The following is a 55,812-nucleotide window of genomic DNA, read 5'->3' as shown; positions in this document are numbered from 1 at the left end:
GATCTCCCAGTCCTTCTGCGGCGCGAGCCGGATCCGCGCCCCGTTGGCGCCGCCCCGCTTGTCGGTGCCGCGGAAGCTCGCCGCGGACGCCCAGGCGGTGGTGACCAGTTGGGAGACGGACAGCCCCGAGGCGAGGATCCGGGCCTTGAGGTCGGCGGTCTCCGCGTCCCCGACCAGTTCGTGATCGACCTCGGGAACGGGGTCCTGCCACAGCTGCGGCTCGGCGATCCACGGACCGAGGTAGCGCGAGAGGGGGCCCATGTCGCGGTGCAACAGCTTGTACCAGGCCTTGGCGAAGGCGTCCGCGAGCCTGTCCGGGTTCTCGTGGAAGCCCTTCGAGATCGGCCCGTAGACCGGATCCAGCTTCAGCGCCAGGTCCGTCGTCAGCATCATCGGAGCGTGCCGCTTCGACGGATCGTGGGCATCGGGCACCGTGCCCTGGGCCGAGGCGTCAGTGGGGGTCCACTGCTGCGCACCGGCCGGGCTCGTCGTCAGCTCCCAGTCGTACCGGAACAGGTTGTCCAGGTAGCCGTTGTCCCATTTCGTCGGCTCGGACGTCCAAGCGCCCTCGAGCCCACTGGTGAGCGCGTCGGCGCCCGTGCCGCTGCCGTAGGAATTCCGCCAGCCGATTCCCTGCTGCTCGACGGGGCAGGCCTCGGGTTCCGGGCCGATGTACTCGGCGCCGACGGCGCCGTGGCATTTTCCGAAGGTGTGGCCGCCGATGATCAGCGCGGCCGTCTCCTCGTCGTTCATCGCCATGCGGCGGAACGTCTCTCGGATGTCCCGAGCGGATGCGAGGGGATCGGGATTTCCGTTGGGTCCTTCCGGATTGACGTAGATCAGTCCCATCTGCACGGCACCGAAAGGTCCGGTGAGTTCCCGGTCCCCGCTGTAGCGCTCATCTCCGAGCCAGATGTCCTCGGGACCCCAGAAGATCTCCTCGGGTTCCCAGATGTCCTCGCGTCCGAAACCGAACCCGAACGTCTTGAAGCCCATCGATTCCATGGCGCAGTTGCCGGCGAAAATCAGAAGGTCCGCCCATGAGACCTTGTGGCCGTACTTCTGCTTGACCGGCCAGAGCAGACGGCGCGCCTTGTCGAGGCTCGCGTTGTCCGGCCAGCTGTTGAGGGGAGCGAAGCGCTGGGCACCGGATCCGCCACCGCCCCGGCCGTCCGCGATGCGGTAGGTGCCGGCGGCGTGCCAGCTCATCCGGATGAAGAGCGGCCCGTAGTGGCCGTAGTCGGCGGGCCACCACTCCTGCGACGCGGTCATCACCCCGAAGACGTCCCGCTTCAGCGCGTCGAGGTCCAGGGTCGCGAACTCTGCCGCGTAGTCGAAATCCTCGCCCATCGGATTGGACCGAGGCGAATGCTGGTGGAGAACCTGGAGGTCCAGCTGATTCGGCCACCAGTCCCGGTTCGCCCTGGGGCGGGTCGGCGTCGGGGTCGGGGTGGGGATTACCGGGTTCTCGCTTTCGCTGCCGGACACGTCCGTCCTTCTTCCTGTCTCGGTGTTTTCCTCTGCCGGCCGCGCTTCTCGCTCCTGACGCCGTCTGGTCCTTACGAGTCGAGCACTGCGACCCAAGCCGCCGACGGGACCACAACCTCACGAACGGCGCCGATAATCGAGCGCGTATCGGCGTCCGTATGGTCGCGCACCGTGGAGCGCACCGCTACGGGAACACGCAGAGGGCCCCGTGCAACAAATAGTCGGAATCCAAAGGTGACATCTTCCGATCAACGCGATCACCCTGCTGGTATGAGAATCGGAAGTGGAATTCTTTGCCCGCCCGGAACGTAGGGGAGAGGTGACCGAAATGAGCGACCTGCTGGAGCGGCTGCGGGGCCGTGGCTGGCGCATGACGTCCCAGCGGCGGGCCGTCGCGGAGGTACTCGACGGCGAGCACGTGCACCTCACCGCCGACGAGGTGCACGCCCTGGCGGCACGGCGGCTCCCCGAGATCTCCCGGGCGACCGTCTACAACACCTTGGGCGAGCTGGTGTCGCTCGGCGAGCTGGTGGAGGTCTCCGCCCAGGGCCGCGCGAAACGCTACGACCCCAACGCGCACCAGCCCCACCAGCACCTGGTGTGCTCCGGCTGCGGCACCATCCGCGACGTCCGTCCGACCGGCGATCCACTGGCCGGCCTCCCGGCGGCGGAACGGTTCGGCTTCACCGTGTCCGAGGTGGAGATCACCTACCGCGGCCTGTGCCCCACCTGCGCCACCGCCCTGCCGTGAGCGGCCGTGCGGCGGACCGCGGGCTCAGAGCCCGGCGACTTCGGCGGCCGCCGACAGCTCGTAGACCAGGGTGACCGTACGGCGGCCACCGGGCGGCAGGGCGACGTCCCAGCGGACGATGCCCTCGGCGTCGACCACCTCCGGCGCCGGGGAGCAGGCGTCCTTCCGCAGGCGTACCTCCACCGCCGAGACCTCGGAAACCGGGATCCTCTCCCGCAGGACGACCACCCGGTCGCCCTGCTCCCCGGGAGCGGAGAACCGCGACAGGTGCAGCCGGACCGTGCGGGTGACCACGGTCTTGCGCATGATTCCGGCGCCGTCGCGGGATTCCTCGGCGTACCGGACCACCCCGTGGTCGTCGCGGCTGCCGAAGGCCAGCTCGACGGGGGCGCCGGGGGCGGTGAACTCCAGGGTGCCGCGACCGCTGAATCCGCTGCCGCGGACCAGGTCCACGGGCCCGGCGAGCAGTGCGTGCCCCGACAGGTTGTCGAACCGCGCCACCTGGGTGACGAGCGGCGACACCTCGGGTGAGCAGGCGTACTCGCTGCTCGCGGCCGTGGTGAAGACCGAGAGCGGCACGCGGTGGGCGCGGCCGTCCGCGGGCACGGAGACCGGCGCCGGGGAGTGCAGCACGCGCGCCTCGCCGCCGTCGTCCACCCCCGGCAGGCCGAGCACCGGGGCCGGGCCGAGGTCCGCGATCTCCTCCTCGCGCAGCTCGACGTCGACCCTGCGGCGCTCCGCCGCGGAGCGGTCCGCCAGCGTCAGCCGGTCCTCGACCAGCCGGGGCGGATCGGTGGCCAGCGCCGAGCGGGCGGTCGACAAGGTCAGCCGTACGTCCGACCAGTCCTCACCGGTCCGCTGCCAGACCACCGCGTCGGTCTCCAGCGTCAGGGTGTCCCCGTCGAGCACGGCCCGGTAGGCGGGCCGCCACAGCGCGCAGGGGGTGAGGTGGCTCAGGCGCAGTCCGACCGGCCCGGCGGCCTCGGTCTCCACGGTCAGCTCGATGTGACCGACGAGCTCCGAGGGCTCCTCCTCGGAGAGCTGGACGGCCCGCTGGACGTCCACCAGCTCGCCGTCGAGTGCGGCCAGCCGGGCCTCCACCGTGCGCAGTTGCTCCGCGTACGTGTCGCGCTCCCCGTCCACCCGGTCCAGTTCGCGGACCCAGCGGGGCCGTTCGCTCTCCCCGGAGCCCGCGCCCTCGCCGATCTCCCGCAGCAGATCGGCGGCCAGGCGCCCGAGCAGGTCGAGGCGGGCGTGCAGGCGGTCGCGCCGCTGCCCCAGCGTCAGCCGCTCCTCCTCGAGGGCGTGCACGCGGTGGCGCAGGGCGGAGTCGTCTTCGGTGGGAGGCAGCGGCCCGCGCGGCGTCCAGCTGCGGACGATCCGTACGTCGAGCACGGTCGCGCGGAATCCGGCGGTCAGCTCGGCATGGAGGGTCCGGTCGAGGGCCAGCGCGCTGACCGGCCCGAGACGCAGCTGCTGGACGCCGGCCTCCAGGTCGAGCACGACGGCGCGCTCGACATGGGCGCGGTCCTCGAGGCACGTGACGGCGGTGACGGGGAGGGCGATCGGCTTCGGTGCCGTGGACATGGCGGGTGTCAGCTCCTGCGGTTTCCGCCGACCAGGGCCTTGCCGGTCGGGATGCGGATCTCATAACCGCCGTCGAGGGCGGCGGTGGCGCCTGCGGGCAGCTCCAGGCGCCAGACACGGGTGCCCGGGGCATGGTGTTCGGGCCCCGCGCCTTCCCCGGGACCTTCCTCCGGTGCCGTCCAGTCGGCCCGTTCCTCGATCCGGACGTCAGGATCGGAAGTGACCGGCACCCGCTCGCGGACTTCGAGGGTGACGGGCCTCGCGAGCCGGTTGGCCAGCTCCACGTGGACGCGGTGGTCGAGCACGGTGGTGTTGTTGCGCAGGCCCGACGTCGACTCGCGCAGGTTCGTACGGCGGGTGACCCGGATGCCTTCGGCGGCCCCGAGGCCCACCCGGCGGACACCGCCGGGGGCGAGCGTGGGCAGGGCGGCGGTCAGCAGGAACTCGTCGTCGACGACGACCTCCACGGGGCCCGCCAACAGCGCCTGGTCGGTGGCGTTGGAGAGCACCAGCGTCGCGTACACCGTCGACTCCACGGACGGCACGCAGAGGTATTCGGTGCGCAGGCCGACCGGGACCTCGGCCACGGTGACGGTGTGCCACGTGCCGTCCGAGGGGACGTCGGCGCGGGCGGAGGCGTCGAAGCGGTGGTCGAAGGAGCCCGCCGACTCGCGGGGGCGCACGGCCTGTCCGGGCAGCGGCAGCGCGGCCACCGCTTCGGCCCGGCGACGGTACTCGGCCGCCACAGGGTCGACGCCGGAGCCGGGGAACAGCCGGCCCCTGCGACCGCCCTGCTCCTCGGGGCCGCTCAGGACGAGGGCGGCGTAGTCCAGCTCGGCGCCGCTCGGCCGCGGCGGACCGGACACCGGTGCCACGGGCGGCGGCGGCGCGGCCGGTCCGGCAGCCGCGGGGGCCAGGGCGGCGGGGGCACCCGCGAAGGACGCGCCGACGTGCGGCCCGCCACCCCGAGGCCGGGGAGCCGGCTGCGCCGGGGCGGGTAGCGCACCGCCGAAGGCCTGCGGGGGAGGGCCGCCCGGCACGGGGAGCCCGGTGCCGGGACCGCCGTAGCCCTGCGGCGCCGGCGGTGGGGGAGGCGGCGGCGGGGGAACGGGGCCCGACGCTGCGCCGCGCACGGCGACCCCCGGTGGCGAGCCCACCCCGGCGGCCGTGCCAGGGCGCGGACCGGCAGCCTCGTACCCGGCGAACAGGCCGGCGAGGCCGGCCGGAGGCTCGCGCCAGCCGGAAGGCGCGGCGGCGGGCTGACGGCGTCCGATCCGGATCGAGCGGAGCCTCGGCAGGTCGGTGCGGCGCCGCAGATCGGCGGTGGCCAGGGCGATGCGCACACCGGTCCAGTCCTCGCCGGTCCGCTGGGCGACCGAGGCGCGCAGCAGCAGGCGGCCGCTGCCGTCGCCCTGGCGGTGGGTGAGCCGGTAGGCCGGCACCCAGACGGCGCCCGGCACCCCGTACTCCAGCTCCAGTTCCAGCTCCACCTGCGCGTCACCGGAGTCGGTGCCGGTGCCGGTGACGTCGAGGGTCAGGACCGCGCAGACCGTGCTCTCCACGTGCGCTGACGGTGCGTCGGTGGAGGCGCGGGCGAAGCGGTCCGCAGCGACGGCGAGCGCGTGCTCGACGTCCCGCAGCTCCTCGTCCAGCTCGACGAGGCGGGCGTGCAGTCCCGCCAGCCGCTCCTGGACGAAGTCGGCGAGATCCAGCCACGCGTCGACGGGAGTGCGGCGGTGCGGATCCTCCGGCAGGCGGGCCGGTGGGATCGGGCCCAGGGCCCGAACCTCCTCGATCAGGCCCAGCTGCCGGTCCCGGCGTCCCCGCGCGGCCGCGTACTCCTCGCTCAGCCGCTCGAACTCGCGCCGCGACCCGTCGGGAGTGACCGGGCCCAGCGGCTCCGCCTCGACCTCCACCCGGGCCTCGGTGACGCGCACCCCGGGCGTGCCCAGGACCCGGGCACGCAGCGATCCGGGGTCCATGGAGGGCGGCAGCCCCGTGACCCGCACCCGACCGTCGGGCGGCACGGTGCCCCGCGCCAGGCGGCGGCAGACCGCACCCCGCGCGTACACCACGACCGAATCGAGGGTCGACCCCCACCGCTGTGCTGTCTCTGCCGTCATGCGCTCCGCCCCCCGCTGATCCGCTGAGCGAAGCCTACGCCCGGCGGTCGCCCGGGTGGGCGCGGCCGGCGTCGGCGGGGTCGCGGTGACGGGCGGGGGCTCACGGCGGCGAGCCGGACCACGCCCCTGCGCCGGGTCGGTACGGGCAGCAACCGCGCAGGCCTTCACACGGTGAGCCCAACCGAACGCGCGGAACGGCGGCGCCGCGGGTCCAATGACGGGGAACCGGCTTTCACCCGGGCCGTCCCCAGGGAGCGCTATGAGCCTGCCGTCCGAGCCACCCGCCCAAGGCGCCCGGACCGGCTCGGACAGGTGCTCCGTGTTCGCGGAGGCTGGTCGCGAGCGCCGTTTCGACCCTGTTGACCACACGATCGCGCAGCGTCGTGCCGGTGTCCCCCCTCACGGCCCCGGCGTACGGCAGGGTCCTCGACCCGGGGCGGTTCGCGCCGACGGTCCGCCCGCCCGCCTCGGACCGGGGCGGCCACGCCGCCACCGTCCACCGGATCACGGCACCCAGGTCGCCACGGACGTGGCGCCGTGACGGGGGGCCCGGGAGTCGCCGGAGACCGCGCCGCCGCCCGGGCACGGCGCGCGGACAGCCCGTAGGCCCGGTGCGGCGGCCGCGGCTCCGGGGCGGGCGCCGGCAGGCGGGCGAGACCACCGCGGAGACGACCTTGCGCGGCCACGACCTTGGAGGGAGGCCGGATGACCGGCTCCGCTGACGGCTCCGCCCGCCCCGAGGCCTGGGAAGGGCACCGTCACGGCGCGCTGTTCCCGGAGCCCACGCGGGCCCTGCGCAGAGACCTGTCCCAACTGTTCTGCGCGGTCGCCGGGCTGCTGCTGGGCCTGTTGACCCCCCTGGTCGCGGCGGGACCCCAGGTGGCCGCGGGGCGGGTGGCCAGCGTGCTGTTCACCCTGGGATTCGGCGTCGTCAGCCTCGTGAGCATCATCTACTCGATGCTGTTCCTGGTCGTGCAGTTCTCGGCGAGCACGTTCACACCGCGTCTCGGCCTGTTCCGCGACGAGCCGATCGTCTGGCGGGCGTTCGCCTTCACCGTCGGCGTGTTCGTCTTCTGCATCACCTCGGGCCTGGCCATCGGCTCCCGCGAGAGCGTCTCCGCTTTCGTCCCCTGCGTCGCCATGCTCCTCACGCTGGTCGCGCTCGGCCTGATGCGGACGCTCCAGATGAAGGCGTTCGACTCGATCCAGCTCGGCCACTCGCTGACGTCGATCACCGCCCGCGCGCACCGCTCGTACGACGGCCTCTACCCACGGGCGCACGCCCCGGACAGGGCCGGCGCCGCACAGTCCCCGGCGGCGGCCGGTGCGAGCGTCACGGTCCGCTGGACGGGACGGCCTGCCGTTCTGCAGGGGATCGACGTGCCCGCCCTCATGGACCTCGCGCGGGTGCACGACTCCTCCGTCGCCTTCCGCGTCGCGCCGGGTGCGACCCTGTCGCGGGGCATGGTGATCGCCGAGGTGACGGTGGGCGGGCCGGCGGAGGCCGCCTTGTCCGCGGTCATGTCGACGGGGGTGGAGCGGACCTTCGACCAGGATCCCGAACTGCCCTTCAGGCTCCTCGCCGACATCGCCCTGCGCGCCCTGTCCGCGGCGGTGAACGATCCGGCCACGGCGGTGGAGGCCTTGGACCGCCTCGAGGACCTGCTGACCCGACTCGCCGACCGCGACTTGGACATCGGCCGGTTCCACGACCCCGACGGACCGTTGCGGGTGAGCATTCCGGTACCTCGCTGGGACCAGTACGTCCGGACCGCCGTCGACGACGTGATCTTCGCCGCCGCCCGGTCCCCGATGGCCCTGCGCAGGGTGCGCGACCTGTTGCGAAGGCTGGTGGAGGGGATCCCCGAGTGCCGGCGCGCCGTGGTGCACGACCGGCTGCGGTGGGTCGAACGGACCGGCAGCGGGGAGTTCCCGCTCGTCTGGACCGCTGCCGACGACGGATAGCTCCGGGTCCGGAGGCGTGGCGTCGAACCGCCCCGCGTTCCCGCCCCGCGTTCCCGCCCCGCGTTCCCGCCCCGCGTTCCCGCCCCGCGTTCCCGCCCCGCGTGGCGCGCCACGCGGAGGCGACCGAGAATGAGATGGCCGACAAGATCCATACCGGCGGCTCCGCACGACCGTGCCGGCCGCTCCGACTCACGATGGCGGCCGCACCGAAGAGGGTGGCGCGCGAGCACGTCGGGCAGCGCCACTACGGGACGGGGAGGCACCCTTCTTCCCCCGCATGCTGTCAAGGACTCAGGTGATCGCACATGTGCCGATGGCTCGCCTATTCGGGGACACCCATGCTGCTCGACACCATTCTCTACAAACCCGCCCATTCGCTGATCGACCAGAGCCTGCACTCCAAGCTCGGTGTGGAGACCACGAACGGCGACGGGTTCGGTGTGGGCTGGTACGCGGAGGACGTCGAATCCCCGGCGCTCCTCAGGGACGTCGGTCCCGCCTGGAACAACCGCAACCTGCGGGAGATGGCGGACCATGTCCGTTCGCGGCTCTTCTTCGCCCACATCCGGGCGTCGACCGGCACCGCGGTGCAGCAGTCGAACTGCCACCCCTTCCGGCACGGCCGTTGGATGTTCATGCACAACGGGGCCATCACCGGTTTTCACCTGATGCGCCGCGACCTCACCCTGCTCGTCGATCCCGCCCTGTATGCCGACATCGGGGGAACGACGGACTCCGAGGTGATGTTCTACCTCGCCCTCACCTTCGGACTGGACCAAGACCCGCCGGCCGCCGTGGCCCGGATGGCGGGAGTCGTGGAGCGTGCCGGGCACGACCACGGCATCGAGTTCCCGCTCCAGATGACCCTCGCCATCACCGACGGCGAACGCGTCTGGGCCTTCCGCTACTCCAGCGGCCATGACTCCCGGTCGCTGTTCTACAGCAGCCGGGTGGACGCACTGCGCAGGCTGCACCCCGATGTCGCGTTCCTGAAGGACATCGGGGAGGAGACCCGCCTCATCGTGTCCGAACCCCTCGGCGACCTGCCCGGAGCCTGGAACGAAGTCCCGGAGAGCACCTACGGCGTCGTCCAGTCCGGCGACGACGCGTTGCACCCCTTCGCCCCGGTACCCGCTTGAGACCCGGTACCCGCTTGAGACCCGGGCGAGTGAGGCCCCGGCGCCGCGGCGCCCGGGCCACTTCACCGATCGGCCTCCGGACCGGGAACGCGGGAGCGGGGGCAGGCGTTGAGCGGGGTAGTGGCCGACGGAGAAAGAGGTGTCCGCAGATGTCAGCGAGCGGAAAGGTCGCGGTTGCCGGAGTCGTGGCAGCCATCGTGCTGTTCTGGTTGGTCGGGTTCTGGGCGGGACTGCTGGTCCTGATCGGAGTGCCGACGGCCGCCTACCTGCTGTTGGACTCCTCTCAGCGTCGTAGGCTCCGGGGCATGTCCAGGAAACAGATCGGCCGCTGAGGGCGGCAAGGGGGCGGTGGTTCATGAGTACGGCACGTGCGCCACGGGTCGCGGCGGTCAGCAGCAACGGCGTCTATTCGTTCACGAAGCCCCCGAGGGAGAGCATCACGCTCCTCGAGGGGCTGGGGGTCGAGGGCGACGTGCACGCGGGGGTCACGGTCAAGCACCGTTCCCGTGTGGCCCAGGACCCGACGCAGCCGAATCTGCGGCAGGTGCACCTCATCCACCGGGAGCTCTTCGAGGAGGTGGCGCGGGCGGGCCACCAGGTCGAGCCGGGACAGCTCGGGGAGAACGTGACGACCGAGGGCATAGACCTGCTCGGCCTCCCGGCGGGCACCCTGCTGCGCCTCGGTGAGGAGGCCGTCGTCGAGGTCACCGGTCTGCGCAATCCGTGCGTGCAGATCGATGCCTTCCAGCACGGGCTGCTCAAGCGGGTCGTGAGCCGGGACGAGGAGGGCAAGCTGCTCCGCAAGGCCGGAATCATGGGCGTGGTCCGCCGGGGCGGCACCATCCGGCCCGGCGACACCATCGGCGTCACCCTTCCGCCGGCCCCGCACGTCCCGCTCGGCCGGGTCTGATCCCGGCTCCGGATTCCGCGACCGGACAGCCTCGGCGACAGTCGGTCCGGGCTCATCCCCGCTCGCGCGAGATCCGCGGCATCGACGAACTCGTCGGCTTCATGCGACGGGCCGAGGTCGAGGGGGACCACACCCGCCACCTCACCTCAGACCCGCTGGCGGACGTCGACGGCGACCAGGCGGCCGCCTCGGCGAATTCGCTCGTGCGCGCCGCCGCTAGCCTGCGGCTCAGTAGTAGTCCCGCATCAGCACGGTCGCCCACTGCGGCTGGCGGTGGTCGCCGCGCGGGCCGAACTCCGCCATGTACGGCTTGAGGTCGAGCACCGGGGTGCCCGCCACCGCGTCCAGGCCCTCCACGTGCACCTGCGGACCCCCGACCGCCTGGGCGTCGACCTTCACGACGCGGCAGCGCGAGACGCCCAACCGGTTCGGCCGGTTCTTGCCGCGCTGCGCGAAGATGCCGACGAGGGGCCAGTCCGGATTGCCCCGGGGGTGCCGGGCGCCCGTCTCGATCTTCTCCGGCGGTACCCGGTCGAAGTGGTAGACCACCTCGACGTGCGAGAAGTCCTCCAGCCCGTACAGCGCCTCGGGCCCGAACCGCTCCCCGTCCAGGCGGATCACCGCCGTCTCCCGCCCCCAGTCGTCGTCGACGACCTCCTCGCGGCCGCCCACCACCACACCGACGGGGCGCATGTCCACCGGACCCACCGTCACAGCACCCCCCTCGTGTTCACGCCGGCCGCACCGCGACGCGGTCCAGTGCCGCCAACAGCTCCGTCAGCTCCGGGATGTCCCCGTCCGCCTCGGGCGGAACCGCCAGTACCTCGCTCGGCTCCTCGTCCAGCAGGACGAAGGCCGCCCCGCCCGTACGGGCCACCAATGACCAGCCGGGGCCGTCCACGCGCAGGGTGCGCGCCTCCTCGCCCGCGAAGGACGACCGGACCCGGCCGGGCGGCGGCGCGGTCCGGGTGTAGCCCAGCGCCTCCTTCAGGGCCCGCGCCAGCCCCGGGTGCGAGGCGGCCGCGGCCCCGCCGTCCGAGGCCACGCGCCCGCTCCAGTCCGCCCACTCCCGGGCGATCTGGTCGGCGCCCATCCGCCGCTGCACCGGCCCCCAGGCCTCGGCCGACGGCGGCGCCAGCGGCACCCGCCCCGTGCCGTCCGCGCCCTGCTCCGGATCGTGCGGCTCCGGGATGCCCGCCGTCGCCACCGCGAGCTCCAGCGGCCAGCCCGCCAGCGAGACCACGATGGACCGTTCGTCGGGGGACAGGTCGTACTCCATCCCGCAGTCCCACGAGGCGATGGCCATGGCCACGAGCGAGACGTCGTCGATCACGACCGTCCAGCGCGCGCCCTCCTCGTCCTGGCCGAGCACCAGCCCGTACCCGGCGGCCGCCGGCGGCACGCCCAGCAGCGAGCAGGCCTCGGGGAAGTCGTCTCCCAGGATGCTCGGGAACTGCGCGGGGGTCAGCAGTACGGCAGTCAGCACGTACAGCGAACCGCCGTCCTCCTCGTCGGACACGTGGCCTCCCGGTCGTTCTCTCGTCGGCGCACCCTAACCAGCGGGTAACCGCCGCGTCGAGGGCTCGAGGGAGTCGATTTCCAAGCCTGCTACCTGCACGTAGAGTTGGCCACCCGCCACAGAAAGGGGCCCCGGTGCAGCGCTACGACCGGCTGAGGGAGATCCTCCGGCTCGATCCGGACGAGGACTTCCTGGCCATCTACCGGCTCACCGCCACCTTCGAATTCCCCTGGGACTTCGCCCGCGCCCTGGAACTGGCCCTCTTTCGCACCTACGCCGTCCCGAGCATCGGCAGGCTCCTCGCCGAGACCGGCGAGTTCACCGACCGCTCGCAGAAGCGCTACGACGACACCGCGCTGCTCCTCGACGCCGTCGTCGAGCACGGCTTCGGGTCGGACACCGCGCGCACGGCGATCCGCCGCGTCAACCAGATGCACCGCGGCTACGACATCACCAACGAGGACATGCGCTACGTCCTGTGTACGTTCGTGGTGATTCCGGCGCGCTGGATCGACGCGTACGGCTGGCGCTCCCTGACCCACCACGAGCGCCGTGCCTGCGCGAACTACTACGCCACCCTCGGCGGCCATCTGGGCATCACGGACGTCCCGGGCTCCTACGAGGAGTTCGAAACGGCTCTGGACGCCTACGAGGAAGCCCACTTCGGATGGGACGAGGGCGGCCGCGAGGTCGCCGACGCCACCATCGAGCTGATGGCCTCCTGGTACCCGGCGCGGCTGGCCCCCGCCGTCCGCCGCGGTGCTCTCGCCCTCCTCGACGAGCCGCTGCTGCGCGCCTTCCGCTACGAGGCCCCGCACCCCGGTCTGCTGCGGCTGGTCCGCGGAGCCCTGCGGCTGCGCGGGCGCGCGGTCCGGCTGCTGCCCCCGCGCCGGGCCCCGCACTACGCCCGCCAGAATCCGGAGATCAAGGGCTACCCCCGCGGCTATGACGTGGGCGAGCTCGGCACGTTCCCGGTGGCCGGCCCCGGCGGGTGTCCCGTACCGCGGCCACGGCGCGCGACCGAAGCGGAAGCCGAACCTCCGGCTTGATTCGGACCGCCTCCCCGGACCCCGCGCAAGGAGGCGGCGTACGAGGTCGCCCCTTCAGGGTGTGCGGACGGCCAGCGCGAGGAACCGCGCCTCCTCGTCGGCGTACGAGGTCATCCGCCAGCCCGAACCGGCCAGCAGCGGACCGAGGTTGTGCTCCGCCCGCAGGTCGTCCGCGGTCAGTTCGCGGCCGTGGCGCGCCGCCAGGGCCTCCCGCCCGATCGGGTGGAACAGTGCGAGCCGGCCGCCGGGGCGGACCACGCGGGCGAGCTCGCGCAGGTTGGCCCCCGGGTCGGGCAGGTGCGCGATGAGGCCGGCGGCGAAGACGGCGTCCAGTGCCCCGTCGCGCAGCGGCAGCCGCGCCGCGTCCGCGAGCAGCAGTACGCCCGCCGCGCCCCGGCCGGCGTCCCGCGCGGCGGCGAGCATCTGCGGGGTGAGGTCCGCGCCGATGACGGTCCCCGAGGGGCCCACGGCCGCGCGCAGCTCCGGCAGCGCCCGGCCGGTGCCGCAGCCCGCGTCGAGCACCCGCTCTCCGGGCCGCAGTCCGAATTCGGCCACCGCGGCCGCGAAGGCGGGCCCGTCCCCGGGGAACTTGCGGTCCCAGCCGGCCGCGCGGGCCCCGAAGAACTCCTGGACGCGGGTGGGATCCTGTGTGCGGTCTTCGCTCATGCGCCCATGATTCCCCACCGGGGCACCGGCACATGCGCACATGCCTGCGGAACGTGTGCAAGGTGGTACGCGGGGTGATCGGAGATGAAGGTATCTCTGTCATATTCCAGCAGTTCCAGTGGCTTTCGAAATGCTCCCCTTGTTCGCGCCCTCACCCGCACTAGCGTCCCGTGGCCATGGGACACCTGGACCACGCCGCCTATGGCTGGCTTACCCCCGCGCTGTCATACGTGATGGCTTCCATCGGCGCCGCCCTCGGGCTGCGCTGCACCGTTCGCGCACTCGCCGCCCCGACCGGAGCCTCGCGCCGTAACTGGCTCCTCACGGCGGCCTCGGCCATCGGGACCGGCATCTGGACGATGCACTTCGTCGCGATGCTCGGCTTCCACGTCAACGGGACCGAGATCCACTACAACGTGCCGCTGACCATCCTCAGTCTCCTCGTCGCCATGACCGTCGTCGGCGCCGGAGTCTTCGCCGTGGGCTACGGCAAGGACCGCGGCCGCGCCCTGGTCCTCGGCGGCCTCACCACCGGCCTCGGCGTCGCCAGCATGCACTACCTGGGCATGGCCGCCCTTCGCCTGCACGGCTCGGTCTCCTACGAGCCGTTGACGGTCGGGCTCTCCATCGCCATCGCCGTGGTCGCCGCCACCGCTGCCCTGTGGGCCGCGCTCAACATCAAGTCCCCGGTCGCCGTCGCCGTCGCCTCGCTCCTCATGGGCGCCGCCGTCAGCAGCATGCACTACACCGGAATGCTCGCCGTCGCGGTGAACGTCGTCCCCTCGGACCAGGCGCTGCCGGGCGCGAGCGCCATGCAGTTCATCTTCCCGCTCGCCGTCGGCCTCGGCTCCTACCTCTTCATCACCTCCGCGTTCGTCGCGCTCTCCCCGACCGCGGACGAGCGCGAGGCCTCCGCCGCCGCGTCGGCCGACCGGCGGCTGGGTGGTCGGGGCGGGACGGGCGCGGCTTCCACCCCCGCACCGGCCCCGACCCGCTGAGGCCGCGCGGTCCGCGGCACGGCCGCCCGCCGCGGCCGCCGTCACCGCCGCCCGCCCCTCCCCGCACGCCGCCACCGTCACCGCCCCGCACGTACGCACCGCCCGGAACGAGGAGCCCATGCGCAGACCCCGCAGAACACCGGAAGCGGCGCCGCCGCACCCGCCCGCTCCTGCGGGCGCCCGCGGCAAGGGGACGGGCCGCAGGGCGCACGCCGGACCGCCCGCCGAGGAGCCGTTGCACCACCACGACGCCCCACTGGGCGCGCCGGCCGCCGGGGGCCTCGGCGGCGGCGGGCTTCGGCTGCGACTGCGCCCCGCCACCGTCCGCGCGAAGATCGTCTCGCTGCTGATGGTGCCGGTGGTCTCCCTGCTCGCCCTCTGGGCCTTCGCCACCGTCGACGCGGCCCAGGACATGGCCCGCCTCGGCCGTGCCCAGCAGGTCGACCGGGAACTGCGGGTCCCGGTCACCGCCGCCATCACCCAGCTGCAGGCAGAACGGCGCACGGCCCTGCGGCTGCTGGCCGAGCCCACCGACGGCCGGGCGGCGGCCGCCCAAGCCCCCGGCCAGGCAGAAGCCCTCGACCAGCAGGTGCGCCGCACCGACACCGCCGTACGGGCTCTGCGGCTCGGTGACCGCAACACGGTCGCCGACTCCGGCGGATACCGCAGTGACATCGTCGTGCGGCTGCGCGTCTTCGTCGCCGCCGCCGAAGGGCTCGGCCCGGTGCGCGCGGACGTGGCCGGGCGCCGCGCGACGCCCGAAGCCGCCTACGAGTCGTACACCCGGGTGATCGACGCGGCGCTGGAGTTCGGCGGCGCCCTCTCCGGCGGCGGCGAGGACGCCGAACTCGGCCCCGACGCCCGGGTCCTGCTGGAGTTCGCGCGAGCGGGCGAGCAGCTCTCCCGGGAGGACGCGCTGCTGGCGGTTCCGGGGCCACGTGCCGGCGAATCGCTTCGCCGCCTGGCCGGCGCGGTCGAGACCCGCCGGTCCCTGACCGACTCCGCCGCCCGGGACCTGCCCGCCGCACAGCGGGACGCCTGGCAGGCGGTGGCCAAGAGCGCCGCCTACGCCGAGCTCACCGGGGCCGAGGACCGGGCGCTGTCCGCCACCGCCGGGGCGGCCGCGGAGGCCGCCGCGACGAAGGACCCCCGCGCCGCCGTGGCACCCGCCGGCTGGGAGGCCGCCTACGCTTCCGTCGCCGCCTCGATGCGCGAGCTCGAGAACGCCGCCCACACCGAGGCCGCCGACCGCGCCGACCCGTTCGGCACGGGAGCGCTCAGCCCCGCCGGAGCAGCCGTCGTACTGGGCCTGGCCGCCGTGGCCGCCTCGCTCGTCATCTCGGTCCGCATCGGCCGGGTCCTGGTCGTCGAGCTGGTCTCGCTGCGCAACACCGCGCTGGAGATCGCGCACCGCGAACTCCCGCGGGCCATGGACCGGCTGCGGGCCGGCCAGGACGTCGACGTGGCCGCCGAGAGCCCGCCGGGCCCGCCCGCCGAGGACGAGATCGCACAGGTCGGGGAGGCGCTGGCCACCGTCCACCGGGCCGCGCTCAGCGCCGCGGTCGAACGGGCCGAGCTGGCCAGCGGGGTGAGCGGCGTCTTCGTCAACCTCGCCCGGCGCAGCCAGGTCCTGGTGCACAAGCAGCTCACCCTGCTCGACTCGATGGAGCGGCGCGCCGACGATCCGAACGAGCTCGGCGACCTCTTCCGTCTCGACCACCTCACCACCCGGATGCGGCGGCACGCGGAAAGTCTGATCATCCTGTCGGGCGCGGCCCCGGGGCGCGCCTGGCGGATGCCGATCCCACTGACGAACGTCGTACGGGCCGCCGTCTCCGAGATCGAGGACTACCCGCGCGTCGAGGTCCGCCAGCTCGCCGAGGCCGCCGTCGTCGGCGGCGCGGTCGCCGACCTCACCCACCTGCTCGCCGAACTGATCGAGAACGCCACCCAGTTCTCGCCGCCCCACACCAAGGTGCGGGTCAGCGGTGAACCCGTCGGCGCCGGCTACGTCCTGGAGGTGGAGGACCGCGGGCTCGGCATGGGCCGCGCGTCCCTCGACGAGGCCAACCGGCGCATCGAGCAGTCCGAGGCGCTCGACCTCTTCGACAGCGACCGGCTCGGACTCTTCGTGGTCAGCCGGCTCTCCGCCCGCCACGGTGTGAAAGTGCACCTGCGCACGTCACCGTACGGCGGCACCACCGCCGTGGTGCTGCTCCCGAACTCCCTGCTCCAGGGCGCCATCACGGCCGCCCCGGAACGGGCCCCCGCGCTGGAATCGGAACAGGCCCGCGAAGCGGCTCCCGGGCAGCCTCCGGCCCACTCCGAGGCCTACTTCCGGACGCGGGCAGAGCCCCGGTCCCCGGCGCAGCCCCCGGCCATGAGCGTCGTACGGGACGACGCGCGCGGGATCCCGCTCCCGGAGCGGAGCCCGGCCCGGGAGGAGCCCCGCGCCGCCGCCCCGGTGGCCCCGCTGCGACCGCGGGGACCCGGCGAGGGCCTTCCCCGTACGCCCGTCCCGGCGGTGGCGCCCGGACCGGCGGCCGCGGCGCCGGGAGCCTCGTCCGGCCCGTCCGGATCCGTCACCGAACTGCCGCGCCGGGTCCGCCAGGCGAGCCTGGTGCCGCAGCTGCGCGAGGCACCCGCCCCCGAGGACCCGGCCGGTGCGCGGGGGCCCGGGGATCCGCCCGGGCGCAGCCCCGAGCAGGCGCGGGACCGGATGGCGGCGTACCGGGCGGGTTGGGCGCGCGGCACCCGGGCCGGGGCCCACGAGAACTCCCCTCACGCAGGCAGCGAAGGCGAAGGAGAACGGTGATGATCGAGCATCAGAGGACCGACCTCGGCGGCGTCCGCGGGTCCGGCGAGCTGGACTGGCTGCTGGACGACCTGGTGGTCCGCGTCCGCGAGGTCCGGCACGCGGTGGTCCTGTCCAACGACGGCCTGGCGGTGGGCGCTTCCAGCGCACTCACCCGTGAGGACGCCGAACACCTGGCGGCCGTGGCCTCCGGATTCCACAGCCTGGCCAAGGGTGCGGGCCGGCACTTCCACGCCGGGGGCGTGCGCCAGACGATGGTGGAGATGGACGAGGGCTTCCTCTTCGTGGCCGCCGCCGGTGACGGCTCCTGCCTGGCCGTGCTCAGCGGGGCCGGAGCGGACATGGGGCTGATCGCCTACGAGATGGCCCGGCTGGTGAAGCGGGTCGGCGAGCACCTGTACACCCCGCCCCGGTTCGCGGCACGCCCGCCGGCCGCCGGTTGAGGGCGGCGGCCTTGAGCACGAACGGCCAGTGGTACGACGCCGACGCGGGCCCGCTCGTCCGTCCGTACGCCATGACCGGCGGGCGTACGAAGCCGGGACCCCACGGAGTCCGCTTCGACCTGATCGCGCTGGTCGCCGTCGACCCGTCGGGGTCGGACGCGGCGGCCGAGTCGCTGCTGGGCCCCGAACACCGGGCGCTGCTCGGCTTGTGCCGGGACGAGACCCAGTCGGTGGCGGAGCTCGCGGCGGACGCGGACCTGCCCGTGGGTGTGGTGCGGGTGCTGCTCGGGGACCTGCTGGAGGCCGGCCACGTCAAGGTCAGCCGGCCGGTGCCGCCCGCGCAACTGCCGGACGAGCGGATTCTGCGGGAAGTCATCGAGGGATTGCGAGCGCTGTGATGGGACTGCACGACGACGGGCCGGCGCCGGACGCCGGGGACGGCGAGGAACTGACCGCGCTCGCGCTGAAGATACTCGTGGCCGGCGGCTTCGGCGTGGGCAAGACCACCCTGGTCGGCGCGGTCAGCGAGATCCGGCCGCTGCGGACGGAGGAACTGCTCAGCGAGGCGGGCGAGCTCGTCGACGACACGGGCGGCGTCGACCAGAAGACGACGACGACCGTGGCCATGGACTTCGGGCGCATCACCATCCGGTCGGGGCTGTCGCTGTACCTGTTCGGGACGCCGGGGCAGGACCGGTTCTGGTTCCTGTGGGACGAGTTGTCGCAGGGCGCGCTCGGCGCGGTGGTGCTCGCCGACACGCGGCGGCTGGAGGACTGCTTCCCCGCGGTGGACTACTTCGAGCACCGGCGGATCCCCTTCGTGGTGGCCGTGAACTGCTTCACCACGGCCACGCGGTACGGGGCTCACGAGGTGTCGCGGGCGCTGGACCTGGACCAGGGAACACCGGTGGTGCTGTGCGACGCGCGGGACAAGGACTCGGGGAAGGAAGTTCTGATCCGGCTGGTGGAGTACGCGGGCCGGGTGCACACGGCGCGACTGCTGGATTCGGTGGAGCCGCAGGCCGATTCCGTGTGAACCGGCCTGCGGGACGCGCTCAGTCGGTGACGCCCGCTGCCGAGACCACCTTGTCGACGCTGACGCGGACGAGGAGCTCCCCGGGGACGGCGTTGCGGCGGCCGAAGGCCTCGGCGCGTTCCGGGCCCATGTAGCGGGCGCCGATCCTCGTCGCCCAGGCGAGCATCTCCTCGGGTCCGTCCGCGTGTTCACCGATCCCGGCGCGGCCCTGGAGGACGACGTAGGAGAAGGGCGGCCGGTCGTCGTCCACACAGAGCGCGACCCGGCCGTCGCGGGCCAGATTGCGCCCCTTGACGGTGTCCTTCCCCGTGGTGAACACGAAGGAATCACCGTCGAGAACGAACCAGATGGGAGTGATGTGGGGGCTTCCGTCCTCGCGGACGGTGGAGAGCTTGCCGGTACGGGTGGCATGGGAGACGAACTCCCGCCATTCCTCTTGAGTCATCTTCTTCACCATGGGTCCATCCTCCTTGCCGGAAAGCACCTGGTGGGGAAGGCTGGCGACACGACTACGCGGGGTGGGGCGCGGCCGTGTCGGCCGCGTCGACGGGGAGGGACTTGATATGGCGCTGGACAAGCAGCTCGACTGGCTGCTGGACGATCTGACGCGGCGGGTGCAGCAGGTCCGGCACGCGGTGGTGCTCTCGAACGACGGCCTGGTGACAGGGGCGAGCGCTGGCCTGGCGCGGGAGGACGCGGAGCACCTGGCGGCCGTGGCGGCGGGGCTGCAGAGCCTTGCGAAGGGATCGGGACGGCACTTCCGGGCGGGTGAGGTGCGCCAGACGATGGTCGAGTTCGACGACGGCGTCCTCTTCGTCATGGCGGCGGGCCCGGGTAGCTGTCTGTGCGTGCTGAGCGCCGCCGAGGCCGACATCGGGCACGTGGCGTACGAGATGACCCTGCTCGTGAACCGGGTGGGGGAACACCTGGGCGTCGCGGAGCGGCGGATCACGGGCGGCTGACCTGGGGTTCGGCGGGTTGTCCACAGGCCCCGCGCGATGTCGTCGCGCTCCGTTACGGTCTTCACACACAGTAATCACTTCTGGTGGGGAGAGCGTGATGGCAGGGACGACGCAGTTGACGCGGATGACACAGGCGACGCCGGCGGTGCGGGCGGCGGAGCGGGTGCGCACGGCGCAAGCGGCACGCACGGGGCGAGCGGTGCGGACGGTGGGTGCGGAGCGCGCGGCGAAGCCGGGGCCGACTCATCCGCCGGGTGCCCCCGAGGGTGACGCTGCGGTCGCGCGCACGGAAGCCGCGGACGGATCGCTCGGTGGCGGACAGGCCGCGGAGGAACTGGCGCTGAGCCGGGTCGAGTTCGCCCGCGCCGTCCATTTGGGCATCGTGCGCGCCGGACCGGCCGGCCCCGGCGGGGCCGCCCGCTTCACCCGGACCGAGCTCGACCGGGTCCGCTCGGCCGCGGGGTTCCCGCACGCGCTGCGCGAGCGCGTGGAGACCGTGGCGGGCGCGGCGGCCGCGGCCGCGGCCCTGGGAGTGGGCCCGAGTCGCTTCACCCGGCTCGCGCGCTGTGGGCACATCACCCCGGTGGCATACCGGATCAACCGGTACCGGGCGGTGGTGTGGCTCTATCTGGCAGCGGAACTACGGGACTTCGCTGCCCGGGAGCCCGGGATGCTCCGCGGGAGCGCGCCGCCGGCGGACCGGGAGCTGATGGCGGCCAAGGCCGACCTGCGCCCGGAGAAGTGGCGCGAGCGCCACGTCGGGCTCCTGCTGGGCCGCACCGCGGATCCGTGGGAGCGAGCGGCCGTACTGGCCTCGGTACTGCCGGAGGAGGACCTCCGGGAGGCCGTGCCCGATCCGGCCGAGCGGATCGTGCTCGCCGCGCTCGCCCCGCCCGCGCCGTACGGGCACCCACAGGTCCCGGCGGCTGCGGCCGTGGCGACCCGGCTGCTGCGGGCGGAGCCGCCGCAGGAAAGCGGCCTGTACCGCGTCAGCCTGGAGTTCGCGCTGACCGGCGCCCGAGGTCAGTCGAAGTCGACGGGTGAGAGGGGGCCGACGTAGACCCAGGCCCCGTCCTCGCGGGAGAAGGCGCTGTGCTCGTGCAAGGAGCCCTGGTGCCGGCCCTCGCGGTAGTGCGCCCGGAACTCCACCGCGCCCTCCGTCTCGAACATCCCGCCGCGCTCGGTCGCCAGGACCTCCAGCCGCTCCCAGCGCTGCCCGGGGTCGAGGTCGAGGTCGCCCGGCCGGGTCGAAGAGTGCCAGGACCGCAAGAGATAGGCGGTGTCTCCGACGGCGAAGGCACTGAACCGGGAGCGCATCAGCAGCTCGGCGGTGGACGCCCGCCGCTCACCGGAGTGGAAGCGGCCGCAGCACTCCGGGTAGGCGGCGGGCAGCCCGCAGGGGCAGGGGAGGGCGGGGGTGGGCATGGGCGCACTCGGTTCTCGGGGGAGGGACGGGACTACTGCGGTGACACGGCCGGCTTGAAGGCCGCCTTGGCGCCGTACGGGCGGAAGAGCCCTTCTTGGACCACCGAAACCAGCAGTCTGCCCTCGAGGTCGTAGATGCGGCCACGGGCCAGGCCCCGGCCGCCGTGGGCGATGGGCGACTCCTGGTCGTACAGGAACCACTCGTCCGTCCGGAAGGGCCGGTGGAACCACATGGCGTGGTCGAGGGAGGCCATGTCGAAACCGCGCATGCCCCACAGGGGTTCGACGGGGATGCGCACGGCGTCGAGGAGTGTCATGTCACTGGCGTAGGTGAGCGCGCAGGTGTGCACGAGCGGGTCGTCGCCGAGCGGGCCGACGGCGCGCATCCACACCGCGCTGCGCGGATCGGCGTCCTTGAGTTCCTCGGGGGTCCAACGGAGCCGGTCGACGTAACGGATGTCGAAGGGCTGGCGGCGGGCCATCCGCTCCAGCGCCTCCGGCAGCGCGCCCAGGTGTTCGCGGATCTCGTCCACGACCTTCGGGAGCGTGTCCGGGTGGGGGAAATCGAGGCGGGGAGGCAGCTGGTGTTCGATGCTGCCCTCCTCCGGGTGATGGAAGGAGGCGGTCAGATTGAAGATGGTCTTGCCCTGCTGGACCGCGGTGACCCGGCGCGTGGTGAAGGAGCGCCCGTCGCGCACCCGCTCCACCTGGTACACGATCGGCACCCCCGGGATACCGGGGCGCAGGAAGTACGCGTGGAGGGAGTGGACGGGCCGGTCGCTCTCCGTGGTGCGGCCGGCCGCCACCAGTGCCTGGCCGGCGACCTGGCCGCCGAAGACGCGCTGGAGGGACTCCTGGGGGCTCGCGCCCCGGAAGATGTTGACCTCGATCTGCTCCAGATCGAGCAGATCGACCAGCTTCTCGGCGGGGTTCGTCATCAGAGGATCTCCACTGTCGGGGCCGGCGGCCGCGGTGGCGCCGGTCGGTTGCTGGCGGGGCCCCCGCTCGGACGAGGCCCGGGGACGGTCAGAGCTGCCCGAGCTCGCCCACCGAGGTGACGCGGATGACGGCCCGGGCCTCCTCGTCGGAGGCGGCGAGGTCGACCTCGGCGCTGATGCCCCAGCCATGGTCCCCGTTGGGGTCGGCGAAGGTCTGGCGGACGCGCCACAGGCCGTGCGCCGCGTCCTCTTCGATCTGGAGCAGCTTGGGGCCGCGCGCGTCGGGGCCGGTGCCCAGATCGTCGTACTCGTCCCAGTAGCCGTCCATGGCGTCGCCCCAGGCGTCGGCGTCCCAGCCGGAGTCGCCGTCCAGCTCTCCCAGCACGTTGACGTGGTCGAGGGCGGCCAGCTCCACCCGGCGGAACATGGCGTTGCGGACCAGGACGCGGAAGGCGCGGGCGTTCGCGGTGACCGGCTTGACCTGGTCGGCCTTCTCCTGGGCCTGCTCCGCCGTCTCCACCTCCGGGTTCGCCAGCTGCTCCCACTCGTCGAGCAGGCTGGAGTCGACCTGGCGGACCAGCTCGCCGAGCCAGGCGATCAGGTCCTCGAGGTCCTCGGACTTGAGGTCGTCGGGGATGGTGTGGTCCAGCGCCTTGAAGGCGCTCGCCAGATAGCGCAGCACGATGCCCTCGGTACGGGCGAGTTCGTAGTACGACGTGAACTCCGTGAAGGTCATCGCGCGTTCGTACATGTCACGGATGATCGACTTAGGGGACACCGGGTGGTCGCGGACCCACGGGTGGCTCTTGCTGTACACGTCGTAGGCGTGCAGGAGCAGCTCTTCGAGGGGCTTGGGATAGGTGATGCCCTGGAGCCGCTCCATCCTCTCCTCGTACTCGACACCGTCGGCCTTCATCGCGCCCACGGCCGTGCCGCGTTCCTTGTTCTGCTGGGCGGCGAGGATCTGGCGCGGGTCGTCCAGCGTGGACTCGACGACCGAGACCATGTCCAGGGCGTAGGAAGGGGACTCCGGGTCCAGCAGGTCGAAGGAGGCGAGCGCGAAGGTGGACAGCGGCTGGTTCAGCGCGAAGTCCTGCTGGAGGTCGACGGTGAGGCGGATCGTGCGGCCCTCGGCGTCGGGAGTGTCGAGCTTCTCGACGACGCCGCCGTCCAGCAGCGATCGGTAGATGGCGATGGCCCGGCGGATGTGGCGCAGCTGTGCCTTGCGCGGCTCGTGGTTGTCCTCGAGCAGGTGGCGCATCGCCTTGAAGGCGTCGCCGGGCCGCGCGATGACCGACAGGAGCATGATGTTGGTGACCTTGAAGCGCGAGGTCAGCGCCTCCGGGTCGGCGGCGATGAGCTTCTCGAAGGTGGTGTCCGACCAGGCCACGAAGCCCTCGGGGGCCTTCTTGCGGACCACCTTGCGGCGCTTCTTCGGGTCGTCGCCCGCCTTCGCCAGGGCCTTCTCGTTCTCGATGACGTGCTCGGGAGCCTGCGCCACCACATAGCCGGCGGTGTCGAAGCCGGCCCGGCCGGCGCGGCCGGCGATCTGGTGGAACTCGCGGGCGCGCAGCGTGCGGACGCGGGTGCCGTCGTACTTGGTCAGCGCGGTGAACAGCACCGTGCGGATCGGGACGTTGACGCCGACGCCGAGGGTGTCGGTGCCGCAGATGACCTTCAGCAGACCGGCCTGGGCCAGCTTCTCCACCAGGCGGCGGTACTTGGGCAGCATGCCCGCGTGGTGCACGCCGATGCCGTGGCGGACGTAGCGCGAGAGGTTCTGGCCGAACTTCGTGGTGAAGCGGAAGTTGCCGATCAGCTCGGCGATCTTGTCCTTCTCCTCGCGGGTGCACATGTTGATGCTCATCAGCGACTGCGCCCGCTCGACGGCCTGCGCCTGGGTGAAGTGCACGATGTAGACCGGCGCCTGCCGGGTCTCCAGCAGCTCGGTGATCGTGTCGGTGATCGGCGTCGTGACGTACTCGTACGACAGCGGGACGGGCCGGGTCGCGGAGCGGACCATCGATGTGGGCCGGCCCGTGCGCCGGGTCAGGTCCTCCTCGAACCGCTTCATGTCGCCGAGCGTCGCGGACATCAGGACGAACTGCGCCTGCGGCAGCTCCAGCAGCGGGATCTGCCAGGCCCAGCCGCGGTCCGGCTCCGCGTAGAAGTGGAACTCGTCCATCACGACCTGGCCGATGTCGGCGTACTTGCCGTCGCGCAGGGCGATCGAGGCCAGCACCTCGGCGGTGCAGCAGATCACCGGGGCGTCCGCGTTCACGGAGGCGTCGCCGGTCAGCATGCCGACGTTCTCGGTGCCGAAGAGCTTGCAGAGGTCGAAGAACTTCTCGGAGACCAGCGCCTTGATGGGGGCGGTGTAGAAGGTGACCTTGTCCTGGGCCAGCGCGGTGAAGTGCGCGCCCGCCGCGACCAGGCTCTTGCCGGAGCCGGTCGGCGTGGAAAGGATCACGTTCGCACCCGAGACGACCTCGATCAGCGCTTCCTCCTGAGCCGGGTACAGGGTGATGCCCTGGTCCTCCGCCCACGAGGAGAAAGCCTCGAAGAGGGCATCGGGGTCGGCGTTCGGCGGCAGCTGATCAATGAGGGTCACACCCCCCATCTTGCCTGGCTTCGCCCCGGATGAGGGAACCGGCGGAAAGACGGAAGATCATCGACGGTACGCTGTGCCGTCGATGCGGCCCGAACGACACCGTCGACAGGGTCGGCCAGCACACCACCGGGGCGGGGAACGACCATGATGGGTCCGGCGCACTCACTGTCGGGGGCAGCGGCCTGGCTGGGGGTGGGCGCGGCGGCCGCCGCCGCCGGGCACCCGATGCCCTGGCCCGTCCTCGTCGTCGGCGCGCTCATCTGCGCCGGAGCCGCCCTCGCTCCCGACCTCGACCACAAGTCGGCGACGATCTCCCGGGCCTTCGGCCCGCTCTCCCGGGGCCTGTGCGAGGTGGTCGACAAGATCTCCTACGGCGTCTACAAGGCCACGCGGGCCCCGCGCGACGCGCGCCGCACCGGGGGCCACCGCACCCTGACGCACACCTGGGTCTGGGCCGTCCTGATCGGCGCCGGCTCCTCCGCGATCGCCGTCACCGCCGACCGGTGGGGCGTGCTCGCCATCCTCTTCGTCCATCTGGTCCTCGCCGTCGAAGGCCTGCTGTGGCGGGCCGCCCGCATGTCCAGCGACGTTCTGGTCTGGCTGCTCGGCGCGACCAGCGCCTGGATCCTGGCCGGCGTGCTCGACCAGCCCGGCAACGGCGCCGGCTGGCTCTTCACCGGAACCGGCCAGGAGTACCTGTGGCTCGGCCTGCCGGTCGTGCTCGGCGCCCTGGTCCACGACATCGGCGACGCCCTGACCGTCTCCGGCTGCCCGATCCTGTGGCCCCTGCCCATCCGGGGCAAGCGCTGGTACCCGATCGGCCCGCCCAAGCTGATGCGCTTCCGCGCGGGCAGCTGGGTCGAGCTCAAGGTCCTCATGCCGGTGTTCATGCTGCTCGGCGGCGTCGGCGGGGCCTCGGCCCTCGGGTTCTTCTAGGCCGTCTCTTTCGGAACTTGCCGCGCCCGGGCCGCCGGGCCGGGCCGCAGCGGACCGGCCGGTGGACGACGAGGGCCCCGCGCCCTCCGCAGGGGGACACGGGGCCCTCGTACGGCTTACGTGCGTGCGCGTCACCCGTGCCAGGAGCGCCACAGGGCGGCGTACGCGCCGTCGGCCGCGACCAGGGCGTCGTGCGAGCCGAGCTCGCTGATCCGGCCGCCCTCGACCACCGCGATCACATCCGCGTCGTGCGCGGTGTGCAGCCGGTGCGCGATCGCGATCACCGTGCGGCCCTCCAGCACCCTGGCCAGCGAGCGCTCCAAGTGCCGGGCCGCGCGCGGGTCCAGCAGCGAGGTGGCCTCGTCCAGTACCAGCGTGTGCGGGTCCGCCAGTACGAGCCGGGCCAGCGCGATCTGCTGTGCCTGCGCCGGCGTCAGCGCCGCGGATCCCGAGCCGACCTCGGTGTCCAGACCGGCGTCCAGCGCCCGCGCCCAGTCCTGCGCGTCGACCGCGCCGAGCGCCGCCCACAGCTCGTCGTCACCGGCCTGCGTACGCGCGAGGCGCAGATTGTCGCGCAGCGAGCCCACGAACACGTGGTGCTCCTGATTGACCAGGGCCACGTGCTCGCGCACCCGCTCGGCCGACATCCGCGACAGCCTCGCCCCGCCGAGCGTGATCTCGCCGGTCCGGGGCGCGTAGATGCCCGCGAGCAGTCGGCCCAGCGTGGACTTGCCCGCGCCCGAGGGCCCGACCAGGGCCATCCGGGTGCCCGGCGGAACGGACATCGAGACCTGGTGCAGCACGTCGACGCCCTCGCGGTAGCCGAAGTGCACCTGGTCCGCCCGGACGTCCCGGCCGTCCGGGGCGACGCCCGCGTCGCCCGCGTCCGGCTCGATCTCCCGCACGCCCACCAGCCGGGCCAGCGAGACCTGTGCGACCTGCAGCTCGTCGTACCAGCGAAGGACCAGGCCGATCGGGTCGACCATCATCTGCGCGAGCAGCGCGCCCGTGGTCAGCTGCCCCAACGACATCCAGCCCTGGAGCACGCAGTACCCGCCGATCATCAGCACGGAGCCGAGGATCGTCACGTACGAGACGCTGACCACCGGGAACAGGACCGTCCTCAGGAACAGCGTGTAGCGCTCCCAGGCGGTCCACTCCTTGATCCGCCGCTCCGACAGCTCGATCCTGCGCGCGCCGAGGCGGTGCGCCTCGATGGTGCGGCCCGCGTCCACCGTCTCGGTGAGCACGGCCGCCACCGCCGCGTACCCGGCCGCCTCCGAACGGTAGGCCCGGGGCGCCCGCTTGAAGTACCAGCGGCAGCCGATCACCAGGATCGGCAGTGCCGCCAGCGCCGCCAGTGCCAGCGGCGGCGCGGTCACGGCGAGCGCCCCGTAGAGCAGACTCGCCCAGACCACGCCGATGGCCAGCTGGGGCACGGCCTCGCGCATCGCGTTGGCCAGCCGGTCGATGTCGGTGGTGATCCGCGAGAGCAGGTCGCCGGTTCCGGCGCGCTCCAGAACGCCCGGGGGCAGGCCCACCGACCGTACGAGGAAGTCCTCGCGCAGATCGGCCAGCATCTCCTCGCCGAGCATCGCCCCGCGCAGCCGGACCAGCCGGACGAACACGGTCTGGATGCCCAGTGCCAGCGCGAACAGCAGTCCCACGCGCCCCAGATGGAGCTCGCGCGCCCCCGCCGTGAGCTGGTCCACCACCTGGCCCAGCAGGTACGGGCCCACCATGGAGGCGATGACCGCGACCGTGTTCACCCCCACCAGCACGGCGAAGGCCCGCCGGTGGCGGCGGAACAGGCCGCGCACGTAGCCCCGTACGGTCTGTGACGTGCCCACGGGCAGGGTCGCGGCCGTTTCGGGGGCCGCCGGATCGTATTGCGGCGGCGCCACGCCGATCATGCGGATTCCTCGATCTCTGTCAGTACGGATTCGAGTCGCGAGAGCCGCTGTTCGTCCTCGGTCTCGCGGGTGACGACAGCGCGGTAGCGCGGATCGCCGTGCAGCAGCTCGCGGTGCGTGCCGCTCGCCGCCACCGCGCCCTCGTGGACGAGGATGACGCGGTCGGCGCGGTCCAGCAGCAGCGGCGAGGACGCCAGCACCACCGTCGTGCGTCCGGTGCGCAGGGCCGCGATCCCCTCGGCGACGCGCGCCTCGGTGTGCGAGTCGACGGCTGAGGTCGGCTCGTCCAGCACGAGCACCTCCGGGTCGGTGACCAGGGATCGGGCCAGCGCGAGCCGTTGGCGCTGACCGCCGGACAGCGACCGGCCGCGCTCGGTGATCCGGGCGTCCATCGGGTCGCCCACCCCGTCCGGGGCGGACTGCAGCAGGGCGTCCAGTACGTCCGCGCACTGGGCCGCCCCGAGCGCCTCCGCGGGGGTGACCGAGCCTGAAGCCGGTACGTCGAACAGCTCCCGCAGCGTCCCGGACAGCAGGATCGGGTCCTTGTCCTGTACGAGGACCAGCGTGCGCGCCGTGTCCAGCGCGAGTTCGTCCAGCGCGACCCCGCCCAGCAGGACGGAGGGCCCGGCCGCGGCGTCCATCGGATGCCCTCCCAGGCGCTCCGCGAGCCGGCCCGCCAGGTCGGGGTCACCGCAGACCACGGCGGTGAACCGGCCCGCGGGGGCGAGCACTCCCGTCTCGGGGTCGTACAGGTCGCCGCCCGGGGCGGGGGCCTGCGCCACGGCCGACACCGGCGCGCCGGAGCCCTCTGGCGCGTCCGCGTTCGTCCGCGTCAGCGACAGCACCCGGGCGGCCCGCTTGGCGGAGGGGCGCGAGAAGGAGTACGCCATCGCGATCTCCTCGAAGTGCCGCAGCGGATAGAGCATGGTCGCCACCGCACTGAAGGCCGCGACGAGTTCACCGACCGCCAGCCGGCCGTCGAGCACCAGGGTGGAGCCGTACCAGACCACCGTGATCAGGAGCGTGCCCGGCAGCAGTACCTGGATCGCGGAGATCAGCGCCCACATCCGGGCGCTGCGCACGGCCGCCTCGCGGACCTCCTGCGAGGCCTCGCGGTAGCGGCCGAGGAAGAGCTCCTCGCCGCCGATGCCGCGCAGCACCCGCAGGCCCGCCACGGTGTCGGAAGCCAACTCGGTGGCCCGGCCCGCCTTCTCCCGCTGGATGTCGGCGCGCTGCGTGGCGCGCGGCAGCAGCGGCAGTACGGCCAGCGCGAGCACCGGCATGCCGACGGCCACGACCACGCCGATCGTGGGCGCGTAGAAGAGCAGGACGACGCAGCCGATGACCAGGGTGAGAGCGGCGGCGGCGAAGCGGGAGACCGCCTCGACGAACCAGCCGATCTTCTCCACGTCGCCCGTGGACACCGCCACCACCTCGCCCGCGGCGACCCGCTGGGTCAGGGCCGAGCCCAGTTCGGCGGTCTTGCGGGCGAGCAGCTGCTGGACCCGCGCGGCGGCGGTGATCCAGTTGGTGACGGCGGTCCGGTGCAGCATCGCCTCGCCGAGGGAGATCGCGGCACCGAGCAGCGCGATCAGGCCGCCGACCCACAACAGGCGGGCGCCGTCGCGGTCCACGACCGCGTCGACGCCCAGGCCCACGGCGTACGGCAGTCCTGCCACGCCGCCGAAGTGGAGGAGCCCCCAGCACAGGCTTTTGGCCTGTCCGCCGAGTTGGCCCCGCCCCAGCCACCAGAGGAAGCGGGGGCCGGAGCGAGCGTCGGGTACCCCTGGGTCCGGATACGGAAGATCGCTGATCTGCATGACGCCCCATGACTGGTCGAGTGGTTCAAACCGTGCAAGGTTCGCGTTCCGGACCGGTCGAGGGCAATTGATTTTCCATCCGCCGAAGCCGTGCGGGCACCCGGGGGTTCAGGGGCGGGTGGCGCGCTCCAGTTCCAGCAGGGCGGAGTAGTAGCCGCGGCCGGTGGCCCGTTCCATGGCGACCTCGCACATCCGGTTCGCCGAGAGGTGCGCGTCGAACTCCCGCGCCGTCACCTCGGCCGCCTCGCGCGCCGTCGCCGACTCCGTCAGCTCCGGGTGCAGCATCCCGCGGTCGCCCGCGAAGGCGCAGCACCCGGCGTCGTCCGGGACGACCACCTCGTCCGCGCAGGCCCCGGCCACGGCACGCAGTTGCGCCTCGTCGTCCAAGTGGCCCGTCGAGCAGGTGGGATGGAGCACCGCCGAGCCGACCGTCCGCCGGATCTCCAGGTGCGCCAGTAGCTCTTCGGCCGCCCAGACGACGGAGTCGACGATCCGCAGCCCGGCGTGGAGCGCCCGGTTGTCGTCGGTCAGGAAGGGGACCACCTCGTGCGCGATGCCGAGGGTGCAGGAGGAGGCGTCGACCACGAGCGGGAGCCGCCCGCCGGCCGTCCAGCCCCACGCGGCCGCCACGATGCGGTTGGCCATCAAGCGGTTGCCGGCGTCGTACCCCTTGGAGTGCCAGATCGTCGCGCAGCAGGTGCCGGTCACGTCCCCGGGGATCCACACCGGCTTCCCGGCCCGCTCCGACACGGCCACGACGGCTTCCGGCAGGGAGGGGCCGCTCATGCCGTGGGGTCCGCCGAAGATCCGGTTGACGCAGGCCGGGTAGTACACGGCGGCGGCGCCCACGCGCCGGGTCGCGGGCAGCTCGCGGGCCGCGGCGCCGGGGATCTGCGGCAGCCACTGCGGGACCAGGTCCGGTCGTACGGCCCTGCGCGCGACCCCTGTCACGGCCTGGAGCACCCGGTCCCCGACCCTGTCGGTGATCTTGTCGGCGGCGGCCACGGCGAGCCGGGCGGCGGCTTCGACCGTCCGGAACCGCCGGGCGGCCAGCGCGGCGGCGCGCTCCTCGCGCGGGCTGTGCCGACGGTGGCGGAAGTCCCTCATGAGGGCGCCGGTGTCGATGCCGACGGGGCAGGCGAGCTTGCAGGTGGAGTCGCCCGCGCAGGTGTCCACGGCGTCGTAGCCGTAGGCGTCGAGGAGCCCGTCCAGCACGGGGGAGCCGGGCTGCTGGCGCGTCATCTCGCGGCGCAGCACGATCCGCTGGCGCGGAGTGGTCGTCAGGTCCTGGCTGGGGCACGTCGGTTCGCAAAAACCGCACTCGATGCACGGGTCGGCGACCGCCTCCACCCGCGGGATGGTCTTCAGGCCGCGCAGGTGTGCCTGCGGGTCGCGGTCGAGGAGGATCCGCGGGGCGAGCACGAGGTCCGGGTCGATGATCCGCTTGGTGCGCCACATCAGTTCGGTGGCCCGGGGACCCCACTCCAGTTCCAGGAAGGGGGCCATGTTGCGGCCGGTGGAGTGCTCGGCCTTCAGGGAGCCGTCGAAGCGCTCCACGGTGAGCCGGCAGAAGGCTTCCATGAAGGCGGCGTACCGTGCGACGTCGGCGGGCTCGGCGGCGTCGAAGGCGAGCAGGAAGTGCAGGTTGCCGTGGGCGGCGTGGCCGGCGACGGCGGCGTCGAACCCGTGCTCCGCCTGCAGTGCGAGGAGTGCCTCGCAGGCCTCGGCGAGCCGGGACGGGGGGACCGCGAAGTCCTCGGTGATCAGGGTGGTGCCGGGGGCGCGGGCGCCGCCGACGGCCGTGACGAAGGCCTTGCGGGCCTTCCAGAAGCCGGAGATGGTCCTCGGGTCGCGGGTGAAGGCATTGGTCACCGAGGCCACCGGCGCCACCAGGTCCAACCCGGCGACCACGTCGGCGGCGCGCCGCTCGTACTCCGCGCGGCCGGCCTCGTCCGGGGCCCGGAACTCCACCAGGAGGGCGGTGGTCCGCCGGGGCAGCCCGGCCCAGTCGGCGGGAACGCCGGCGACGCTCACCGAGGCGCGCAGGGTGTTGCCGTCCATCAGCTCGACGGCCAGCGCCCCCGCCGCGTTGAAGAGCGGCACGGCGGCGGCCGCGGCGGGCAGCGAGGGGAAGAAGAGGAGCCCGCTCGTCAGCTCGCGGTCCAGCGCCAGGGTGTCGAAGACGACCTCGGAGATGAAGCCGAGCGTGCCCTCGGAGCCGACCATCAGTCCGCGCAGGATCTCCACGGGGGTGTTGCCGTCGAGGTAGGCGTCGAGGCGGTAGCCGGTGGTGTTCTTGATCTCGTACTTGGCCCGGATGCGGGCGGCGAGCTCGGGGTCGGCCTCGATCTCCTTCTTGATCTCCAGGAGGCCGTGGCACAGGGCGGGCTCGGCCCGCGCCAGCTCCTCGTCGGCGAGCGGGTCGGCGGTGTCGACGACGGTCCCGCTCGGCAGCACGAACGTGAGCGAGGACAGGGTGCGGTACGAGTTCCTCGTGGTCCCCGCCGTCATGCCGGAGGCGTTGTTCGCGACGACCCCGCCGAGGGTGCAGGCGATGGCACTGGCCGGGTCGGGGCCGAGCACGCGGCCGTGACGGGCGAGCGCGGCATTGGCGCGCAGGACGGTGGTGCCGGGCCGGATCCTGGCGCGGAGGCCCCCGTCCAGCACTTCGACGCCGGTCCAGTGGCGGCGGACGTCGACCAGGATGTCCTCGCCCTGGGCCTGGCCGTTGAGCGAGGTCCCGGCGGCGCGGAAGACGACCTCGCGCTGCCTGCCGTGGGCGTAGGAGAGGACGGCGGAGACGTCGTCGATGTCCTCGGCGATCACGACGACCTGGGGCACGAACCGGTACGGGGAGGCGTCCGAGGCGTAGCGGACGAGGTCGGAGACCTTCCACAGCACTTTGTCGGCGCCGAGCAGCTCGGCCAGCTCCCGGCGCAGCGGCTCGGGGGTCCCCCCTGCCCGGCGGTCGGGCACCCGGTCGGGGGCGGGACCGCTGGTGCCGCGCGGGCGCAGGGCCCCGGGCTTCGGTTCCAGCAACGGCATGTGCGTCCCCTTCGACGGGCTCGGCCGGGCTCGGACTCGCGCTGACCCGGCGTGCTCACCCGTTCGGCGCAGTGCCCGCCTTCTCGCGGCCGGCCCTGTGCCCGGTCAGCAGCCCGGCTCCGCCGGGGCGTCCGCCAGGGCGTTCAGCAGACCGCCGAGCACCTCGCGCTGATCGGCGGTCAATGGGGCCAGGATCTCCTCCGCGGCGCCGGTCCGCGCGTTGCGCAGCCGGCGCAGCGTGGCGCGGCCGGTGTCGGTGAGCTCGATCCTTATGACGCGCCGGTTCGCGGGGTCGGGCACGCGGCGCACGCAGTCGGCGCCCTCCAGCCCGTCGACCAGCGTGGTCACGGCACGGGGCACGACCTCCAGGCGGGTGGCGAGGTCGGCCATCCGGGGCGGCTGCCCGGCGGAGAGGTGGGCGACCGTCCGCAGCAGGCGGGACTGGGCCGGGGTGATCCCGAGCGGCTCCAGGTGGCGTTTCTGAATGCGGTGGAGGCGCCGCGTCAGGCGCAGCAGCTGCTCGGCCAGGATGCCGTCGGTGCTGTCGGTCTCGGAAGCGGTGCTCATGATGCGGTCCTCATAATGGGAACAGTAGCAGGACCAGATTCATTGTGAGTATAGGTAACAATGAGCTATGCTCATGCGAGTCTCGTCCGCTGTCATGAAGGAGGCCCATGCGCCCGAAAGAACCCGAGTGGACCCCATCGAAGGAATCCCTGGACCCCAGGGGCCCTTCGCCGGCCGAGCGGCCGCGGGAGCTGCGCCGCATCGTCGGCCTCTTCCGGCCCTACCGCGGCCGTCTCGCCGTCGTCGGCCTGCTGGTCGCCGCGTCCTCGCTGGTCGGCGTCGCTTCGCCGTTCCTGCTCAAGGCGATCCTCGACGTCGCGATCCCGCAGGGACGCACCGGGCTGCTCAGCCTGCTCGCCCTCGGCATGATCGTCACCGCCGTCGTCACCAGCGTCTTCGGCGTGCTCCAGACCCTGATATCCACCACGGTCGGCCAGCGGGTCATGCACGACCTGCGCACCGCCGTCTACGCACAGCTCCAGCGGATGCCGCTGGCCTTCTTCACCCGCACGCGCACCGGTGAGGTGCAGTCCCGCATCGCCAACGACATCGGCGGCATGCAGGCCACGGTCACGTCCACGGCCACCTCCCTCGTCTCCAACGCCACGGCTGTCATAGCCTCCGTCGTCGCGATGCTCGCGCTCGACTGGCGGCTCACGATCGTCTCGCTGCTCCTGCTGCCCGTCTTCGTGTGGATCAGCCGCCGGGTCGGCCGCGAGCGCAAGAAGATCACCGCGCAGCGCCAGAAGCAGATGGCCACCATGGCCGCCACGGTGACCGAATCCCTGTCGGTCAGCGGCATCCTGCTCGGCCGCACGATGGGCCGCGCCGACTCGCTCACCAAGTCCTTCGCCGAGGAATCCGAGCAACTCGTCGATCTCGAAGTGCGCTCCAGCATGGCCGGGCGCTGGCGTATGTCCACCATCGGCATCGTCATGGCCGCCATGCCGGCGATCGTCTACTGGGCGGCGGGCGTGGCCCTGCAGACCGGCGCACCCTCCCTCTCCGTCGGCACGCTCGTCGCCTTCGTCTCCTTGCAGCAGGGCCTGTTCCGGCCCGCCGTGAGCCTCCTGTCCACCGGCGTTCAGATACAGACCTCCCTCGCGCTGTTCGCCCGCATCTTCGAGTACCTCGACCTGCCGGTGGACATCACCGAGCGCGAGGAGCCCGTCCGCCTCGACCGCGCGAAGGGAGAGGTCCGGCTCGAGGACGTGCACTTCGAGTACGACGCCAAGAGCGGCCCCACTCTGACGGGCATCGACATCACCGTCCCCGCGGGCGGCTCCCTCGCCGTGGTCGGCCCGACCGGCTCCGGCAAGAGCACGCTGAGCTATCTCGTGCCCCGGCTCTACGACGTCACCGGCGGCCGGGTCGCCCTCGACGGCGTTGACGTGCGCGACCTCGACTTCGACTCGCTGGCCCGCTCCATCGGCGTGGTCAGCCAGGAGACCTACCTCTTCCACGCCTCCGTGGCCGACAACCTGCGCTTCGCCAAGCCGGACGCCACCGACGAGGAGATAGAGGAGGCGGCCCGCGCCGCCCAGATCCACGAGCACATCGCCTCCCTGCCCGACGGGTACGACACCCTGGTGGGCGAGCGCGGATACCGGTTCTCCGGGGGCGAGAAGCAGCGCCTGGCCATCGCGCGCACCATCCTCCGCGACCCGCCGGTGCTGATCCTCGACGAGGCCACCAGTGCCCTGGACACCCGTACGGAGCACGCCGTGCAGCGCGCCATCGACAACCTCTCCCAGGGGCGTACCACCATCACCATCGCCCACCGGCTCTCCACCGTGCGCGACGCCGACCAGATCGTGGTGCTCGACGCGGGCCGGATCGCCGAGCGCGGGACCCATGAGGAGCTGCTGGAGGCCGGCGGCCGGTACGCGGCCCTCGTGCGGCGGGACCGGGAGACGGCGCTCAAGCCGGAACCGGCGCTCGATCCGGAAACCGCGCTCAAGCCGGAACCCGCGCTCGATCCGGAGGCCGCGCTCAGGTCGGAGGGCCTCACATCGGAGGGCCTCGAAGTCGGCGGTCGTACGTCAGGGGGCCTCGAGCCCGAGACGCTGCGCGGGACCGGACCGACCCCGGTGAATGTGTGATCGTATGACCGGCGCACGGGCCGGATGTCAGAAATATGATGCTTCGCGGGTTAGCGTTCCCGTATGCGTCATGAGAACCGGCCGCCGACACCGCGCCGTTCCCGGCTCACCCGCCGGGGCCGGCTGGCGCTCTTCTTCGTCATGCTCCTCGGCCTCGGGGCAGCCGTCCTGATGACCCTGCAGCCGCGCCAGGAAGCGCCCGAGAAACCGCGCCGGTTGCTGATCCCCGAAGGCTGGCGGGCCTCGCAGGTCTACGCCGCCATCGACCGCGAGCTGAAACTCCCGCCCGGCTCCGCCAAGGCGGCCGTCGCGACGGCCGCCCTGCCGCTGCCCGCCGAGGCGAAGGGCAATCCGGAGGGGTACCTCTTCCCGGCCACCTATCCGGTGACCCCCCAGAGCACCCCGGCCGCGCTGCTGACCTACATGGTCGAGACGGCCAACCAGAAGCTCGCCACCAAAGCCGTCTCCGACGGCGGCCGCGCCCACGGGATGACCCCGTACCAGACGGCCACCCTCGCCAGCATCATCGAGGCGGAGGCCGACACCCGCGCCGACATGGGCAAGGTGGCCCGGGTGGTGCACAACCGGCTGGCGAAATCGATGCCGCTCCAGATGGACTCCACCATCAACTACGCGCTGAACCGCACCACGGTGGACACCAAGCTGAGCGAGACGAAGATCGACAGCCCCTTCAACACGTACGAACGCCAGGGCCTTCCGCCCACGCCGATCGACAGCCCCGGCCTGGAGGCCATGACGGCGGCGGTCGCGCCGACGCCCGGCGACTGGCTCTACTTCGTCACCGTCAAGCGAGGGGACACCCGCTTCTCGGCGACGTACGAGGAACACAAACGGCACGTGGCCGAGTTCAACCGCCTCCGGGCGGACGCGGCTGCCCGCAAGACCTAGGGCGACCCGACGCCCGCGCCGACGCCCGCGCCGACGGATGCGCGGACGCCCGACGGAGTGCGGGTGAGGAGGCGGTGGATCTCGCGGACCGCGGCGCCGCCCGCGCGGTTGGCGCCGATGGTCGACGCCGAAGGCCCGTAGCCCACGAGGTGGACCCGCTCGTCGCGGACCGCTCGGGTGCCGTCGAGCCGGATGCCGCCGCCCGGTTCCCGCAGGCGCAGCGGAGCCAGGTGGTCGATGGCCGGGCGGAAGCCGGTGGCCCACAGGATCACGTCCGCGTCCACCCGTCGCCCGTCCGCCCAGGCGGCCCCGGTGGCCGTGAGGCGCTCGAACACGGGCAGCCGCTCGAGCACCCCCGACGCGAGTCCGGCGCGGACGGCCTCGTTCAGCGGCAGCCCGGTGACGCTGACCACGCTCTGCGGGGGCAGCCCCCGCCGTACGCGGTCCTCCACCAGGGCCACCGCCGCGCGGCCCTCGGCCTCGCCGAAGCCTCCGTCGCGGAACGAGGGGGGCCGACGGGTGACCCAGGTGGTCTGCTCCGCGACCTCGGCCAACTCCAGGAGGTGCTGCACCGCCGAGGTGCCACCGCCCACCACGATGATCCGGGCTCCGGAGAACGCGCCCGGCCCGGGGTAGTCCGCCGTGTGCAGCTGGCGGCCCCGAAAGGTCTCCTGTCCTGGGTAGCGCGGCCAGAAGGGCCGGTCCCAGGTCCCCGTGGCGTTGATCAGCGCCCGCGCCGACCAGGTGCCGGACCCGGATTCCACCAGCAGGCGCCCGTCCGCCCCGTCGCGTACGGCCGTGACGTCCACGGGGCGGCGCACGTGCAGGCCGAAGCGGTCCTCGTAGGCGGCGAAATACTCGCTGATCACCTCGGCGGACGGCCGCAGCGGATCGGCTCCGGTGAGCTCCATGCCGGGCAGCGCGTGCATGCCGTGGACCTTGCCGTAGGTGAGCGAGGGCCAGCGGAACTGCCAGGCGCCACCCGGGCGGGAGGTGTGGTCCAGGACCACGTGGGCGATGCCGGCCCGCGCCAGGTGGTGGGCGCTGGACAGACCCGCCTGCCCGGCGCCCACGACCACCACGTCCACGTCCGTCCGTCCGGCCGTCGCTCCGTCCGGCCGCACGTCCGTCCGGCCGTCCGTGGGCGCGCCCTGCTCCGCGAATTCGTTCACGGTTCTACCAACCGGGGGTGGCGGTGAGATCTTCCCCGGTCGACCGGATCACTTCCCGGTGGCGCGGAGCGTCGCCAGGACCGGGCCGACCGGCTGGAGGGTCAGGCCCGGGAGGACCTTCGCGCGGCCGGGGCCGCTGTCCAGGTGGAAGCGCCGGGCCAGGACGGCCAGTACGAGGGCGGCCTCGACGAGGGCGAAGCGGGCACCCAGGCAGGCGCGGGGGCCGCCGCCGAACGGGAACCAGGCGTGCTCCGGCACCGGGTGCGGGGCGTTCGCGTCCCACCGTTCTGGGAGGAACGCCTCCGGCTGCGGGAACCAGCGCTCGTCCCGGTGCATCGACCACGGGCTCGTCCACACCGACAGGCCGGCCGGGACCGGCCGCCCGCCCAGCGTCGCCCCCTCCTTCGCCACCGCGGAGATCAGCCAGATCGGCGGATAGATCCGCAGAGCCTCCTTGACCACCTGCTGGGTCCAGGGGAGCCGTGCGTAGTCCTCGTACGTCGGCAGCCGGTCGCCCAGAACCCGGTCCAGCTCCTCCGTGAGCCGTTCGCGCGCCGCGGGCGCTCCCGACAGCAGCTGCCAGGCCCAGGTCAGGGTCGTCGAGGTGGTCTCGTGACCGCCTATGTAGAGGGTGATCGACTCGTCGCGCAGCTCGGTGCGCGACAGCGGCGCGCCGTTCTCGTCCCGGGCGGCGAGAAGCCGGCTCAGTAGGTCGTCCCGCTCCTCGCCGGCCGCCGAGGCCGCCTCGTGCTCCCGTATGACGTGCTCGATCTCCCGGTCGAGGACGGCCACTGCCCTGCGCATCCGCCGCCGGCCCGGAGTCCGCACCCACGGCGGCAGGAAGAGCGTCAACCCCCGGAACTCGGCGCTCAGTTCCCGCTGTGCGGTGGCCATGGCCGCGCTGATCGGCGCCTCCCGCCCGGCGGCGTCGCTCCCGAACAGGGTGCGCACCGCGATCCGCTGGGTCAGCCCGGCCATCTCCTTGTGCACGTCGACCCGCTCGCCCCCGGTCCAGCCGGAGGCCAGCGCGTCGGCGCACTCCACCATCGTGGCCGCGTACGAGCGCACTTGGCGCGGGCGCACGGACGGCTGGACCAGCGCGCGCTTGCGCCGCCAGTCCTCGCCGGTGGCCACGACCACTCCGTTGCCCAGCAACTGGCGGAAGGCCCAGCCCAGTTCGGTCGGCCTGAAAGTGGACTCGACAGCTTCGAGCAGCTCGCCGGCGTGCTCGGGCAACGAGACCAGCACATTGCGCTGGGGGCCGAGCGCCCAGGGCACCCAGTCGCCGTAGTCGTCGCGCAGGGACTCGAAGAAGGCCAGTGGATCGCGGGCGAAGGCGGGGAGGTTCCCGACCAGGGGCCACCGGCGCGGTCCGCGCTCGGCGCCCGGAGGCAGCTGGGTGGCGGTCACCCCGGCATGGTGACAGCGCCGCCTCCAGGGCGCCAGAGCCTCGAAGGCGCCGGCCACCGGGAACGTCGGCCGCCCGGAACGCCGGCCGCCCGGAACGCCGGCCGCCCGGAACGCCGGCCGCCCGGAACGCCGGCGGCGCCGGAGCGTCAGGGGCGCCGGAGCGCCCCGCGCTCCGCCAGCCAGCCGTACGCCGCGTCCGCGCTGAACGCCTGCTGTCCGGAGCGGAAGAGGAGTCCGGCCGACGCGAAGGCAGGGTCGTCGGCGGTGGCCGCCACATACGGGATCGCCACGCACCGCATGCCCGCCGCGCGGGCGGCCAGCGCGCCGGGCGCCGCGTCCTCGACGACCACGCAGTCGGCGGGTTCCGCGCCCAGGCGCCGCGCCGCCTCCAGGAACACGTCCGGCGCGGGCTTGCCCCGCGCCACCTCCTCGGCGGAGACCACCGTGGTCAGCAGCGCGTTCAGTCCGGTGCCGGCCAGGACCGCGTCGATCGCCTCCAGCGAGGACCCGGAGGCCACCGCCATGGGGACGCCGCCGGCGTGCAGCCGCTCGACGAACTTGCGCATCTCGGGGTAGGCCTCGGTGTGGGTGCGGGCGAGCTCCAGGTAGGCGGCGTTCTGCTCGGCGAGCAGCTGCCCGACCGGCGCCGCGATCCCGTAGGACTCCCGGAGGATCTCCAGCGTCTCCAGGGTGCCGATGCCGATGTACCGGGAGTGCTCCTCCCACGTGAAACTGCGGACGCCGTGCCGCTCCAGGGTGCGGCGCCCGGACTCGTAGTAATTGGGCTCGCTGTCCACGAGGGTGCCGTCGAGATCGAATATGACGGAGATCATCCGAAGTGCCCGTCCTGCCCGTGCCGGTCCTGCGCCTGTTTGGGCCATCCTGTCAGGATGTGCGCGCCGCCCGTCCCACGGATTCGACCAGCGGGAGCAGCCGGTGCGGCACGCGCTCGCGCAGCGCGACCTCGGTCCGGGTGCGGACCACCCCCGGGAGCTGGATCAGCCGCTGGATGACGTCCTCCAGGTGCGCGTTGTCCCGGGCGGCCACCCGCGTCAGCAGGTCCCCGCCCCCGGTGATGGAGAAGGCTTCGATGATCTCCGGAACGGAGGCCAGCGCGTCGCCGACCTCGTCCAGGTGCCCCTGCGTGACCTCGATGTGCACGAAGGCCAGCACCGGGTGCCCCAGAGCGGCGGGGGAGAGGACGGGCCCGGTCCCGGTGATCACTCCGGTGCGCTCCAGCCGGTCGATCCGGGCCTGGAGGGTGCCGCGCGCGACGCCGAGGATCCGGGCGTACTCCCGGACGCTGGTGCGCGGCTGCTCGATCAGCAGGCGCAGGATCCGTGTGTCGAGCTCGTCCACCGCCATGCCGCGACCCTATCAACGGGCAGGTGGACCGCTACGGCGACGCCGAAGAGGGGCCGGCATGGGCCGTCCGGGGGATTTTGCATCCGACGCGGCGCCCTTCGGGGAAGGGGAGGTGCGGGAACGCAATCGGCGCGGGGGCGGGCCACGAGGAGCGGAGAAAGCAATGACGGGCAAGAATTGCCTGGTCACCGGGGCCACCGGCTACATCGGCGGCCGACTGGTGCCGGAGCTCCTCGATGCCGGACACCGCGTGCGCTGCCTGGCACGCTCCCCGGAGAAGCTGCGCGACCACCCCTGGGCCGGACGGGCCGAGGTGGTCCGGGGCGACGTCACCGACCCGGAATCGGTGGCCGCCGCGATGGCCGGCATCGACGTCGCCTACTACCTCGTCCACGCCCTGGGCGCCGGACGGGGCTTCGAGGAACGCGACCGCGCCGCCGCCCGGACCTTCGCTGAGCAGGCCCACACCGCCGGGGTCCGCCGTGTCGTCTACCTCGGCGGCCTCACCCCCGCCGGCATCCCCGGGCGGGCCCTCTCCCCGCACCTGCGCTCCCGCGCCGAAGTCGGCGGGATCTTCCTCGCCGGCCCCGTCCCGGCGACCGTGCTGCGCGCCGCCGTGGTCATCGGATCCGGCTCGGCCTCCTTCGAGATGCTGCGCTACCTGACCGAGCGCCTGCCCGTCATGGTCACCCCCAGCTGGGTCGGCACCCGCTGCCAGCCCATCGCCGTCCGCGACGTGCTGCGCTACCTCGTCGGCAGCGCGGGCATGCCGCCCGACGTCGACCGGGCCTTCGACATCGGCGGGCCCGACGTGGTCACGTACGAGGAGATGATGCGCCGCTACGCCGCCGTCGCCGGGCTGCCCCCGCGCCTCATCCTGCGGGTCCCGATGCTGACGCCGAGACTGTCCAGTCACTGGATCGGCCTCGTCACGCCCGTGCCGAGGGCGCTGGCCCGGCCGCTCGCCGAATCCCTGCGGCACGAGGTGGTCTGCGCGGAGCACGACATCGCGGACCACGTCCCGGACCCTCCGGGTTCCCCCATCGGCCTCGACGAGGCGCTCACGCTGGCACTCCAGCGGATCCGGGAGGCCCGGGTGACGACCCGCTGGTCCTCGGCCGCGCTGCCGGGTGCGCCCAGCGACCCGCTGCCCACCGACCCCGACTGGGCGGGCGGCAGCCTCTACGCCGACGAGCGGGAACGTTCCGTCGAGGCCACGCCCGAAGCGCTGTGGCGGGTGGTCGAGGGCATCGGCGGGGAGAACGGCTGGTACTCCTTCCCCCTGGCCTGGGCCGTACGGGGCTGGTTGGACCGGCTCATCGGCGGAGTCGGGATCCGCCGCGGGCGCCGTGACAAGGACCGGCTGCGCGTGGGGGACTCCCTCGACTTCTGGCGGGTGGAGGAGATCGTGCCCGGCCGGCTGCTGCGCCTGCGCGCGGAGATGCGGCTACCCGGACTGGCCTGGCTCGAGCTCCACGCGGACCCGCCGTCCCCGGGGAGCGAGGGCGTCCGCTACCGGCAGCGGGCCCTGTTCCACCCGCACGGCCTGCTCGGCCACCTGTACTGGTGGAGCGTGTCGCCGTTCCACGCCGTCGTCTTCGGCGGCATGGCCCGCAACATCGCCCGCGCGGCGGAGCGGCTCGCCGACGCGCCGCGCTAGAGCGTCGCCGGGAGCCGTGGAGCCGTGGAGCCGTGGAGCCGTAAAGCCGTGGGCGGCCTCGGGTACCTCCGTTCTCCGTCCTCCCTCCTCCGTCCGTCCGTCCGGCATCGCGAGAAGAGCGGCGACCCGGCGCATCCGGGCCGGGGGTTCTGCGCGAAGCACCACTGACGACCCACCCCACCACCCCCTCCACACGGAGCGAACCCCATGAACGTCGCGGTGGTCCTCTACACCTCCGACCTGCGCCTGCACGACCATCCGCCGATGCGCGCCGCCCTGTCATCCTGCGGGCAGGTGGTCCCGCTCTTCGTGCGCGACCGGGCGGTTGCCGCGCCGCCCAACCGGCTGGCCTTCCTCGCCGACTGCCTGGCCGGCCTGGACGCCGAGCTGCGCGCCCGGGGCGGCCGCCTCGTCGTCCGCTCCGGCGACGCCGTCGCCGAGGCACTCGCCGTCGTACGGGAGACCGACGCCGACGAGGTGCACATGGCCGCCGGTGTCAGCGCGTACGCCCACGCCCGTGAGGAGCGGCTGCGGGCCGCCCTCGAAGCCGACGGCCGGCGGCTCTACGTGCACGACGCCGTGATCACCGTCGTGGCCCCCGGAGAGGTCCTCCCGGCGGGCCGCTCCGACCACTTCGCCGTCTTCACCCCTTACCACCGCCGCTGGGCGGAGCGCCCGCTGCGCGCGGCCGCCCCCGCACCCCGCGCCGTCCCGGTCCCCGACGCCGTCCCTTCGGAGCCGCTGCCCGAGCGCGCCGCCGTCACCGGTACCTCCCCGGGACTCGCCCGCGGCGGCGAGCGCGAGGCGCGCCGCCTGCTGTCCGGCTGGCTGCGCTCCGGCATCTCCCGCTACCCCGAGACCCACGACGACCTGGCCGGCGACGCCACCTCCAGGCTCTCCCCGCACCTTCACTTCGGCACGCTCTCGCCCACCGAGGCCGTCCACCGCGCCCGCGCGGCCGGCGGCCCCGGCGCGGACGCCTTCGTACGGCAGCTGTGCTGGCGCGACTTCCACCACCAGGTGCTCGCCGCCCGGCCCCGGACGGCGAGCTCGGACTACCGCACGCGCCACGACCGCTGGCGCACCGGGGCCGCCGCCGAGGAGGAGATCCAGGCCTGGAAGGACGGTCGCACCGGCTACCCGGTGGTCGACGCGGCCATGCGCCAGCTCCGGCACGAGGGCTGGATGCACAATCGCGGGCGGCTGCTCGCCGCGAGCTTCCTCACCAAGACGCTCTACGTGGACTGGCGGATCGGAGCCCGCCACTTCATGGACCTCCTCGTGGACGGGGACCTGGCCAACAACCAGCTCAACTGGCAATGGGTGGCGGGCACCGGCACCGACACCCGCCCCAACCGGGTCCTCAACCCGGTCCGCCAGGGCTTGCGTTACGACCCCACCGGCGCCTACGTACACCGCTGGGTCCCCGAGCTCGCCGGACTTCCCGCACCGAGCGTGCACGAGCCCTGGCGGTTGGAGGGTCTCGAGCGGGCCCGCTACGACTACCCGGACCCGCTGGTCGAACTCGCCGAGGGACTCGACCGTTTCCGCCGGGGCCGCGATGCCGGAGCGGGCGCCGGATCCGAGGCGGGTGACGCCGGGCCCGGCGCCGGGAACCGCCCCGGCACCGGTGCACGGTGACGGCCCGCGGCCCCGCCCCGCCGTACGGTGGACCGGTGGAGCCCGAACCCCCGCCGTCCCCGCCCGTCGCGCTCGCCACGGGCGCCGTCGCCCGGCGCCTCGGGGTCTCACCGACCACGCTGCGCTCGTGGGAGCGGCGCTACGCCATCGGCCCGGCCCGCCGCGAAGAGGGCCGGCACCGGCGCTGGACCCACGCGGACATCGCCCGCCTGGAGCTCATGTGCCGCCTCACCGCCCAGGGCGTGCCACCGTCCGAAGCGGCCCGGGTCGCCCGGGGCACGGCGGCCGCCGCCCCGGCGGGCCCGCCCGTCGCGGGTGCGACACCGGGCGGGCCCCGGGCGCTGCGCCTGGGGGACGTCCGCCCGGAGTGCCGGGGTCTCGCGCGGGCCGCCGTACGACTGGACGCACCCGCCGTGGAGGACCTGTTGGCCGCCGCCCTCGCGGAGCTGGGCCTGATCACCGCCTGGGAGGAGGTCATCGCGCCGACCCTGCACGCGGTGGGCCGCAAGTGGGCCTCGGCCGGGGAGCGTTACGTCGAGGTGGAGCACCTGCTGTCCTGGTACGTTTCCTCGGCCCTGCACCGGATCCGCCCCGCCCCGCGGCCGTTCGCGTCCCCTCCCGTGCTCCTGGCCTGCGCGCCGGGGGAACAGCACAGCCTGCCGATGGAGGCGTTGGCCGCGGCCCTCGGTGAACTGGCCCTGCCGGTCCGGATGTTCGGCGCGTCCCTGCCTTCGGAAGCCCTGCACGAGGCCGTGCGGCGCACCGGCCCGCGAGCCGTCGTCCTGTGGGCGCAGTCCCGTACGACGGCCGACGCGTCGCTGGCGAGGTCGGTCGCCGGAATCGAATGGGGCCCGCGCGGAGCCCGGGGCCGCTCGGCGCTGCTGCTCGCCGGGCCCGGCTGGGGCGCAGGATCCCCGGCCGGTCCGCCACACCCGCGCGCCGAGCGCCTGTTCGGGCTCAGGTCGGGGCTGGCGGTCATCGAAGGGGTCGCGGCGGGCCGGCCTCCAGCGAACGCCGCAGGACGCGCAGCGCCCGGCGCATATGGCTCTTGACGGTGCCGAGCGGGAGCCCGGTGCGGTCCGCGATCTGCGACTGCGTGAGGTCCGCGTAGAAGGCGAGCCGCAGTACCCGCTGCTGCGCGGACGGGAGCCGGGCCAGTTCTCCGAGCACCAGCACCCGTTCCACGGCCCGCTCCGGCCCCGGTTCCGCTTCGGACCGGGCCTGGGCGCAGACGCGCGCGGCCGCCCTGGCCCGCCGGGTCCGCGCCTCCAGGGCGTCGGCCACCTTGTGCCGGGTGATCCCGGTCAGCCAGGCGCCGAAACCACCCGGCCCCGGCCGGTAGCCGCGGCGCCCCCGCCAGGCGGCGAGGAAGACCTGCTGGGTCACGTCCTCGGCCTCCCGCTCGTCGCCGAGCGAGCGCCGGGCGAGCCCGTGCACCAGTGGCCGCCAGCGCCGGTAGACCGCGGCCACGCAGTCTTCGTCGCCGGCCGCGAAACCGGCGGCGACACGTGTGTCGAGCAGCGCTGCGCCGTCCGGGCCGGCCGCGGCCGCCGCCACGTCGGTCCGTACGCCGGCTCGCGTTCCGGTCCGTGCGCCCGGCAGGCGATCCGTGGAGGTACCGGGCCGTTCGAAGTCCTGGTCGTCCATGTCCCGAGCCTCGCGAGAGTGGCCCGCGCGGCCAACTTGCATCGTTTGCGCATCGTTTTCGCGCACGTCCGCCCCACGTCCGCCTCCCGTCGACGACGGGGGCTGTCGGGGCCCGCTCGTCCGGCGACGGCCCGCCGCAGGGACTAGGGTCCGGAGGGTGAGCGACCTGCTGCTGGTGAGGCACGGAGAGACGGCCTGGAGCGCGACCGGACGGCACACCGGGCGCACCGACGTGCCACTGACCGCGCGCGGGGTCGAGCAGGCCATCTCGCTCGCCCCCTTCTTCCAGGCCCGCCGGCCCGCCCTCGTCCTGACGAGCACGCTGCGCCGGGCCGCGGCCACGGCCGAACTCGCGGGACTGACCGGCGGCGTCAGCGACCCCGACCTCTGCGAGTGGGACTACGGCGGCTACGAGGGCGTCACCACCCCGGAGATCCTGAGGGACCGTCCCGGCTGGTCGCTCTGGACGGACGGCGTACCGCCCGGCGCCCCGGGCCACCCCGGCGAGAACGCCTCCCAGGTCGGCGCCCGCGCGGACCGGGTGCTGGCCCGGGCGGCCGACGTACTGCGCGAGGACCGGGGCAACGTCGTCCTGGTGGCGCACGGCCATTTCCTGAGGGTGCTGACCGCCCGCTACCTCGGCCTGCCGCCCGAGGACGGCCGGCTCTTCCTGCTCCGGACGGGCACCTACAGCGAGCTGTCCACGGAACACGGCCTCCCGGTCGTCGCGGGGTGGAACAGCCGGCCCTGAGCCCCGCTCGCGCCCCGGCCCCGTCTGCGTGAGGATGCGTACATGGCCCACCAAGGCGCGGGCGGCGGCCCGGGGAGCGGACGACCCGGCCCCTCGGAGCCCCCGGACCCGGAACCTTCACCGAGACAGCCGCCGCAACAGCGACCGCCGGGGCGGACGGCCGCCGACACGGAGGCGGACGCGGGTCTGAAAGCCGACGCGATCGGATTCCTCGACGCGCTCGTCATCGGTTTGAACTCGACGTCGCCCGCCTACTCCCTGGCCGCGGTCATCGGGCCGATCGTCGCGCTCGTCGGCATCTACGCGCCGGGAGTCATGCTGGCGTCCTTCGTTCCGATGCTGCTGATCGCCGCCGCCTTCTACTACCTGAACAAGGTGGACCAGGACTGCGGGACCACCTTCTCCTGGGTCACGCGCGCCATGGGCCCCTGGGCCGGCTGGCTCGGCGGCTGGGCCATCGCGATGACCGGTGTCCTCGTCATCGGCTCGCTGGCGGACGTCGCCGTCCACTTCGGACTGCTCGCCGCCGGTCTCGACGGCTGGGCGGCCAACGAGGCGATCCGCCAGGGCCTGGCCGTCGTCGTGATCCTGGTGATGACCGCCATCTGCGTCATCGGCACCGAGATGTCGGCGCGGCTCCAGGACGTGCTGATCCTCGCCCAGGTGTTCTTCCTGCTGGTCTTCGCCGTCGTCGCCCTCTACCGCGTCTACGCCGGCACCAGCAGCCTCGACGGGACCAGACCCTCGGTCGAGTGGCTCAACCCCTTCGGAGCCGGCGGAGCCGCCCTCACCGGCGGCCTGCTGCTCGGCGTCTTCATCTACTGGGGCTGGGAATCGGCGGTCAACCTCACCGAGGAGGTCGAGGACTCCGCCACCGCGCCGGGCAAGGCCGGCATCTGGTCCACCGTGGTGCTCCTGGTGACGTACCTGTCCGTGGGCTTCGCGGTCGTCGCCTACGCGGGGACCGCGTTCCTCGCCCAGCACGCCGGCGACGAGGAGGCCGTCTTCGCCGTCCTCGCGCACGAGGTCATGGGCGGGTGGGACTGGGTGGTCCTGCTCGCAGTCTGCACGTCCGCCCTCGCCTCCACCCAGACCACGATCATCCCCGCGTCCCGCACGGCCCTGTCGATGGCCCGCCGGCACGCGCTGCCGCCGCACCTCTCGCACATCCACCCCAGGTTCCGGACCCCGGACGTGAGCACCTGGTGGGTGGCGGCCATCGCCATCGGCTGGTACCTCGCGGTCAACCGGATCAGCGAGAACGCGCTCCTGGACTCCCTCACCGCCCTCTCCCTGCTCATCTCCTTCTACTACGCGCTCACCGGCCTGGCCTGCGCCGTCTACTACCGCCGCCACCTGCTGGAGAGCGTGCACAACTTCCTGCTGATCGGGCTCGGGCCGGTTCTCGGCGCCGCCCTGCTGGCCTGGCTGCTGGTGCAGTCGGTCTCCGACATGTCGGACCCGCGGAACTCGGCGAGCGGTGTCTCCTGGCTCGGCCTCGGACCGCCGCTGGTCATCGGGATCGGGATCGCCGTCGTGGGCGTACTCGTCATGTGCTTCTGGCGGGTCCGGGACGGCCGCTTCTGGCAGGAGAGGCGCGGCGTCGCCGACCCGGACCTCGTCCACGCGATCAAGAAGCCCTGACCCCGAGAGGAGCCCCGATGTCCGTGGTCCTCGGCTACGACGAGTCGCCCGGCGCGGAGCGCGCCCTGAGCGTGGCGTTGGAGGTGGCCGGCGCCTTCGGGGAGCCGCTCGTGCTCGTCTACGGCGCGGCCGCGCCGGGCTCCACCGGTGAGGAGTCCCGCGCCCACCGCGAGGCCGTCCGCGAGGCCGGCCGCAGCGCGCTCTCACGTGCGGTCGAGGCCGCCGACGAGGCGGGAGTTCCGTCCACGGTCGAGGTGGTCGACGAGAAGCCGGCCCAGGCGCTCCTCGACGCCGCCGAACGGCACCGGGCCCGGGTGATCATCGTCGGCAGCTGGGGCGACAGCCCGATCCGCGGCGCCCTCCTGGGTTCCACCCCGCACAAGCTCCTGCACCTCTCCCCGGTCCCGGTCCTGTGCGTCCCGACCGAGCAGGGCCCGAGATCCTAGGCCCCGGCCCGCCGGGCGGCCGGAACCGACGACGCCGCCGACTGGTCCAGTGGCGCCCAATGGCCGCGAGGGCGCGCACCTCACTGCACCAATGGCTCACTCCGGGAGCCCGGAGTTGAGCCAGTAGGCCTTCCGATGGTTATCTGTGTCTTATCCATGTATCTACGGCGCCACGCAGCGCCGGACGGCAACGAGGCCGCTCCGGACCGGGGCGCCTTCGCCGTGCCCTTCGCCGCCCACCACCCCCGGGCCGAGGACGGACCGGCGGGCTCCATCGCAAGGGGGGCGGCACACCGCCGTGAAGAGGATGTTCGTGGCTCCGGATCCGGGGCGGGCAAGACTCAGGAACTCGTCGAGGGCCGTCATCGGCATCGCTCTGGCCGTGGCACTGGCCGAGCTCTGCGGGCTCTCGCTCGTCGCGTCGATCACCGGCGGACTGGCCGCCCTGCTGGCCCTCTTCACGGTGACCGACGCGACCGTGCGCGCCCAGCGGGTGACCACCGCCCTGCTCCCGGCCGCAGGCTTCCCCGTCCTGGCCCTGGCCACCACCCTGCACGGTGTGCCCATGGCCCGCGACGCGGCCTTCGTGGCCGTCGTGTTCGCCGGCGTCTACGCCCGGCGCTGGGGAGCGCGGGGGCACGCGCTGGGCATCTTCGCCTTCATGAACTTCTTCATCACGCAGTTCCTCCACGCCCGGCCCGCACAACTGCCGGAGCTGTACGCGGCGGTCGGACTGGCGCTGCTCTCCGCCGGCGCGGTGCGGTTCGTGCTGTGGCCGCTCGAGAAGCGCGTCCCGCCCGCCGCCGTGCCCCCCGCTCCGCCCGGTACGGGACTGGCCCGGCCGACCACCCGGCAGGCCTTCCAGGCCACCGCGGCCTGCGCCTTCGCGCTGGCCATCGGCCAGGTGCTGTCGGAGGACCGCTGGTACTGGGCGGTCGGCACCGCCTGGTGGATCTTCGTCAACACGGCGTCGCGCGGCGAGACGCTGGTCCGCGGTTTCCGCCGGGTCCTCGGCACGGTGATCGGGATCGGGGCGGGCCTCCTGGTGGCGATCCCGCTGCACGGGGCACCGGCGCCCACGGCGGTGCTCGTGGCCGTCTGCGTCTTCGCGATCTTCTACACCGCCCCGGTCTCCTACAGCTGGATGATGCTGGCGGTGACGGTGATGGCGGGCCTGCTGTACGGACTGCTGGGGGTGCTCGATCCCGGCCTCCTCGTGCTGCGCCTGGAGGAGACGGCCGTCGGCGCCGTGTGTGCCGCGCTCGCCGTGGTCCTCGTCCTCCCGGTCACCACCCACGCGACGAACGACTTGTGGATCCAGCGCGCGCTGCGGTGCGTGCGCACCTGCACGGCGGAGGCCGCCGCGCGGCTGGCCGGTTCCCCGGTCGCCGACCCCGCGCCGCACGCCGCGCAGCTGGAGCTGTACCTGGGGCGCGTACGGCTCTCGCTGGCCCCGCTGGTCCATCCGCTCAGCCCCTACCGCGGCCGCAAGGCCCGGGCCCGCCGCGTGCTCGCGCTGCTCGACGAATGCGCCGTCGAGGTGCGCGGGCTGGTTGCGGTGGCAGCGGACCCGGACGCCAGCCACGACGCCCGGCTCGCGGCGGCCTGCTGGCGGGTCGAGGCGGCCGTCGAGGCGCTGCTCTCGCCCGACGCGGAAGGCGGGGGGCAGGACCGTGCGACGGCGGCCGTCGTAGAGGGGCGGCCCGCGGGCGAGCCCGCGCTGGCGCATCTGCACGGCCTGGAGCGACTCCTCGCCCAGCTCGACGGGCCCCTGCGCACCGCGTCGGACTCCCCGCTGGTGGGTGCCTGACCGCTCGTGGGTCCCTGACCGAGAGGCGCGGCGGATCCCAGGACGTGGACCCTCGGCCGGGAGGGGGAGCTCGGGCGGATGCTACGCGCCGTCGCGGGCCGCCCGCAGTCATACGGATGAAGATCACACGGAGGAGTGTTCCTCGCACGCCTGACGCACGGCGCTGAACCGCGGCATGTACAACGGGTGCTTGTTCATTGCACATTCATCCGGCTCGCACAGGGTGGATCTGGTCGGACAGGGGGTCATCGCCCGGAATGGAAATACTTCAACAGCGCTCCACCACCGCTCAGGTGTGGGAAGCCGCCGAGCATTTCATCCGACTGTTCCACAGGGAGAATCCGGGCGCCGGCGATCCGCGCGAGCGGCTCGCCGCCGTGCGGGCCGAGCTCGTCGCGACGGGCACCTACCGGCACACTCCCGAGGAACTCGTGCACGGCGCCCGCGTGGCCTGGCGCAACAGCAACCGCTGCATAGGCAGGCTGTACTGGAACTCGCTGCGCGTCCGCGACCGCCGCGGGCTCACGGACGCGGACGAGATCGCCGCAGAGTGCTTCGAGCACCTGCGGGAGGCCACCAACGGCGGCCGCGTCCGGCCGACGATCACGGTCTTCGCCCCCGACACCCCCGACCGTCCCGGCCCGGTGATCTGGAACGAGCAGCTGGTCCGGTACGCGGGCTACGGCGACCACCACTCCGTAACCGTCGGCGACGCCCGCAACGCCCCGCTCACCGGCGCGCTCCTCGCCCTCGGCTGGTCCCGGGGCGCCGGCACCCCCTTCGACCTCCTCCCGCTGGTCGTCCAGGGGGTCGACGACAAGCCCCGCTGGTTCGACGTACCCGAGGACGCCGTGCTGGAGGTGCCCATCGAGCACCCCGACGGCGCGGACGGCGGCGACGGCTGGACGGACTGGGGCCTGCGGTGGCACGCGGTACCCGCGATCTCCAACATGTGTCTGGAGATCGGCGGCATCCACTACCCGGCGGCCCCCTTCAACGGCTGGTACATGGGCACCGAGATCGGCGCCCGCAACCTCGGCGACACCGACCGCTACAACCTCCTGCCGGCCGTCGCCCGCCGGCTGGGCCTCCACACCGCCAGCGACCGTTCGCTGTGGAAGGACCGCGCGCTCGTCGAGCTCAACCGCGCGGTGCTGCACTCCTTCGACCGGGCCGGGGTCACCATCGCCGACCACCACACCGAGTCCAGGCGGTTCTTGACCCACCTGGAGAAGGAGGAGGGGAAGGGGCGCGACGTGGGTGCGGACTGGTCCTGGATCGTGCCGCCGATCTCCGGTTCGGCCACCCCCGTCTTCCACCGGACCTTCGAGGACCGGCCGAGCGCGACCGCGTACGTCCACCATCCCGGAGCACAGGAACGCGCCCAAGGGCGAGACATGGTCTAGACCTTCTGTTACGGTCGCTCCCGACGGATCCGGAACGGCTGAGAGGTGCCTCACGTGGGCGACGCGAACAGTGGTGCGGGCGGTACGGACCGTACGTCCGGCGGCGGCGAACTCCGGGCCTGGATCGGCTCGTTCACCTCGGGGGGCGGCCGCGGTGTCACCGCCGCGACCGTGGATCCGGCCACCGGGGCGCTGACCCCGCTCTCGGTCACGGCCACCGTCGCGGATCCCTCGTACCTCGCCCACGACCCGGGCACCGGTGTGCTCTACGCCGTGAGCGAGACCGAGGACGGCGCCGTGGGCGCCTTCCGGACCAGCGCCGCGGGGCTCACCGCCCTCGGCCCCTCCGTCCGCGTCGGCGGCGCCGGGCCCACCCACCTCAGCGTGGCCGGGCGCCGGCTGCTGACCGCCAACTACACCTCCGGCAGCGTCAGCAGCCTCCCGCTCACCGCCGACGGCGCCTTCGGGGGGCCCGCGTCCGTGCTCGCCCACGCCGGCTCCGGACCCGTCGCCCGTCGGCAGGAGGGCCCGCACGCCCACCAGGTCCTGCCCGACCCCACCGGCCGCTGGGTGCTCAGCGTCGACCTCGGCACCGACTCGGTACGGGTCTGCGCGCTCGACCCGGACGTGGGGGCCCCGCGCCTGCACACCGAGACCGCGCTGCGCGCCGGCACCGGCCCCCGGCACCTCGCCTTCCACCCCCGGGGCGCGGTGGTCTACGTACTGCACGAGCTGGAGCCGCAGCTGACCGTCTGCCGCTGGGACGCGGCGTCGGGCGAACTCCGACCGGTCGCGGAGGTTCCGGTCGCCTCCACGGGCGCTCCAGGGGCCGCGGTGGCCTACCCCTCGGCGATCGTGGCGTCGCCCGACGGCCGCTTCGTGTGGGCGGCCGTCCGCGGCACGGACACCATCGCCACGTTCTCCCTCGCCGGCGGCCCCGAGGAGCCGGAGTTCACGGGCGAGGTGCCGTGCGGGGGCAACTGGCCGCGCGACCTCGCCGTCGACCCTTCGGGCCGGCGGCTCTACGCGGCCAACGAGCGCTCCGGCGACGTCACCTGGTTCGACGTGGACCTGCTGACCGGGCTGCCGCGCCGGGCCGGATCGGTGGCCGTGCCCGCCGCCACCTGTGTGGTCTTCGGCTGACACCCGCGTCCCGCACCCGCGTACGAGTCGGCCCGCGCCCCGGAACTCGGGGGGGGCGGCCCGACTCGCATCGAGGCATGAGCGGGTGGGTGTCAGTGGGCGGCGGCGCCCTGCGGGATCCCGAGGGCCGCGGAGTACTGGGTGACGGCGAGCTTGCCGAGCGCCGAGTACGCGCCGAGCACCTCGGCGGCGCCGCAACCGGCCTCCTTGCACGCGGTGTCGAGGAGCCCCTCGGCGGCCTCCGGGCCGATCAGGTAGGGGGCCAGCGCGAGCTGGGTGGAACCCTCGCGGCGCAGCTGGTCGGCCGTGGCGGCCACCGAGCCCTCCTCGTCCAGCGCGGCGGCCATGACCGGCACCGCGAGCCGTGCGGCCAGCAGCATGCCGGTGATCCCGGCGGCCCTGACGGCCTCCTCGCCGCCCGTGGTGGCCAGGATGATGCCGTCGGCGGCCGTGGTCACGCTGAAGAGCCTGGCCCGGTCGGCGCGGGCGAGCCCGGCCTCGGAGAGCCGTACGTGCAGCCCCTCGGCGAGCAGCGGGTGCGGGCCGAGCGCGTCGGCCAGCTCGGCGGCGGCCGAGGAGTCCATCAGGGCCTGGCGCATGCGGCGCAGCAGGTCCGCGTCGGGGCCGGCCAGCAGGGGCACAACCACCGCGTCGGGGCCGGTCGGCGCGGGCACCTCGTGCCCGGCGGCGCGGGCGAACTCCGCGCGCGCGGCACGGTCCTGCGCGACGGCGGTCAGCACGCCCGACAGGGACGGGAATTCGGTGGCGTCGTCGCCGTCGAGGAAGCCGACGCGGGCGTCCAGGCCGGGCAGCTCGGAGCGGCCGATGCTGATGATCTCTTCCGCGAGCCCCAGTGAGGAGGCCGAAGGGGCACCGGGCACGGCGAGCACCAGCGCGGGCGCGCCCTCGGGCGCCACCGCGGGCTCGGGCCGGCGGTGCCGCCCGGTCTGGCGGGGTCGCGGCATTCGTACGGGCAGGCCATTTGCGGGCCCAGTGGGGGAGCTCATGGCGCCGCATGCTACTGGCTTATCGGAACAAGGTGTTCGGGCAGGGCCTTATCGGGTGGCATCTGTCCGTATTTATCCGAGGAATGTCGTATACGGTTCAACCGTTTGGTGAGCGGGTGGCCCTCCTCGGATACCCGTACGGTCAACCGGCGGCGGGCAGTCGCCAGTCCACGGGCTGCGCGCCCTGGCGGACCAGCAGGTCGTTCGTCCTGCTGAACGGCCTGGAGCCGAAGAAACCGTTGTCCGCGGACATGGGGGAGGGGTGTACCGACTCCACGGCCGGCAGCTCGCCCAGCAGCGGCCGAAGGTTGCGGGCCTCCCGCCCCCACAGCACCGACACCAGGGGCTTGCCGCGCGCCGCGAGCGCGCGGATGGCCTGCTCGGTCACGGCCTCCCAGCCCTTGCCGCGGTGGGCGTTGGGCTTGCGGGGGGCGGTGGTGAGCGAGCGGTTGAGCAGCAGGACGCCCTGCCGGGTCCACGGAGTCAGGTCCCCGTTCCGCGGCCTGCCCGTACCGAGGTCGGCGTGCAGTTCGCGGAAGATGTTGTCGAGGCTCGGGGGCCACGGGCTGACCTCGGGCGCCACGGAGAAGGACAGTCCGATCGCGTGCCCCGGCGTGGGATACGGGTCCTGCCCGACGATCAGCACCTTCACCTCGTCGAAGGGCTGCTGGAACGCGCGCAGGACGTTCGCCCCCGCCGGGACGTAGGTCCTGCCCGCCGCGATCTCCGCGCGCAGGAAGTCGCCCATCGCGGCGATCTGCGTCGCCACCGGCTCCAGAGCGCGGGCCCAGCCCGGCTCGACGATCTCGTTCAACGGTCGTACTGCCACAAGTGATCACTCTACTGGCCCAGTCCTACGTCCGGTACCGATACCCGCGGGCGCGGCGCGACCGGGCCGCCCCCCGGTGTGTCGCCCGCCCGCCCGCCCGCGCCCGCCCGGCCGGGGCGGGGCGGCTGCTCCGGACGCCTACTCCAGGACGGCGGCCCGTACGCACAGGACGTCGGGGAGGTGCTCGGCCAGCAGCTGCCAGCTGTCCCCGTCGTCATGGCTGGCGTACAGCTCGCCGTTGCGGTTGCCGAAGTAGATCCCGGCCGGGTCCGCGTCGTCCGTGCAGAGCGCGTCCCGCAGCACCGTGCCGTAGTGGTCGCCTGCGGGGAGTCCCTTGGACAGGGGCTCCCAGCTGGTGCCCGCGTCCCGGGTCCGGAAGACCCGGCAGCGGTGCTCCGCCGGGACCCGGTCGGAGTCGGCGTTCAGCGGGAAGATGTAGGCGGTGTCCGGCCGGTGCGGGTGGGCGGCCACCGCGAAGCCGAAGTCCGAGGGCAGGCCGGCGCCGATGTCCGTCCACCGGGCCCCGGCGTCGTCGCTGCGGTAGACGCCCCAGTGGTTCTGCAGGTACAGCCGGTCCGTGTTCCCCGGGTCCTGGGCGATCTTGTGCACGCACTGGCCGAACTCGGGCTGCGGATCGGGCAGGAACACCGCCGAGATCCCGCTGTTGGACGGGGTCCAGCTCGCCCCGCCGTCCCTGGACCGGAACACCCCCGCCGTGGAGACCGCGACGGTGAGCAGGTCCGGGTCGCCCGGGTCGGTGATCACGGTGTGCAGGCCCTCGCCACCACCGCCCGGCACCCACTTGTCCCGGGTCGGGTGCTCCCACAGCGGCCGGACCAGTTCGAAGGACTCGCCCCCGTCGGCCGAGCGGAACAGGGCGGCCGGCTCGGTCCCCGCGTAGACCACGCCCGGGGCCTCGGGGCCGGCCGGATGCAACTGCCAGACCCGTTCCAGGGAGGCGCCGGTGTCCTGGGGGAACTTCACGGCGGCCGCGGCGGGCTCCCGCCAGGTCGCCCCCAGGTCGTCGGAGCTGAAGACGGAGGGGCCCCAGTGCGTGCTGTCCCCGCCCACGAGGAGCCGGGGCGTGCTTCCGCGCCGGTCGATGGCGACGGCGGAGACCGCCTGGGCGTTGAAGTGGGGCCCGTCGAACTCCCACGGGCCGCCGTCCCTCCTGCGGCCGATGAAGAGTCCCTTGCGGGTTCCGGCGAGCAGCACTACGTCGGTCATGGCCGACACCTCCGGACGTCGTTGTCCTGCACGGCAGCTTTTCCGTCAGTCTGCACCCGACCACTGACAGAGGCCGGTCGGCACGCGCGCGGCGGAGCTGGTCGTACGGTAGATCTCGTACTACGAGAGATTTCGTAGTACGGTGATTCTCGTACTTAGCCGCCGATCCCCGGTGCGCGTCCGGTCCCCCATGGAGAGCCCTCATGAGTGCTGCCCCCGCTGCCTTCGCCGCCCTGTTCCAGCCGTGGACCATCCGCTCGGTCACCATCCCGAACCGGGTCTGGATGGCCGCGATGTGCCAGTACAGCGCCGAAGCCTCCGGTCCCGACACCGCAGTGGCCGGCGACTGGCACTTCGCGCACTACGCGGCCCGCGCCACCGGCGGCACCGGCCTGATCGTCCAGGAGGCCACGGCCGTCTCCCCGGAGGGGCGGATCTCGCCGTACGACCTCGGCATCTGGAACGACACCCAGGTGGAAGCGCTGCGCCGGATCACCTCCTTCCTCAAGGCCCGGGGCACGGTCCCCGGCATCCAGCTGGCGCACGCCGGCCGCAAGGCGTCCACCGACCGCACCTGGAAGGGCGGGCGCCCCGTCGGACCCGACGCGCACGGCTGGCGGCCCAGCGCCCCGAGCCCCGTGCCCTTCGCCGAGGGGCACCCGGTCCCGCACGAGCTGACGGGCCGGGAGATCCGGGACGTCGTCGAGCAGTTCGCGGCCGCCGCCCGCCGCTCGCTCGCCGCCGGCTACCAGGTCATCGAGATCCACGGCGCGCACGGATACCTGATCGGCCAGTTCCTCTCCCCGCACAGCAACAAGCGCACCGACGAGTACGGCGGCTCCTTCGAGAACCGCACCCGTCTCGCCCTCGAAGTGGTCGACGCCGTACGGGCCGTGTGGCCCGACGAACTCCCGCTGTTCTTCCGCATCTCCGCCAC

At 73.4% G+C, this 55,812-nt stretch carries 49 protein-coding genes (2 of these 49 cut by a window edge); 27 read left to right on the top strand and 22 right to left on the bottom strand.

From position 1 onward, the window contains the following. Window positions 1–1,488: the 5' portion of a catalase/peroxidase HPI gene (gene katG, locus ACFWBY_RS19100; protein WP_385339717.1), read on the bottom strand. The gene continues 702 nt to the left of window position 1, outside the view; the window shows 1,488 of its 2,190 coding nt (coding positions 1–1,488); its start codon is at window positions 1,486–1,488; its stop codon lies off the left edge, out of view. Between the two features lie 328 nt (window positions 1,489–1,816). Here katG and ACFWBY_RS19095 point away from each other — a divergent pair, with 328 nt between their 5' ends. Next, window positions 1,817–2,239, top strand: a complete 423-nt coding sequence (locus tag ACFWBY_RS19095; RefSeq protein WP_385339714.1) for a Fur family transcriptional regulator — start codon at window positions 1,817–1,819, stop codon at window positions 2,237–2,239. 24 nt (window positions 2,240–2,263) lie between these two features. On the opposite strand, the gene ACFWBY_RS19090 is transcribed toward ACFWBY_RS19095, so the two are convergent. Together ACFWBY_RS19090 and ACFWBY_RS19085 are read right to left on the bottom strand one after the other, a co-directional pair. Next, window positions 2,264–3,826: a mucoidy inhibitor MuiA family protein gene (locus tag ACFWBY_RS19090; RefSeq protein WP_385339712.1), complete on the bottom strand. Its 1,563-nt coding sequence runs from the start codon at window positions 3,824–3,826 to the stop codon at window positions 2,264–2,266. Between the two features lie 8 nt (window positions 3,827–3,834). Next, the gene (locus ACFWBY_RS19085; RefSeq protein ID WP_385339709.1) at window positions 3,835–5,949 is read right to left on the bottom strand and encodes a DUF4139 domain-containing protein; all 2,115 of its coding nucleotides are present in this window, start codon (window positions 5,947–5,949) and stop codon (window positions 3,835–3,837) included. 705 nt (window positions 5,950–6,654) lie between these two features. On the opposite strand from ACFWBY_RS19085, the gene ACFWBY_RS19080 reads away from it, so the two are divergent. The 5 genes from ACFWBY_RS19080 (at window position 6,655) to ACFWBY_RS19060 (ending at window position 10,277) form a co-directional block, all read left to right on the top strand. Then, window positions 6,655–7,914, top strand: coding sequence for a DUF2254 family protein (locus ACFWBY_RS19080; protein WP_385339706.1), 1,260 nt, complete (start codon window positions 6,655–6,657; stop codon window positions 7,912–7,914). A gap of 305 nt (window positions 7,915–8,219) precedes the next feature. Next, window positions 8,220–9,053 carry a class II glutamine amidotransferase gene (locus tag ACFWBY_RS19075; protein ID WP_385339703.1) on the top strand — a complete coding sequence of 278 codons (834 nt, stop codon included), beginning with the start codon at window positions 8,220–8,222 and terminating at the stop codon, window positions 9,051–9,053. 149 nt (window positions 9,054–9,202) lie between these two features. Continuing rightward, the gene (locus tag ACFWBY_RS19070) at window positions 9,203–9,385 is read left to right on the top strand and encodes a hypothetical protein (protein ID WP_385339700.1); all 183 of its coding nucleotides are present in this window, start codon (window positions 9,203–9,205) and stop codon (window positions 9,383–9,385) included. Between the two features lie 23 nt (window positions 9,386–9,408). Continuing rightward, window positions 9,409–9,963 carry an MOSC domain-containing protein gene (locus ACFWBY_RS19065; RefSeq protein WP_385339697.1) on the top strand — a complete coding sequence of 185 codons (555 nt, stop codon included), beginning with the start codon at window positions 9,409–9,411 and terminating at the stop codon, window positions 9,961–9,963. Then, a complete protein-coding gene (locus ACFWBY_RS19060) occupies window positions 9,960–10,277 on the top strand; it encodes a nuclear transport factor 2 family protein (protein ID WP_385339741.1) in 318 nt (105 codons plus the stop codon). The genes ACFWBY_RS19065 and ACFWBY_RS19060 overlap by 4 nt, the downstream gene beginning before the upstream one ends. Here ACFWBY_RS19060 and ACFWBY_RS19055 read toward each other — a convergent pair. Further along, entirely contained in the window at window positions 10,192–10,656 is a 465-nt protein-coding gene (locus ACFWBY_RS19055) for an SAM-dependent methyltransferase (RefSeq protein WP_385339738.1), read from the bottom strand. The two genes, ACFWBY_RS19060 and ACFWBY_RS19055, sit on opposite strands and share 86 nt — an antisense overlap. Before the next feature lie 37 nt (window positions 10,657–10,693). Continuing rightward, window positions 10,694–11,482 (bottom strand): hypothetical protein, encoded by a 789-nt coding sequence (locus tag ACFWBY_RS19050; protein WP_385339694.1) that lies wholly within the window; start codon window positions 11,480–11,482, stop codon window positions 10,694–10,696. A gap of 134 nt (window positions 11,483–11,616) precedes the next feature. On the opposite strand from ACFWBY_RS19050, the gene ACFWBY_RS19045 reads away from it, so the two are divergent. Then, entirely contained in the window at window positions 11,617–12,531 is a 915-nt protein-coding gene (locus ACFWBY_RS19045; protein WP_385339691.1) for an oxygenase MpaB family protein, read from the top strand. Window positions 12,532–12,585: 54 nt separating this feature from the next. Here ACFWBY_RS19045 and ACFWBY_RS19040 read toward each other — a convergent pair whose 3' ends face one another. Beyond that, complete coding sequence (locus ACFWBY_RS19040) at window positions 12,586–13,197, bottom strand: class I SAM-dependent methyltransferase (protein ID WP_385339688.1); 612 nt, start codon at window positions 13,195–13,197, stop codon at window positions 12,586–12,588. Window positions 13,198–13,373: 176 nt separating this feature from the next. Here ACFWBY_RS19040 and ACFWBY_RS19035 point away from each other — a divergent pair, with 176 nt between their 5' ends. From ACFWBY_RS19035 to ACFWBY_RS19015, 5 genes are all read left to right on the top strand, one after another. Then, entirely contained in the window at window positions 13,374–14,195 is an 822-nt protein-coding gene (locus ACFWBY_RS19035) for an MHYT domain-containing protein (protein WP_385339685.1), read from the top strand. Window positions 14,196–14,313: 118 nt separating this feature from the next. Next, entirely contained in the window at window positions 14,314–17,010 is a 2,697-nt protein-coding gene (locus ACFWBY_RS19030) for a nitrate- and nitrite sensing domain-containing protein (protein ID WP_385339682.1), read from the top strand. Continuing rightward, complete coding sequence (locus ACFWBY_RS19025) at window positions 17,010–17,453, top strand: roadblock/LC7 domain-containing protein (protein WP_385339680.1); 444 nt, start codon at window positions 17,010–17,012, stop codon at window positions 17,451–17,453. Before ACFWBY_RS19030 ends, ACFWBY_RS19025 begins: the two co-directional genes overlap by 1 nt. 71 nt (window positions 17,454–17,524) lie before the next feature. After that, window positions 17,525–17,851, top strand: a complete 327-nt coding sequence (locus ACFWBY_RS19020) for a DUF742 domain-containing protein (RefSeq protein WP_385339735.1) — start codon at window positions 17,525–17,527, stop codon at window positions 17,849–17,851. Continuing rightward, on the top strand, window positions 17,851–18,489 hold the full coding sequence (locus ACFWBY_RS19015; protein WP_385339678.1) for an ATP/GTP-binding protein: 639 nt from the start codon (window positions 17,851–17,853) through the stop codon (window positions 18,487–18,489). The genes ACFWBY_RS19020 and ACFWBY_RS19015 overlap by 1 nt, the downstream gene beginning before the upstream one ends. Window positions 18,490–18,508: 19 nt before the next feature. Here the strand turns inward: ACFWBY_RS19015 and ACFWBY_RS19010 are convergent, their stop codons facing one another. Further along, window positions 18,509–18,946, bottom strand: a complete 438-nt coding sequence (locus ACFWBY_RS19010; protein ID WP_385339677.1) for a PPOX class F420-dependent oxidoreductase — start codon at window positions 18,944–18,946, stop codon at window positions 18,509–18,511. A 106-nt stretch (window positions 18,947–19,052) separates the two neighbouring features. Between ACFWBY_RS19010 and ACFWBY_RS19005 the strand changes: the two genes are divergently transcribed. Together ACFWBY_RS19005 and ACFWBY_RS19000 are read left to right on the top strand one after the other, a co-directional pair. Then, window positions 19,053–19,451, top strand: coding sequence for a roadblock/LC7 domain-containing protein (locus ACFWBY_RS19005; protein ID WP_385339674.1), 399 nt, complete (start codon window positions 19,053–19,055; stop codon window positions 19,449–19,451). Window positions 19,452–19,548: 97 nt separating this feature from the next. Continuing rightward, window positions 19,549–20,511, top strand: coding sequence for a DUF6397 family protein (locus ACFWBY_RS19000; RefSeq protein WP_385339671.1), 963 nt, complete (start codon window positions 19,549–19,551; stop codon window positions 20,509–20,511). Here the strand turns inward: ACFWBY_RS19000 and ACFWBY_RS18995 are convergent. From ACFWBY_RS18995 to ACFWBY_RS18985, 3 genes are all read right to left on the bottom strand, one after another. Continuing rightward, window positions 20,475–20,876 (bottom strand): YchJ family protein, encoded by a 402-nt coding sequence (locus ACFWBY_RS18995; protein ID WP_385339668.1) that lies wholly within the window; start codon window positions 20,874–20,876, stop codon window positions 20,475–20,477. The genes ACFWBY_RS19000 and ACFWBY_RS18995 overlap by 37 nt on opposite strands. Window positions 20,877–20,908: 32 nt before the next feature. After that, window positions 20,909–21,814 (bottom strand): acyl-CoA thioesterase, encoded by a 906-nt coding sequence (locus ACFWBY_RS18990; protein ID WP_385339666.1) that lies wholly within the window; start codon window positions 21,812–21,814, stop codon window positions 20,909–20,911. An 88-nt stretch (window positions 21,815–21,902) separates the two neighbouring features. Next, complete coding sequence (locus ACFWBY_RS18985) at window positions 21,903–24,425, bottom strand: DEAD/DEAH box helicase (protein ID WP_385339663.1); 2,523 nt, start codon at window positions 24,423–24,425, stop codon at window positions 21,903–21,905. 144 nt (window positions 24,426–24,569) lie between these two features. Here ACFWBY_RS18985 and ACFWBY_RS18980 point away from each other — a divergent pair, with 144 nt between their 5' ends. Beyond that, window positions 24,570–25,361: a metal-dependent hydrolase gene (locus ACFWBY_RS18980; RefSeq protein WP_385339660.1), complete on the top strand. Its 792-nt coding sequence runs from the start codon at window positions 24,570–24,572 to the stop codon at window positions 25,359–25,361. Window positions 25,362–25,492: 131 nt separating this feature from the next. Here the strand turns inward: ACFWBY_RS18980 and ACFWBY_RS18975 are convergent, their stop codons facing one another. The 4 genes from ACFWBY_RS18975 to ACFWBY_RS18960 form a co-directional block, all read right to left on the bottom strand. Continuing rightward, the gene (locus ACFWBY_RS18975; protein WP_385339657.1) at window positions 25,493–27,274 is read right to left on the bottom strand and encodes an ABC transporter ATP-binding protein; all 1,782 of its coding nucleotides are present in this window, start codon (window positions 27,272–27,274) and stop codon (window positions 25,493–25,495) included. Beyond that, a complete protein-coding gene (locus ACFWBY_RS18970; RefSeq protein WP_385339655.1) occupies window positions 27,271–29,094 on the bottom strand; it encodes an ABC transporter ATP-binding protein in 1,824 nt (607 codons plus the stop codon). Before ACFWBY_RS18970 ends, ACFWBY_RS18975 begins: the two co-directional genes overlap by 4 nt. A 108-nt stretch (window positions 29,095–29,202) precedes the next feature. Further along, a complete protein-coding gene (locus tag ACFWBY_RS18965; protein ID WP_385339652.1) occupies window positions 29,203–32,139 on the bottom strand; it encodes an FAD-binding and (Fe-S)-binding domain-containing protein in 2,937 nt (978 codons plus the stop codon). 105 nt (window positions 32,140–32,244) lie between these two features. Further along, entirely contained in the window at window positions 32,245–32,706 is a 462-nt protein-coding gene (locus tag ACFWBY_RS18960) for a MarR family winged helix-turn-helix transcriptional regulator (RefSeq protein WP_385339649.1), read from the bottom strand. 107 nt (window positions 32,707–32,813) lie between these two features. On the opposite strand from ACFWBY_RS18960, the gene ACFWBY_RS18955 reads away from it, so the two are divergent. Both ACFWBY_RS18955 and mltG read left to right on the top strand, forming a co-directional pair. Beyond that, the gene (locus ACFWBY_RS18955) at window positions 32,814–34,808 is read left to right on the top strand and encodes an ABC transporter ATP-binding protein (RefSeq protein WP_385339646.1); all 1,995 of its coding nucleotides are present in this window, start codon (window positions 32,814–32,816) and stop codon (window positions 34,806–34,808) included. A 63-nt stretch (window positions 34,809–34,871) separates the two neighbouring features. Then, window positions 34,872–35,717, top strand: a complete 846-nt coding sequence (mltG, locus tag ACFWBY_RS18950) for an endolytic transglycosylase MltG (RefSeq protein ID WP_385339643.1) — start codon at window positions 34,872–34,874, stop codon at window positions 35,715–35,717. On the opposite strand, the gene ACFWBY_RS18945 is transcribed toward mltG, so the two are convergent. From ACFWBY_RS18945 to ACFWBY_RS18930, 4 genes are all read right to left on the bottom strand, one after another. After that, window positions 35,714–36,805, bottom strand: coding sequence for an NAD(P)-binding domain-containing protein (locus ACFWBY_RS18945; RefSeq protein ID WP_385339732.1), 1,092 nt, complete (start codon window positions 36,803–36,805; stop codon window positions 35,714–35,716). The two genes, mltG and ACFWBY_RS18945, sit on opposite strands and share 4 nt — an antisense overlap. A gap of 132 nt (window positions 36,806–36,937) precedes the next feature. After that, on the bottom strand, window positions 36,938–38,299 hold the full coding sequence (locus ACFWBY_RS18940) for a cytochrome P450 (protein WP_385339640.1): 1,362 nt from the start codon (window positions 38,297–38,299) through the stop codon (window positions 36,938–36,940). Window positions 38,300–38,445: 146 nt separating this feature from the next. Then, the gene (locus ACFWBY_RS18935) at window positions 38,446–39,132 is read right to left on the bottom strand and encodes an HAD family hydrolase (RefSeq protein WP_385339637.1); all 687 of its coding nucleotides are present in this window, start codon (window positions 39,130–39,132) and stop codon (window positions 38,446–38,448) included. A 52-nt stretch (window positions 39,133–39,184) separates the two neighbouring features. Beyond that, a complete protein-coding gene (locus ACFWBY_RS18930) occupies window positions 39,185–39,664 on the bottom strand; it encodes an Lrp/AsnC family transcriptional regulator (protein WP_385339635.1) in 480 nt (159 codons plus the stop codon). A gap of 163 nt (window positions 39,665–39,827) precedes the next feature. On the opposite strand from ACFWBY_RS18930, the gene ACFWBY_RS18925 reads away from it, so the two are divergent. From ACFWBY_RS18925 to ACFWBY_RS18915, 3 genes are all read left to right on the top strand, one after another. Next, entirely contained in the window at window positions 39,828–41,324 is a 1,497-nt protein-coding gene (locus ACFWBY_RS18925; protein ID WP_385339632.1) for an SDR family oxidoreductase, read from the top strand. A 207-nt stretch (window positions 41,325–41,531) separates the two neighbouring features. Continuing rightward, window positions 41,532–42,965: a cryptochrome/photolyase family protein gene (locus ACFWBY_RS18920; protein WP_385339629.1), complete on the top strand. Its 1,434-nt coding sequence runs from the start codon at window positions 41,532–41,534 to the stop codon at window positions 42,963–42,965. A gap of 35 nt (window positions 42,966–43,000) precedes the next feature. Beyond that, entirely contained in the window at window positions 43,001–44,017 is a 1,017-nt protein-coding gene (locus ACFWBY_RS18915; protein WP_385339627.1) for a MerR family transcriptional regulator, read from the top strand. Here ACFWBY_RS18915 and ACFWBY_RS18910 read toward each other — a convergent pair. Further along, on the bottom strand, window positions 43,941–44,612 hold the full coding sequence (locus ACFWBY_RS18910; protein ID WP_385339624.1) for an RNA polymerase sigma factor: 672 nt from the start codon (window positions 44,610–44,612) through the stop codon (window positions 43,941–43,943). The two genes, ACFWBY_RS18915 and ACFWBY_RS18910, sit on opposite strands and share 77 nt — an antisense overlap. Before the next feature lie 157 nt (window positions 44,613–44,769). On the opposite strand from ACFWBY_RS18910, the gene ACFWBY_RS18905 reads away from it, so the two are divergent. The 6 genes from ACFWBY_RS18905 (at window position 44,770) to ACFWBY_RS18880 (ending at window position 51,812) form a co-directional block, all read left to right on the top strand. Continuing rightward, a complete protein-coding gene (locus tag ACFWBY_RS18905) occupies window positions 44,770–45,363 on the top strand; it encodes a histidine phosphatase family protein (protein ID WP_385339621.1) in 594 nt (197 codons plus the stop codon). 42 nt (window positions 45,364–45,405) lie between these two features. Beyond that, on the top strand, window positions 45,406–47,007 hold the full coding sequence (locus ACFWBY_RS18900; protein ID WP_385339618.1) for an APC family permease: 1,602 nt from the start codon (window positions 45,406–45,408) through the stop codon (window positions 47,005–47,007). 17 nt (window positions 47,008–47,024) lie between these two features. Beyond that, a complete protein-coding gene (locus tag ACFWBY_RS18895) occupies window positions 47,025–47,453 on the top strand; it encodes a universal stress protein (protein ID WP_385339615.1) in 429 nt (142 codons plus the stop codon). A 307-nt stretch (window positions 47,454–47,760) separates the two neighbouring features. After that, window positions 47,761–49,263 carry an FUSC family protein gene (locus tag ACFWBY_RS18890; protein ID WP_385339729.1) on the top strand — a complete coding sequence of 501 codons (1,503 nt, stop codon included), beginning with the start codon at window positions 47,761–47,763 and terminating at the stop codon, window positions 49,261–49,263. 257 nt (window positions 49,264–49,520) lie between these two features. Beyond that, window positions 49,521–50,669: a nitric oxide synthase oxygenase gene (locus tag ACFWBY_RS18885; RefSeq protein ID WP_385339612.1), complete on the top strand. Its 1,149-nt coding sequence runs from the start codon at window positions 49,521–49,523 to the stop codon at window positions 50,667–50,669. A 54-nt stretch (window positions 50,670–50,723) separates the two neighbouring features. Then, window positions 50,724–51,812, top strand: a complete 1,089-nt coding sequence (locus tag ACFWBY_RS18880; protein WP_385339609.1) for a lactonase family protein — start codon at window positions 50,724–50,726, stop codon at window positions 51,810–51,812. 92 nt (window positions 51,813–51,904) lie between these two features. Here the strand turns inward: ACFWBY_RS18880 and ACFWBY_RS18875 are convergent, their stop codons facing one another. The 3 genes from ACFWBY_RS18875 to ACFWBY_RS18865 form a co-directional block, all read right to left on the bottom strand. Then, window positions 51,905–52,819 (bottom strand): hypothetical protein, encoded by a 915-nt coding sequence (locus tag ACFWBY_RS18875; protein WP_385336859.1) that lies wholly within the window; start codon window positions 52,817–52,819, stop codon window positions 51,905–51,907. Between the two features lie 142 nt (window positions 52,820–52,961). Continuing rightward, on the bottom strand, window positions 52,962–53,648 hold the full coding sequence (locus ACFWBY_RS18870; protein WP_385336856.1) for a uracil-DNA glycosylase: 687 nt from the start codon (window positions 53,646–53,648) through the stop codon (window positions 52,962–52,964). 138 nt (window positions 53,649–53,786) lie between these two features. Next, window positions 53,787–54,875: a WD40/YVTN/BNR-like repeat-containing protein gene (locus tag ACFWBY_RS18865; protein ID WP_385336853.1), complete on the bottom strand. Its 1,089-nt coding sequence runs from the start codon at window positions 54,873–54,875 to the stop codon at window positions 53,787–53,789. A gap of 203 nt (window positions 54,876–55,078) precedes the next feature. Between ACFWBY_RS18865 and ACFWBY_RS18860 the strand changes: the two genes are divergently transcribed. Further along, window positions 55,079–55,812 carry the 5' portion of an NADH:flavin oxidoreductase/NADH oxidase gene (locus ACFWBY_RS18860; protein ID WP_385336850.1) on the top strand. 367 nt of this gene lie beyond the right edge of the window, so the window shows 734 of its 1,101 coding nt (coding positions 1–734); it begins with the start codon at window positions 55,079–55,081; its stop codon lies beyond the right edge, outside the window.

It is taken from the genome of Streptomyces sp. NPDC060049 (assembly GCF_042736715.1).
Taxonomy (GTDB): Bacteria; Actinomycetota; Actinomycetes; order Streptomycetales; family Streptomycetaceae; genus Streptomyces.
This window is presented reverse-complemented; position numbering and strand designations above follow the sequence as displayed.

What these genes read in the sequence shown, in the direction of transcription:
- ACFWBY_RS18990 (WP_385339666.1), bottom strand. Translation starts at nt 21,814, where the DNA reads ATGACGAACCCCGCCGAGAAGCTGGTCGATCTGCTCGATCTGGAGCAG.
- ACFWBY_RS18935 (WP_385339637.1), bottom strand. Translation starts at nt 39,132, where the DNA reads ATGATCTCCGTCATATTCGATCTCGACGGCACCCTCGTGGACAGCGAG.
- ACFWBY_RS18910 (WP_385339624.1), bottom strand. Translation starts at nt 44,612, where the DNA reads ATGGACGACCAGGACTTCGAACGGCCCGGTACCTCCACGGATCGCCTG.
- ACFWBY_RS19075 (WP_385339703.1), top strand. Translation starts at nt 8,220, where the DNA reads ATGTGCCGATGGCTCGCCTATTCGGGGACACCCATGCTGCTCGACACC.
- ACFWBY_RS19015 (WP_385339678.1), top strand. Translation starts at nt 17,851, where the DNA reads ATGGGACTGCACGACGACGGGCCGGCGCCGGACGCCGGGGACGGCGAG.
- ACFWBY_RS19040 (WP_385339688.1), bottom strand. Translation starts at nt 13,197, where the DNA reads ATGAGCGAAGACCGCACACAGGATCCCACCCGCGTCCAGGAGTTCTTC.
- ACFWBY_RS19035 (WP_385339685.1), top strand. Translation starts at nt 13,374, where the DNA reads ATGGGACACCTGGACCACGCCGCCTATGGCTGGCTTACCCCCGCGCTG.
- ACFWBY_RS18875 (WP_385336859.1), bottom strand. Translation starts at nt 52,819, where the DNA reads ATGAGCTCCCCCACTGGGCCCGCAAATGGCCTGCCCGTACGAATGCCG.
- ACFWBY_RS18955 (WP_385339646.1), top strand. Translation starts at nt 32,814, where the DNA reads ATGCGCCCGAAAGAACCCGAGTGGACCCCATCGAAGGAATCCCTGGAC.
- ACFWBY_RS18895 (WP_385339615.1), top strand. Translation starts at nt 47,025, where the DNA reads ATGTCCGTGGTCCTCGGCTACGACGAGTCGCCCGGCGCGGAGCGCGCC.
- ACFWBY_RS18865 (WP_385336853.1), bottom strand. Translation starts at nt 54,875, where the DNA reads ATGACCGACGTAGTGCTGCTCGCCGGAACCCGCAAGGGACTCTTCATC.
- ACFWBY_RS18920 (WP_385339629.1), top strand. Translation starts at nt 41,532, where the DNA reads ATGAACGTCGCGGTGGTCCTCTACACCTCCGACCTGCGCCTGCACGAC.
- ACFWBY_RS18975 (WP_385339657.1), bottom strand. Translation starts at nt 27,274, where the DNA reads ATGATCGGCGTGGCGCCGCCGCAATACGATCCGGCGGCCCCCGAAACG.
- ACFWBY_RS19020 (WP_385339735.1), top strand. Translation starts at nt 17,525, where the DNA reads ATGACCGGCGGGCGTACGAAGCCGGGACCCCACGGAGTCCGCTTCGAC.
- ACFWBY_RS19095 (WP_385339714.1), top strand. Translation starts at nt 1,817, where the DNA reads ATGAGCGACCTGCTGGAGCGGCTGCGGGGCCGTGGCTGGCGCATGACG.
- ACFWBY_RS19055 (WP_385339738.1), bottom strand. Translation starts at nt 10,656, where the DNA reads ATGCGCCCCGTCGGTGTGGTGGTGGGCGGCCGCGAGGAGGTCGTCGAC.
- ACFWBY_RS18970 (WP_385339655.1), bottom strand. Translation starts at nt 29,094, where the DNA reads ATGCAGATCAGCGATCTTCCGTATCCGGACCCAGGGGTACCCGACGCT.
- ACFWBY_RS18980 (WP_385339660.1), top strand. Translation starts at nt 24,570, where the DNA reads ATGATGGGTCCGGCGCACTCACTGTCGGGGGCAGCGGCCTGGCTGGGG.
- ACFWBY_RS18890 (WP_385339729.1), top strand. Translation starts at nt 47,761, where the DNA reads ATGTTCGTGGCTCCGGATCCGGGGCGGGCAAGACTCAGGAACTCGTCG.
- ACFWBY_RS19090 (WP_385339712.1), bottom strand. Translation starts at nt 3,826, where the DNA reads ATGTCCACGGCACCGAAGCCGATCGCCCTCCCCGTCACCGCCGTCACG.
- ACFWBY_RS18995 (WP_385339668.1), bottom strand. Translation starts at nt 20,876, where the DNA reads ATGCCCACCCCCGCCCTCCCCTGCCCCTGCGGGCTGCCCGCCGCCTAC.
- ACFWBY_RS19005 (WP_385339674.1), top strand. Translation starts at nt 19,053, where the DNA reads ATGGCGCTGGACAAGCAGCTCGACTGGCTGCTGGACGATCTGACGCGG.
- ACFWBY_RS19065 (WP_385339697.1), top strand. Translation starts at nt 9,409, where the DNA reads ATGAGTACGGCACGTGCGCCACGGGTCGCGGCGGTCAGCAGCAACGGC.
- ACFWBY_RS19030 (WP_385339682.1), top strand. Translation starts at nt 14,314, where the DNA reads ATGCGCAGACCCCGCAGAACACCGGAAGCGGCGCCGCCGCACCCGCCC.
- ACFWBY_RS19085 (WP_385339709.1), bottom strand. Translation starts at nt 5,949, where the DNA reads ATGACGGCAGAGACAGCACAGCGGTGGGGGTCGACCCTCGATTCGGTC.
- ACFWBY_RS18925 (WP_385339632.1), top strand. Translation starts at nt 39,828, where the DNA reads ATGACGGGCAAGAATTGCCTGGTCACCGGGGCCACCGGCTACATCGGC.
- ACFWBY_RS19025 (WP_385339680.1), top strand. Translation starts at nt 17,010, where the DNA reads ATGATCGAGCATCAGAGGACCGACCTCGGCGGCGTCCGCGGGTCCGGC.
- ACFWBY_RS18885 (WP_385339612.1), top strand. Translation starts at nt 49,521, where the DNA reads ATGGAAATACTTCAACAGCGCTCCACCACCGCTCAGGTGTGGGAAGCC.
- ACFWBY_RS18930 (WP_385339635.1), bottom strand. Translation starts at nt 39,664, where the DNA reads ATGGCGGTGGACGAGCTCGACACACGGATCCTGCGCCTGCTGATCGAG.
- ACFWBY_RS18900 (WP_385339618.1), top strand. Translation starts at nt 45,406, where the DNA reads ATGGCCCACCAAGGCGCGGGCGGCGGCCCGGGGAGCGGACGACCCGGC.
- mltG (WP_385339643.1), top strand. Translation starts at nt 34,872, where the DNA reads ATGCGTCATGAGAACCGGCCGCCGACACCGCGCCGTTCCCGGCTCACC.
- ACFWBY_RS18960 (WP_385339649.1), bottom strand. Translation starts at nt 32,706, where the DNA reads ATGAGCACCGCTTCCGAGACCGACAGCACCGACGGCATCCTGGCCGAG.
- ACFWBY_RS19080 (WP_385339706.1), top strand. Translation starts at nt 6,655, where the DNA reads ATGACCGGCTCCGCTGACGGCTCCGCCCGCCCCGAGGCCTGGGAAGGG.
- ACFWBY_RS18965 (WP_385339652.1), bottom strand. Translation starts at nt 32,139, where the DNA reads ATGCCGTTGCTGGAACCGAAGCCCGGGGCCCTGCGCCCGCGCGGCACC.
- ACFWBY_RS19070 (WP_385339700.1), top strand. Translation starts at nt 9,203, where the DNA reads ATGTCAGCGAGCGGAAAGGTCGCGGTTGCCGGAGTCGTGGCAGCCATC.
- ACFWBY_RS19000 (WP_385339671.1), top strand. Translation starts at nt 19,549, where the DNA reads ATGGCAGGGACGACGCAGTTGACGCGGATGACACAGGCGACGCCGGCG.
- ACFWBY_RS19010 (WP_385339677.1), bottom strand. Translation starts at nt 18,946, where the DNA reads ATGGTGAAGAAGATGACTCAAGAGGAATGGCGGGAGTTCGTCTCCCAT.